The organism is Psychromonas sp. (genome assembly GCF_047632955.1).
GTDB lineage: Bacteria > Pseudomonadota > Gammaproteobacteria > Enterobacterales > Psychromonadaceae > Psychromonas.
This window is the reverse complement of sequence record NZ_JBLIED010000003.1, coordinates 115,343-173,013: the sequence shown is the minus strand read 5'-3', so window position 1 is coordinate 173,013 and position 57,671 is coordinate 115,343. Positions and strand designations below refer to the sequence as shown.

Annotated in this window: 52 protein-coding genes (2 of these 52 running past the window's edge); 21 read left to right on the top strand and 31 right to left on the bottom strand. The window is 41.9% G+C overall.

Annotated features, from left to right (window positions below; all coding sequences use genetic code 11):
• Together ACJAZP_RS04040 and ACJAZP_RS04035 are read right to left on the bottom strand one after the other, a co-directional pair.
• A protein-coding gene (locus ACJAZP_RS04040; protein WP_415229448.1) for an SPFH domain-containing protein crosses the window boundary here: on the bottom strand, nucleotides 1-347 show its beginning. 589 nt of this gene lie to the left of the window's left edge; 347 of the gene's 936 nt are visible here — the first part of the coding sequence; the start codon lies at nucleotides 345-347; its stop codon lies off the left edge, out of view.
• Between the two features lie 81 nt (nucleotides 348-428).
• Entirely contained in the window at nucleotides 429-911 is a 483-nt protein-coding gene (locus ACJAZP_RS04035; protein WP_415229447.1) for a VF530 family DNA-binding protein, read from the bottom strand.
• Nucleotides 912-1,372: 461 nt separating this feature from the next.
• Between ACJAZP_RS04035 and ACJAZP_RS04030 the strand changes: the two genes are divergently transcribed.
• Nucleotides 1,373-2,791, top strand: coding sequence for an alanine/glycine:cation symporter family protein (locus ACJAZP_RS04030; protein ID WP_415229446.1), 1,419 nt, complete (start codon nucleotides 1,373-1,375; stop codon nucleotides 2,789-2,791).
• Nucleotides 2,792-2,975: 184 nt separating this feature from the next.
• Here the strand turns inward: ACJAZP_RS04030 and ACJAZP_RS04025 are convergent, their stop codons facing one another.
• The 3 genes from ACJAZP_RS04025 to ACJAZP_RS04015 form a co-directional block, all read right to left on the bottom strand.
• On the bottom strand, nucleotides 2,976-4,304 hold the full coding sequence (locus ACJAZP_RS04025) for an anaerobic C4-dicarboxylate transporter (protein WP_415229445.1): 1,329 nt from the start codon (nucleotides 4,302-4,304) through the stop codon (nucleotides 2,976-2,978).
• Nucleotides 4,305-4,752: 448 nt separating this feature from the next.
• Nucleotides 4,753-5,424, bottom strand: coding sequence for a DUF3047 domain-containing protein (locus ACJAZP_RS04020; protein WP_415229444.1), 672 nt, complete (start codon nucleotides 5,422-5,424; stop codon nucleotides 4,753-4,755).
• 210 nt (nucleotides 5,425-5,634) lie between these two features.
• Entirely contained in the window at nucleotides 5,635-6,363 is a 729-nt protein-coding gene (locus ACJAZP_RS04015; protein ID WP_415229443.1) for a DNA replication terminus site-binding protein, read from the bottom strand.
• A gap of 139 nt (nucleotides 6,364-6,502) precedes the next feature.
• On the opposite strand from ACJAZP_RS04015, the gene ACJAZP_RS04010 reads away from it, so the two are divergent.
• Nucleotides 6,503-9,442 (top strand): DUF748 domain-containing protein, encoded by a 2,940-nt coding sequence (locus tag ACJAZP_RS04010; RefSeq protein WP_415229442.1) that lies wholly within the window; start codon nucleotides 6,503-6,505, stop codon nucleotides 9,440-9,442.
• 118 nt (nucleotides 9,443-9,560) lie between these two features.
• On the top strand, nucleotides 9,561-10,367 hold the full coding sequence (locus ACJAZP_RS04005; protein WP_415229441.1) for a Cof-type HAD-IIB family hydrolase: 807 nt from the start codon (nucleotides 9,561-9,563) through the stop codon (nucleotides 10,365-10,367).
• 149 nt (nucleotides 10,368-10,516) lie between these two features.
• Here the strand turns inward: ACJAZP_RS04005 and ACJAZP_RS04000 are convergent, their stop codons facing one another.
• Nucleotides 10,517-10,681: a hypothetical protein gene (locus ACJAZP_RS04000; RefSeq protein ID WP_415229440.1), complete on the bottom strand. Its 165-nt coding sequence runs from the start codon at nucleotides 10,679-10,681 to the stop codon at nucleotides 10,517-10,519.
• 365 nt (nucleotides 10,682-11,046) lie between these two features.
• Here ACJAZP_RS04000 and ACJAZP_RS03995 point away from each other — a divergent pair, with 365 nt between their 5' ends.
• From ACJAZP_RS03995 to ACJAZP_RS03955, 9 genes are all read left to right on the top strand, one after another.
• Nucleotides 11,047-12,024: a tripartite tricarboxylate transporter substrate binding protein gene (locus ACJAZP_RS03995; RefSeq protein ID WP_415229439.1), complete on the top strand. Its 978-nt coding sequence runs from the start codon at nucleotides 11,047-11,049 to the stop codon at nucleotides 12,022-12,024.
• A 121-nt stretch (nucleotides 12,025-12,145) separates the two neighbouring features.
• Nucleotides 12,146-12,625, top strand: a complete 480-nt coding sequence (locus tag ACJAZP_RS03990) for a tripartite tricarboxylate transporter TctB family protein (protein ID WP_415229438.1) — start codon at nucleotides 12,146-12,148, stop codon at nucleotides 12,623-12,625.
• Nucleotides 12,626-12,635: 10 nt separating this feature from the next.
• Nucleotides 12,636-14,165, top strand: a complete 1,530-nt coding sequence (locus tag ACJAZP_RS03985) for a tripartite tricarboxylate transporter permease (RefSeq protein ID WP_415229437.1) — start codon at nucleotides 12,636-12,638, stop codon at nucleotides 14,163-14,165.
• A 234-nt stretch (nucleotides 14,166-14,399) separates the two neighbouring features.
• Nucleotides 14,400-15,080, top strand: a complete 681-nt coding sequence (locus ACJAZP_RS03980) for a GntR family transcriptional regulator (RefSeq protein ID WP_415229436.1) — start codon at nucleotides 14,400-14,402, stop codon at nucleotides 15,078-15,080.
• A gap of 133 nt (nucleotides 15,081-15,213) precedes the next feature.
• Nucleotides 15,214-16,092 (top strand): methylisocitrate lyase, encoded by an 879-nt coding sequence (gene prpB / locus ACJAZP_RS03975; RefSeq protein ID WP_415229435.1) that lies wholly within the window; start codon nucleotides 15,214-15,216, stop codon nucleotides 16,090-16,092.
• A 52-nt stretch (nucleotides 16,093-16,144) separates the two neighbouring features.
• Nucleotides 16,145-17,287, top strand: coding sequence for a 2-methylcitrate synthase (gene prpC / locus ACJAZP_RS03970; protein WP_415229434.1), 1,143 nt, complete (start codon nucleotides 16,145-16,147; stop codon nucleotides 17,285-17,287).
• Between the two features lie 9 nt (nucleotides 17,288-17,296).
• The gene (acnD, locus tag ACJAZP_RS03965; protein ID WP_415229433.1) at nucleotides 17,297-19,909 is read left to right on the top strand and encodes a Fe/S-dependent 2-methylisocitrate dehydratase AcnD; all 2,613 of its coding nucleotides are present in this window, start codon (nucleotides 17,297-17,299) and stop codon (nucleotides 19,907-19,909) included.
• Nucleotides 19,906-21,099: a 2-methylaconitate cis-trans isomerase PrpF gene (gene prpF, locus ACJAZP_RS03960; RefSeq protein WP_415229432.1), complete on the top strand. Its 1,194-nt coding sequence runs from the start codon at nucleotides 19,906-19,908 to the stop codon at nucleotides 21,097-21,099. Before acnD ends, prpF begins: the two co-directional genes overlap by 4 nt.
• Nucleotides 21,100-21,132: 33 nt before the next feature.
• Nucleotides 21,133-23,019, top strand: a complete 1,887-nt coding sequence (locus ACJAZP_RS03955; protein ID WP_415229431.1) for a propionyl-CoA synthetase — start codon at nucleotides 21,133-21,135, stop codon at nucleotides 23,017-23,019.
• 41 nt (nucleotides 23,020-23,060) lie between these two features.
• On the opposite strand, the gene ACJAZP_RS03950 is transcribed toward ACJAZP_RS03955, so the two are convergent.
• Entirely contained in the window at nucleotides 23,061-23,777 is a 717-nt protein-coding gene (locus ACJAZP_RS03950) for a DUF977 family protein (protein WP_415229430.1), read from the bottom strand.
• Nucleotides 23,778-25,409: an ATP-binding protein gene (locus tag ACJAZP_RS03945; RefSeq protein WP_415229429.1), complete on the bottom strand. Its 1,632-nt coding sequence runs from the start codon at nucleotides 25,407-25,409 to the stop codon at nucleotides 23,778-23,780.
• Nucleotides 25,410-25,663: 254 nt separating this feature from the next.
• Here ACJAZP_RS03945 and ACJAZP_RS03940 point away from each other — a divergent pair, with 254 nt between their 5' ends.
• Both ACJAZP_RS03940 and ACJAZP_RS03935 read left to right on the top strand, forming a co-directional pair.
• On the top strand, nucleotides 25,664-26,767 hold the full coding sequence (locus ACJAZP_RS03940) for a phosphoribosylaminoimidazolesuccinocarboxamide synthase (RefSeq protein ID WP_415229428.1): 1,104 nt from the start codon (nucleotides 25,664-25,666) through the stop codon (nucleotides 26,765-26,767).
• 186 nt (nucleotides 26,768-26,953) lie between these two features.
• The gene (locus tag ACJAZP_RS03935) at nucleotides 26,954-27,127 is read left to right on the top strand and encodes a hypothetical protein (RefSeq protein WP_415229427.1); all 174 of its coding nucleotides are present in this window, start codon (nucleotides 26,954-26,956) and stop codon (nucleotides 27,125-27,127) included.
• A gap of 40 nt (nucleotides 27,128-27,167) precedes the next feature.
• On the opposite strand, the gene bamC is transcribed toward ACJAZP_RS03935, so the two are convergent.
• Nucleotides 27,168-28,292, bottom strand: coding sequence for an outer membrane protein assembly factor BamC (gene bamC / locus ACJAZP_RS03930; RefSeq protein ID WP_415229426.1), 1,125 nt, complete (start codon nucleotides 28,290-28,292; stop codon nucleotides 27,168-27,170).
• Entirely contained in the window at nucleotides 28,289-29,170 is an 882-nt protein-coding gene (dapA, locus tag ACJAZP_RS03925; RefSeq protein WP_415229425.1) for a 4-hydroxy-tetrahydrodipicolinate synthase, read from the bottom strand. Before dapA ends, bamC begins: the two co-directional genes overlap by 4 nt.
• 175 nt (nucleotides 29,171-29,345) lie before the next feature.
• Between dapA and ACJAZP_RS03920 the strand changes: the two genes are divergently transcribed.
• Nucleotides 29,346-30,197, top strand: a complete 852-nt coding sequence (locus tag ACJAZP_RS03920) for a tetratricopeptide repeat protein (protein ID WP_415229424.1) — start codon at nucleotides 29,346-29,348, stop codon at nucleotides 30,195-30,197.
• A gap of 71 nt (nucleotides 30,198-30,268) precedes the next feature.
• Here ACJAZP_RS03920 and ACJAZP_RS03915 read toward each other — a convergent pair whose 3' ends face one another.
• The 15 genes from ACJAZP_RS03915 to ACJAZP_RS03845 all read right to left on the bottom strand — a co-directional run bounded on the left by ACJAZP_RS03915 (nucleotide 30,269) and on the right by ACJAZP_RS03845 (nucleotide 47,023).
• Complete coding sequence (locus ACJAZP_RS03915) at nucleotides 30,269-30,460, bottom strand: CPXCG motif-containing cysteine-rich protein (RefSeq protein WP_415229423.1); 192 nt, start codon at nucleotides 30,458-30,460, stop codon at nucleotides 30,269-30,271.
• 187 nt (nucleotides 30,461-30,647) lie between these two features.
• Nucleotides 30,648-31,109 carry a tetratricopeptide repeat protein gene (locus ACJAZP_RS03910; RefSeq protein WP_415229422.1) on the bottom strand — a complete coding sequence of 154 codons (462 nt, stop codon included), beginning with the start codon at nucleotides 31,107-31,109 and terminating at the stop codon, nucleotides 30,648-30,650.
• A gap of 225 nt (nucleotides 31,110-31,334) precedes the next feature.
• Nucleotides 31,335-33,806 carry a DNA polymerase II gene (locus ACJAZP_RS03905; protein WP_415229421.1) on the bottom strand — a complete coding sequence of 824 codons (2,472 nt, stop codon included), beginning with the start codon at nucleotides 33,804-33,806 and terminating at the stop codon, nucleotides 31,335-31,337.
• Between the two features lie 199 nt (nucleotides 33,807-34,005).
• The gene (locus tag ACJAZP_RS03900; protein WP_415229420.1) at nucleotides 34,006-34,485 is read right to left on the bottom strand and encodes an FKBP-type peptidyl-prolyl cis-trans isomerase; all 480 of its coding nucleotides are present in this window, start codon (nucleotides 34,483-34,485) and stop codon (nucleotides 34,006-34,008) included.
• 53 nt (nucleotides 34,486-34,538) lie between these two features.
• Nucleotides 34,539-35,075 carry a hypothetical protein gene (locus tag ACJAZP_RS03895; protein ID WP_415229419.1) on the bottom strand — a complete coding sequence of 179 codons (537 nt, stop codon included), beginning with the start codon at nucleotides 35,073-35,075 and terminating at the stop codon, nucleotides 34,539-34,541.
• 13 nt (nucleotides 35,076-35,088) lie between these two features.
• Nucleotides 35,089-35,955 carry a hypothetical protein gene (locus ACJAZP_RS03890; protein WP_415229418.1) on the bottom strand — a complete coding sequence of 289 codons (867 nt, stop codon included), beginning with the start codon at nucleotides 35,953-35,955 and terminating at the stop codon, nucleotides 35,089-35,091.
• A 69-nt stretch (nucleotides 35,956-36,024) separates the two neighbouring features.
• Nucleotides 36,025-37,059: an L-threonine 3-dehydrogenase gene (gene tdh, locus ACJAZP_RS03885; protein ID WP_415229417.1), complete on the bottom strand. Its 1,035-nt coding sequence runs from the start codon at nucleotides 37,057-37,059 to the stop codon at nucleotides 36,025-36,027.
• Between the two features lie 12 nt (nucleotides 37,060-37,071).
• Entirely contained in the window at nucleotides 37,072-38,265 is a 1,194-nt protein-coding gene (locus ACJAZP_RS03880) for a glycine C-acetyltransferase (protein WP_415229416.1), read from the bottom strand.
• Between the two features lie 185 nt (nucleotides 38,266-38,450).
• Nucleotides 38,451-38,957, bottom strand: a complete 507-nt coding sequence (locus ACJAZP_RS03875) for a DUF3087 domain-containing protein (protein WP_415229415.1) — start codon at nucleotides 38,955-38,957, stop codon at nucleotides 38,451-38,453.
• A 161-nt stretch (nucleotides 38,958-39,118) separates the two neighbouring features.
• Nucleotides 39,119-39,970 (bottom strand): hypothetical protein, encoded by an 852-nt coding sequence (locus tag ACJAZP_RS03870; RefSeq protein ID WP_415229414.1) that lies wholly within the window; start codon nucleotides 39,968-39,970, stop codon nucleotides 39,119-39,121.
• A 34-nt stretch (nucleotides 39,971-40,004) separates the two neighbouring features.
• Nucleotides 40,005-40,505: a L,D-transpeptidase family protein gene (locus tag ACJAZP_RS03865; protein WP_415229413.1), complete on the bottom strand. Its 501-nt coding sequence runs from the start codon at nucleotides 40,503-40,505 to the stop codon at nucleotides 40,005-40,007.
• Between the two features lie 94 nt (nucleotides 40,506-40,599).
• The gene (locus ACJAZP_RS03860) at nucleotides 40,600-41,841 is read right to left on the bottom strand and encodes a hypothetical protein (protein WP_415229412.1); all 1,242 of its coding nucleotides are present in this window, start codon (nucleotides 41,839-41,841) and stop codon (nucleotides 40,600-40,602) included.
• On the bottom strand, nucleotides 41,841-42,464 hold the full coding sequence (locus tag ACJAZP_RS03855) for a hypothetical protein (protein WP_415229411.1): 624 nt from the start codon (nucleotides 42,462-42,464) through the stop codon (nucleotides 41,841-41,843). Before ACJAZP_RS03855 ends, ACJAZP_RS03860 begins: the two co-directional genes overlap by 1 nt.
• Nucleotides 42,464-46,207 carry an ATP-binding protein gene (locus tag ACJAZP_RS03850; RefSeq protein WP_415229410.1) on the bottom strand — a complete coding sequence of 1,248 codons (3,744 nt, stop codon included), beginning with the start codon at nucleotides 46,205-46,207 and terminating at the stop codon, nucleotides 42,464-42,466. Before ACJAZP_RS03850 ends, ACJAZP_RS03855 begins: the two co-directional genes overlap by 1 nt.
• Nucleotides 46,208-46,471: 264 nt before the next feature.
• Nucleotides 46,472-47,023, bottom strand: coding sequence for a DUF1415 domain-containing protein (locus ACJAZP_RS03845; RefSeq protein WP_415229409.1), 552 nt, complete (start codon nucleotides 47,021-47,023; stop codon nucleotides 46,472-46,474).
• Nucleotides 47,024-47,377: 354 nt separating this feature from the next.
• On the opposite strand from ACJAZP_RS03845, the gene ACJAZP_RS03840 reads away from it, so the two are divergent.
• The 5 genes from ACJAZP_RS03840 (at nucleotide 47,378) to ACJAZP_RS03820 (ending at nucleotide 51,235) form a co-directional block, all read left to right on the top strand.
• Complete coding sequence (locus ACJAZP_RS03840) at nucleotides 47,378-48,253, top strand: patatin-like phospholipase family protein (RefSeq protein WP_415229408.1); 876 nt, start codon at nucleotides 47,378-47,380, stop codon at nucleotides 48,251-48,253.
• A 318-nt stretch (nucleotides 48,254-48,571) separates the two neighbouring features.
• Complete coding sequence (locus tag ACJAZP_RS03835; protein WP_415229407.1) at nucleotides 48,572-48,922, top strand: metalloregulator ArsR/SmtB family transcription factor; 351 nt, start codon at nucleotides 48,572-48,574, stop codon at nucleotides 48,920-48,922.
• A 39-nt stretch (nucleotides 48,923-48,961) separates the two neighbouring features.
• Complete coding sequence (gene arsB / locus ACJAZP_RS03830; protein ID WP_415229406.1) at nucleotides 48,962-49,984, top strand: ACR3 family arsenite efflux transporter; 1,023 nt, start codon at nucleotides 48,962-48,964, stop codon at nucleotides 49,982-49,984.
• The gene (locus ACJAZP_RS03825) at nucleotides 49,984-50,988 is read left to right on the top strand and encodes a permease (protein ID WP_415229405.1); all 1,005 of its coding nucleotides are present in this window, start codon (nucleotides 49,984-49,986) and stop codon (nucleotides 50,986-50,988) included. The genes arsB and ACJAZP_RS03825 overlap by 1 nt, the downstream gene beginning before the upstream one ends.
• A 10-nt stretch (nucleotides 50,989-50,998) precedes the next feature.
• Complete coding sequence (locus ACJAZP_RS03820; RefSeq protein ID WP_415229404.1) at nucleotides 50,999-51,235, top strand: thioredoxin family protein; 237 nt, start codon at nucleotides 50,999-51,001, stop codon at nucleotides 51,233-51,235.
• 85 nt (nucleotides 51,236-51,320) lie between these two features.
• On the opposite strand, the gene ACJAZP_RS03815 is transcribed toward ACJAZP_RS03820, so the two are convergent.
• The 5 genes from ACJAZP_RS03815 to ACJAZP_RS03795 all read right to left on the bottom strand — a co-directional run bounded on the left by ACJAZP_RS03815 (nucleotide 51,321) and on the right by ACJAZP_RS03795 (nucleotide 55,663).
• The gene (locus ACJAZP_RS03815; RefSeq protein WP_415229403.1) at nucleotides 51,321-52,352 is read right to left on the bottom strand and encodes a DUF2157 domain-containing protein; all 1,032 of its coding nucleotides are present in this window, start codon (nucleotides 52,350-52,352) and stop codon (nucleotides 51,321-51,323) included.
• 75 nt (nucleotides 52,353-52,427) lie between these two features.
• Nucleotides 52,428-53,063, bottom strand: coding sequence for a DUF1294 domain-containing protein (locus tag ACJAZP_RS03810; protein ID WP_415229402.1), 636 nt, complete (start codon nucleotides 53,061-53,063; stop codon nucleotides 52,428-52,430).
• A 134-nt stretch (nucleotides 53,064-53,197) separates the two neighbouring features.
• Complete coding sequence (locus tag ACJAZP_RS03805) at nucleotides 53,198-53,512, bottom strand: heavy metal-binding domain-containing protein (RefSeq protein ID WP_415229401.1); 315 nt, start codon at nucleotides 53,510-53,512, stop codon at nucleotides 53,198-53,200.
• 38 nt (nucleotides 53,513-53,550) lie between these two features.
• Nucleotides 53,551-54,327: a substrate-binding periplasmic protein gene (locus ACJAZP_RS03800; RefSeq protein ID WP_415229497.1), complete on the bottom strand. Its 777-nt coding sequence runs from the start codon at nucleotides 54,325-54,327 to the stop codon at nucleotides 53,551-53,553.
• Between the two features lie 55 nt (nucleotides 54,328-54,382).
• On the bottom strand, nucleotides 54,383-55,663 hold the full coding sequence (locus ACJAZP_RS03795; RefSeq protein WP_415229400.1) for a GGDEF domain-containing protein: 1,281 nt from the start codon (nucleotides 55,661-55,663) through the stop codon (nucleotides 54,383-54,385).
• 764 nt (nucleotides 55,664-56,427) lie between these two features.
• Between ACJAZP_RS03795 and ACJAZP_RS03790 the strand changes: the two genes are divergently transcribed.
• The gene (locus tag ACJAZP_RS03790; RefSeq protein WP_415229399.1) at nucleotides 56,428-57,348 is read left to right on the top strand and encodes a manganese-dependent inorganic pyrophosphatase; all 921 of its coding nucleotides are present in this window, start codon (nucleotides 56,428-56,430) and stop codon (nucleotides 57,346-57,348) included.
• Between the two features lie 118 nt (nucleotides 57,349-57,466).
• Here the strand turns inward: ACJAZP_RS03790 and ACJAZP_RS03785 are convergent, their stop codons facing one another.
• Nucleotides 57,467-57,671, bottom strand: the 3' portion of a protein-coding gene (locus ACJAZP_RS03785) for a carboxymuconolactone decarboxylase family protein (protein WP_415229398.1). Its footprint extends 182 nt past the window's final position; 205 of the gene's 387 nt are visible here — the last part of the coding sequence; the start codon falls outside the window, past its right edge; it ends in the stop codon at nucleotides 57,467-57,469.

Sequence of the window (57,671 nt, the reverse complement as noted above, 5' to 3'; positions counted from 1 at the left end):
GTTACCGCAAAAACATAATCATCAACGCCGTAACTGGCCTTGTAGGGGTCCAATACTCTAAAATAAAGAATGCCATCCACGCTTAAGGAAATATTGTCTTTGGTGATCGCACTTTGACTTGGTACGTCGACCGCCTGCTCCTTAAGCGAACGGTCTGATGCAATACGATCAATAAAAGGAACAATAAAATTTAAACCGGCTTCTCGCGTCGATTGGTATTTACCAAAACGCTCGATCAGGTAAGCCCTGTTTTGTGGTACAAAAATGATTGATGATTTTAAGATAACGATGACTAAGATTAAGATTAAAACTTCAATTCTAAATAAATATTGAAATAAAATGTCCATATAATGTCCTTTAATAAAAAATGAGCTTGGCTTAAGAATAACCTGTTGTTCTATAACTGCAAAATTCTTTATTGGATAGTGCTATTTTATAACCTTATTGTTCGACTTTGCGCAAGAATTCCAAGGATTACTCGGATCATAGGGCGGCTCTGAAGTGCGGTTTTTTGATTCTTTGTTGCTTTTTGCTGCGCCACCAACGGTTTTGTAGATTCGTAATTTTGATGCTTTATCTATCTGTATTATCGATTCTTCTGTTATATCGACCGGTTCACCGGTTTTTTGATCCACAGGAATCTGGCGGTCACGGGGAGGAACCGCTAATTGTTTGTTATCCGGGTAAGGCAAATTTTTATACTGATAGAGATAAAAGTTTTCCACCTTTTCTCTCGCCCACTGATTATTGCGCAAAAATTTTGCGGTCGATTTCATGCCGGTATGATATTGAAAACGATCAATATTTAATCCCTCACTTAATAACTCCCAACCATAGTGCTGAGAAATTTCAGTGAGTAACACTTCCAATTTCAGACCGTATAAGGGATTGTTTGGTTTTTTATCGGTCATTTAGATTCCTTGATATGACGAAAACGGGTTATCTGGCTGATAACTTATTTGATGCGTTTGCTATTAATTACCTATTATGTCGTTAATCTAACTAATAACCTAATTGAAACGTTCAACTAGGTTGCTTGTTACGCGGACTCGAGTGAAAAATAGCCGTATTGCCTTTTATAACAGCGTTTTAAAAACCTATTTTGGCAATAAATCCAATATTTAAAGCACTTAAAATAGATGATCAGGCTGACCTTTTTAATGCGGAGATGGCTTTAAGTGTGTAATTATAATTAATTGATTAATATCAATATAGCTGCACCTTGATAGTCAATATTGGCTATCAAGTCGAACACCCTGTATACTCCGGCGCTTGATTGATTCATGGCCATTTCGGTGCTTCAATGTGACATTTTTTGTTGCTGTACTGATAATGTTTGATGAAACAGAAAATAAAAATATAAGGAGATAAAGTGCAATTAATAGAATCGATTTTTGGGGTCATTGGCGATCTCACGTGGGGATGGTCACTCATCCCATTTTTAGTTATTTTAGGTCTATTTTTTACCGTAGTAACAGGATTTGTTCAATTTACCTTTTTCGGACGCATGTTCCGTATCCTGCTAAACAAAGACGAAATGTCAGATAAAAACGCAATTTCCGGCCGTGAAGCGTTGTTATTATCAATCGGCGGACGTGTCGGTGGTGGTAATATCGCCGGTGTTGCTGTCGCAATTACCCTGGGTGGACCAGGGGCTGTTTTTTGGATGTGGGCTATCGCCTTAGTCGGAATGGCAACCAGTCTTGTTGAATGTTCTCTTGCGCAACTTTATAAACGTAAAGAAGATGGTGGTTTTCGTGGCGGTCCTGCACGTACCATTATTTACGGTTTAGGTGAAAACTACCGCTGGTTGGCTTATCTTTATGCGGTTTGTTTGATTGCTTCATTTGCTATCGGCTTTAACGCCTTTCAGGGAAACACAGTTGCTGGTGCAGCGCAGGACAGTTTCGGTATCGACCGTCTTTGGACAGGTCTCGGACTGGCTGTGATGACCGGCTTTATTGTTTACGGCGGTATTAAACGTATTGCTAAAACGGCTGATATTATTGTTCCGGTTATGGCCATCAGTTACGTGGCGATGGCACTGCTTGTTATCCTTCTTAACATCACCGAGATCCCTGCTATTCTTCACTCTATCGTATCCAACGCATTCGGATTAGAAGAAGCTGTCGGCGGCGGAATGGGTGCTGCAATGGCTCAAGGCCTGCGTCGTGGTCTTTTCTCTAACGAAGCCGGTTTGGGATCTGCTCCTAACGTTGCGGCAACCGCTGATGTTAAGCACCCTATTAGTCAGGGTATCACTCAGTCACTATCGGTGTTTATCGATACTATGCTGATCTGCAGCTGTACTGCTTTTATTATCCTGCTTGGCGATGTATATGCTCCGGGTGCTACAAATATAGACGGTGTCGTACTGACCCAACAGTCACTGGTATCTCACCTGGGCGATTGGGCACAATATTACCTGACTGTTGCGATCCTGCTGTTCTCAATCAGCTCTATTATCTATAACTATTATTTAGGTGAAAACGCATTAAGCTTTATGTCCAAGAATAAAATTTCAGTCCATATCCTGCGTATTGCGGTTATTTTAGTGGTCTTCCTCGGCGCTGTTGCCCCGGGCGCAACGGCGGTATTTTTCTTCTCGGATCCGATGATGGGTATTTTGGCCGTGGTTAACTTATTGGCCTTAATGATGTTGTTCCCTACACTGATGCGTATTTTGAAAGACTACAAAGATCAACTGAAAAATGGCGTTGAACATCCGGTATTTGATGCATTAAAATTCCCGGATCTAAGTATCGACTTTAAAGCGTGGCCCAAAAAATAGTTATTATTTTACCATCCTTTATTAAACACAGTGCGTATCCTGCGCACTGTGTTTTTTTTTACTTCAAAAACCAACCGCCCTATTTTTCTTTTTACTAATAACCTTCTATTTTAATAACGACTTATAAAAAAGGGAGCAGATTTAGTTTAAATCTACTCCCTATAATAGAAACTATTCCGCATCTTTAGGCAATAAATATCTGTCCAAGCACATAACCCATAGCGCATGAACTTACCACAGAAATCAAACCAACGGCCATAAATGAATGATTAAAATACCATTTACCTATTTTAGTTGTTTCTGAGGTATCGAAGTTGACGGTTGCAATGTCCGAAGGGTAATTGGGAATAAAAAAGTATCCATAAAGCGCCGGCAGAAGACCAATCAGTAATGCGGGTGACAGACCGAGGCTTAATCCAACCGGCAGCATCATGCGCGCGGTGGCAGCTTGGGAATTAACCACTACTGAGACAACAAATAAGGCAAGTGCAAAGGTCCATGGATACATAGTCACCATGCCGATAATACCGGATTTAAATTGCGGCATGGCAAACTGAAAATAGGTATCAGACATCCAGGCGATACCAAAAATAGCAATAGCGGCAACCATTCCGGATTTAAAGACCACTCCATTAGGGACATTCCCTGCGGGTGTTTTCGTGACTAATAAAATCACTCCACCAAAGGCCAACATCATCATTTGAATAATAACGGCCATACCAATAGGTTTACTGCCTGGCTCAATGGTTCGTATCTCCGGCACCATGGCAATAATAACAATTAAAATAATAGCGGTTAAGAAAACCAGAACCGCATTACGTGCGGCAACGGGTAATTTTTCATTCAATGTGGTTGCAGTGGTATTTAATATCTTTTCTTTAAAAACAGGATCTTTTAAGCGTGCCTGATATACTTTATCGTCCTTTAATTCTTTGCCGCGTTTGAGGCTGTACAATGACATTAACAGTGTGCCGAAAAGAGTTGAGGGAATAGTCACCATTAAAATAGAGAGCAGTGTAATATCTGTTTGAACACCAGATAACTCTACCAAGTAATAGACGACGGCTGCCGAAATGGGTGAAGCTGTAATCGCCACCTGCGATGCAACCGACGCTGCGGCCATTGGTCTTTCTGGTCTAATACCGTTTTTTAACGCAACATCGCCAATAATTGGCATTATTGAATAAACAGCATGTCCTGTGCCTAATAATAAAGTCATTGTATAAGTGACAAAGGGAGCGATTAAGGTCACTCGTTTAGGATTTTTGCGTAAAATTCGTTCCGCAAACTGCAGCATATATTTTAAACCGCCTGCCGCTTCAAGAATAGAAGCACAGGTCACCACCGCCAGAATAATTAACATCACAGTAATAGGCGGAGATGTTGGTGGCATTTTGAAAATAAATACTTCAATGGTCAGGCCGATCCCCGAGATAACCCCTAATCCGATCCCGCCAAAACGTGAACCGGTATAGAGCATTAATAACAGAAATATAAACTGCAGATATAACATAGGTTGTCCTTAACTTAAATATTCGAATGTTCCTTATTATGTCTATTTTAAAAAAGGCAATAACTGCGTTCAGTAATGTTTATATTAGATAAAATAAGTAATATCTGTTTATTGGAACAAGGTCGCATTATTCCTTCAATATGTTGATTTTATAGAGGTGTTTTGTAAGAAAAGGAAAGGGTTATGTTGCTTTTCTGGGAATGTTTTGTTAAAAAAAGGAACTGTTGCAGTGGCTTAATAAAAAAATCAAAATGGAATTTACATCTTAGATTCAAATAATAAGCCACTGCAACGGAGATAAAAATTTGTCACCGCGTTCTGCTCAGATCAAATTATAAAAGATAAAACTGAAATGTCTTCTGCATTACTCTTAAAAAGAAGAGTGTCTATGCCGCAATTTTAGGCTTCATGATTAATAAAAAAAAGTCTTACGTATATTTATAAAATGTTACGGAATTTTTGAAAAATAAATATCACCGTAATAAGTCGTTGCCTGCTGACCTGCATTATCACTGTCGGTCATCAGCGCAACACCATCTATATAACGCACCTCTTTACCAAGGAATTTTTTTAAATCTTCACGAACATTACGGCTGTAGTGTATCCATTTTCCTAAATTTTTTTCTCCGGATTCAACCGCAAGCATGGTTGCATTGGCCGTAAAAGGATTCGGCCATGCCTGGCCTTGGCTAAAAGAAGATGACCAAACATAGTTTAGCGCACGGGTTTTCCAAAAGAATAATCCGCCATCAAGAAGCAAATAGATACGGGCAACAAAATCATCGCCGGATTTTTTACTTTCATCGAGGTTAGAATATAATTTATCGGTTCGCCAGGACCAGTGCAGATAGGGTGTTTTTTGCAGATCAATGCGTTTTTCTAGAAATAAACCTGAGGCGGCGTTATTACTGTTTGCCTCAAGTACCCTGTTTTGGTCAGATCCGCTGTCACTAACAATTTTGTACTCGGTTTTACTCGAAAATTCTTTAACGTCCCAGTTATTAAGTTTACCTTCCGAAAAACGGCCGATGGGTAAATCTTGGTTTTCAGCGGCCACCAGAGAGCTGCTGATGGTTAAAAAGATCAGCGCCAGGGTTGTTGCTACGATTTTTTTGTACATGGTTTACCCTTTTAATCATTTTAGAATTGAGTTAACTATTTAAACGATAATTACTTATTCGTTTGACGTAGACATTTTCATCTAGACGTTGCCGACAACATAAATTTTAAATCTTGTAGGTTGGGTCTGTTTGTTGTTTTAACGGAATAATTAATAACCATCGGTTTTATTTACTTCTTCGTTGTTTTAAAAGCAATCAATTATTTTTGTTTATTCTTTATAACTGTATCTTATCGCCTCTTTCTTGCCATTTTTGTTTAAGGCTAATAACTGGCTGTTCTCGGCTAAAAAAAGAGGTAATGAATTATGCTTTTTACGTACGATAGCTTTATCCTGATCATTTTTATTACGCAGAGTTGCTTTTGCCTTTGGAAAAAAAACCGAACTGTGCTTATTATGCTTCTCCAGTCCAAAATAGATAGAGTCCACAGGCTCTGTGATTTGCACTAAATGCCGGTACAATTCATTGGTCACAAAATGCGTGAAACCGCAGACGGTATGTACAAAATAAAAACGTTTATCAGCCTGCTTTCTGGCATCATTGTCTTTAATAGAAGTAATTATTTTTTTGCATCTGTCCTTGGCGCTGTTGATACGAGTGATATGCAACGCCAGAACATCAACAGGCAAAGCCGTTTGAATAAACCCGGCTAATTTTTTAGTATCCTGCTCAGAGCCCTTCTGCAGTTCAAAACTTTTAATAAATTGTAACGTTTCTTGAATTGCGTTCGCAGCAAAAAAACTATCTACGATAAATTCTATCTGATCATCTGCACGGTCAATAAGCGAAAAAACCACGGACTGTCGCTGTTTACAGCTCTCCTGTAAGAGAATAACCGCGGAGAAGTCAGCTAACGCCTGTCGAACTTCAGCCACAGTGTTGAGCAAATCTTCTTTTAGTTGCTCACTATTGTTAGTGAGATAATATTCATTAGTCATAACCTGCCCTTATATATATACGATAATACTTAACTATTGTAGGTTGGGTCTGTTTGCTTGTCTACGAAACTCTGGATATATGCCTAATTCTAATGGATAATATTAGATCTTCGTTTAGCAAAAACTTTATAGGCCTAATGTGAAATACTTGCAAAAAATGTTCAGCCGTCATTTTTATCGTTCCTCCCTTTTCTGGTGCGTGTTACTGATCACCGGTTATACTCTGGGCGGTTTTATACTATTGCCTAAAGTCATTAACAGCCAGCTGGTTAAACAGGTTAAGCTTAATTTAGGCTGGCAAACCGAGATAGGAAAAGTCGCCTTTAACCCTTACACATTTACGTTGGTGATTGATAATGTAGCCATAAAAAATGAACAGGGTGAGAATGTTATCTCCTTTCAGCAGTACATAACCGATTTCGAACTGCGCTCGGTGATGGAAGGTGCATTTACATTTGCAAACGTGGCACTGCAGGCCCCTTCTATCAATTTAGTTATTGATAAAAATGGTTTATCAAACTTCCAGCAGGCATTACAAACTCAAGCGGCGAAGCTTCCTGATACCAATTCCATTGAGAAGACTGACAGCACCTTAGTGAAACTGTTGTTTGATAACATTACCGTTGATGCAGGCATAATCAATATTGTTGACCATAGTCAGCTTGATACTATTAAATATACAGTTGATCCGCTTAAATTTAACCTGAAAAATTTCTCTACTTATGCTAATGCTAAAGAGAGTGGTGATTATCAACTGAACATCGATTTAGGTAACGGTCAAACAATTGCATGGACAGGTACGCTCGGCATAGCACCGTTTCGCTCTACGGGTGTTATCAGTATTGTTGGTCTTGAAACGAATAAACTATGGCAATATGCGGCACAGGAAGCACCCTATAATTTACTTCATGGCACGGTCAAAGTAGATGCCAACTATCATTTTGGAATGAACAACGACACCCCTGAATTTGATCTCTTTGACAGCAGCATCGAGTTGCAGGGTTTACAAATCGCCCTCAAACAGAAGCCGGAAAGTTTTATTGATATAAAGACTGCTTCCATAGGTCCCGTGGCATTTAATTTAACCAAGCAGACATTACAAATCGATAAGTTAGAAATCGACGCTGTAGATTTCCAGATAGAGCGTAATAAACAGGGAGAACTTACTTTTCTGGCGCCCTTTGCGCAACATGCTGATCCCGTCGAAATAGAATCAGGCAGCAGCGAAAGTGTTGCGGATAATCAATTTACATGGTCAATTGGGCTTATAAAAGTCAACAACAGTGAGGTTAATATTATTGATAAAGTGCCCAGTGTCGCAGCACAAATTGCACTTCATAAGATTAACCTGCAACTATCTGACTTGAATCAAGATATGACCCATGCCTTGCCTTTCCTTGTTTCCTATCATGTTGACGACTCCGGTGAAAACAATATTCAAGGCCAGGTAACGCCAACTCCCCTTAATTTAAATGCCACGCTTGATTTAAAAGACCTCGCTTTAAATGCGCTTCAGCCTTACATCAGTGATCTTGCCAGAGTCAAACTTGAGCAGGGAAAACTGTCCGTTGCCGGGGCTGTCTCATTAGCACTTGATGCGCAGGGAGAACTGCACGGTGATTTTGAGGGAGATATCCATGTTGTGGATTTTAATACTGAGGATAAAATACTTAAACAACGGTTGGTTGGCTGGGAAGCGTTAAGTATCGATCCCATCAAAGTCAACTTTAACCCCTTGTCTATTGCTATAGATAAAATAGAGTTGCTAAAGCCCTATAGCCGCATGGTGATAACCAAAGAACGCAGTGTTAACTTTGCTCAGCTGCTAGTCGAGCCTAAAGATCCGCAGCAAGCAGTTTCCGAACAAGATAAATCAGGTGACAATCAGGATGAAAAACCATTAACGTTAACCATTGCTGAAATAACCTTAACCGATGGTGATGCCAATTTTGCAGATCTCTCCCTGATACCCGCGTTTGCCACCAGCATTCAAAATATTAATGGTAAAATCAGTGGATTATCGGCAAATAATCTTGCGCGAGCGGATGTTAATATTACCGGTACTGTCGATGAATATGGCAAAATGTTAGTAAAAGGGAAAATTAACCCTTTAGGTGGTGACCTTTATACTGATATCAATGTCAAATTTGACAAGATTGAACTGGCTACCCTGACCCCTTATTCTGGCCGCTATGCAGGCTATGTCATTGATAAGGGCAAAATGAGTCTGGATCTTAATTATAAGATTGCGCAACGACAGTTGATTGGGTCAAATCGCCTCATTTTGGATCAGTTTGAACTGGGCACAAGCGTAGACAGTCCGGAAGCTTTAAACCTTCCCATAAAACTGGCAATTGCCCTGTTTAAAGACCGTAATGGCATAATAGATATCAGTCTTCCGACACAGGGTGATTTGGACTCTCCCGATTTTGATATTGGTGGTTTAGTACTCAAGGCTTTCTTAAATGTGATGACTAAAGCGGTCACTTCTCCTTTTTCCATGATAGCTAACTTAGCAGGAACGACTGATCAACATCTTAATTCCGTTGCCTTTGACTTTGGCAGTAACAGTTTAACCACCACACAACAAGATGCGCTCACAGCACTTGCCGACATATTGATAAATCGTCCGCGGCTTATTTTAGAAATACATGCCGCGGTAGACAAAGAAAAGGATGGTTTTGCCCTACAAGAGCAACAGTTAGCGGAACAATTAACATTAACGGACCAAAACCAGAAAGACCGAATCGAATCAATGGAGGAGTTACTGAGCAGCCTGGGCGAAGATGATACAGTAGATAAAATAAAAGCACAGTGGCTTGAGCAGCAGGTTAACTCAACGCCAGAAATAGCCTTAAACGGATATGAAAAAAATCTTTATAAGGCACTGGTGGAAAGCCAGCCACTTTCAAGCTTAGATTTAACCAAACTAGCCAAACAACGTATCAGCATTATTCAGGAGCAGTTAATCAAAAACAATAATGTACCGGAAAATCAAGTTTTTGTGGTTCGTCCGTCCTTTGGTGAGCATGCTCAGGAAGATAAGGTATTAACGGTCTTTTCCTTAAACACCCACTAATAAAAAACCCTATGATGCGCGTCAGGGTCAAAGCTGATGCGCAGATTTATTGTATAATCGTTTTTTGCAGGCATCTCTGCAACCGTTATTTTTTCTTAGATAGTTTGGAACCTTGTAAATGTATAAACTTGTTGTATTAGATATGGATGGCACCCTGTTAAACAGCCAAAAAGAGATAACCGAAAGAGTACGGACAGCCATTAATGCAGCTAAAGCTATCGGCGTTAAAGTGGTACTTGCATCAGGCCGCCCTATTGATGGAATGTTACCTACATTAGAAACCCTTGGTTTAACCACCCTTGATGATTATGTACTGACATACAACGCATCATTAACATTGAATGTTGCCTCTAAAGAAGTTATTCGCAGTGAATTTTTAACCGGACAGGATGCGCGGGACATATACCATTTAGCGGTTGAATTAGGCGTCAATATGCACGCTTACTCCACTAAATTGGGTTTAATTACCCCTAAAATCAGTCAATATACTGAGCACGAAGCAAGCATCAATCAAATTGACATTAATATCTGCGATTTCACCACACTTGATCCCGCAGAGGAAATGCTTAAAATCATGATGATTGATAACGCGGAATTACTGACGGCGGCAATCAATCGCTTACCGGATTCTTTTCAAGAAAAATACAGCATGGCACAAAGCGCGCCTTTCTTTTATGAATTTATGAGTAAAAAAAGCGGCAAAGCAAATGGTGTTGCAGCCCTTGCGACTTACCTTGGGCTTAGCCATGAAGAGGTTATTTGTGTGGGTGATGCGGGTAATGATCTGGAGATGATTGCATACGCCGGTTTAGGGGTTGCAATGGAAAATGCCACCGAAGATGTAAAAGCCGTTGCCGATTACATCACCTTGAGTAACGATCAAGACGGCGTTGCCCATGTATTTGAAAAGTTTGTATTAGCCTAGACTGCCATTAGATGTCCCAAGTTTAAAATGATTTTTGATTCAAACTTGGGATTTTTCAGCTAAAATCCACGCGAATTCCTTTTTGCACCCCCAATTATAAAAACAGCACAGATTCTCTTTTTACTTATCTCAAGCAGCTACTCTTAAAATTACGAATTTGCAGCGGGCAGATTCGCTTTAGTTAAGAAATTATCAGCTGAAAGTAAACCCGCATGAGGGCCGCCATGAAATCCGCCAAGAGGACCTGCACAACCTGAAATAGCCAGCGTTGTAACCACAACCATGCTTGCCATTAACAATTTTAAATATTTCATAATTAACTCCAATAAAAAACACTGATTATCCTAATCTTTAACTATGCAAATAATGTGCAGAAAATAAGGAAATAATATGCTTAGATGAATGACACATATTCCCCTTAAACAGCGTGAACATTATGAACAAAATAGATTTAAAATATTCAATTCCCATTATTTGCTATTACTAGTCACTGCCCTTCGCTGATACTATTCTCTGTGCAACCTCAATCCTTTAAGCACTTAAATTTGATTAGGTTATTTATTTTTATATTCAGGCCTGGCTGATGCTCGATTTCAGCGCTTAACATTTAGCGCTGAACATAGCCCGGATATAAACCCTTCAGTCATTACGACCTAAGAAAAAATAAGGAATGTTTATTATGCTCAAGAATATTAAAAAACGTCTTTCCTGTTCAATCATAGCGGCAAGTATTGCCACGCTATCAAGTGCGGCACTGGCCGCTGACCTAGCTGAAATACACTTTATCATCCCAGGTGGAGCAGGCGGTGGTTGGGATATGACCGCACGTGGGATCGGTGATGTTTTAATGAAAGAAGACTTAGTTGACCAGGTTTCCTTCCAGAACCTTTCCGGCGGCGGTGGTGGCAAGGCGATTGCACATATGATCGAAACGGCAGATCGTCAGGAAGATACTCTGATGGTCAACTCAACGCCTATCGTTATCCGTTCTCTTTCGGGCATTTTTCCAAATTCTTTCCGTGATTTAACGCCTGTCGCCTCAACGATAGCCGATTATGGCGCGATTGTTGTTGCTGCGGATTCAAAATATACGGACTGGAAACAAGTTGTTGCCGATTTTAAAAAAGATCCTAAAGCCGTTAAAATTGCCGGAGGATCTGCACGCGGCAGTATGGATCATTTAGTGGCCGCCGCCGTCTTTAAAGGGGAAGGTTTTGATCCCCGTGAAGTACGTTATATTGCCTATGATGCCGGTGGTAAAGCAATGGCAGGACTACTTTCCGGAGAAACACCGCTTTTATCAACGGGTCTAGGTGAAGTATTAGAAATGTCTAAAAGTGGTCTGGTTCGTATTCTTGCCATCACCGCACCGGAACGTCTGGCGGCTGCACCAAATATTCCCACTTTAACCGAAATGGGTAACGATACTGTCTTTGCTAACTGGCGTGGTTTCTTTGCAGCACCGGGTGCAAGCAAAGAAAAAATAGCGCAATGGGATAAAGCCTTCACCGCCATGTATAAAACCGATCAGTGGATTACGGTTCGCGACCGAAATGGCTGGATTGATAATTATAAAGCCGGTGATGACTTCTATCGTTTTTTAGAAGCACAGGAAAAACAGATGGGCGATCTAATGCGCGAGCTAGGTTTCCTATAATAGTCTGAGCAACTGTTATCCAGCAAGGTATTCAATTATAAATACCTTGCTGGATAATCTAATTAAACACATTCCCTTTAGGCGATGTTCTCTTCTTATCCTGCGGACGCTGGAGTATCTCATGCAGTTAAATTCGACCTCTTTATTATGTCGTGATCGTGTTGGTGGATTAATATTTTTAATTTTTTGCTTAACCTACGGTTACCAGACAACCCTAATTCCGCTTTATCCCGGTGATGAATATGCCCCCTTTACAGCCCGCACATTGCCATGGATGTTAACTGGTGCCGGTATTTTATCCTCACTGTTATTAATTGTGATGGCTCAACCCGATGAAAAAAGTGGTGCGGTGTTGGGTTTCGATTGGAAGTTATTGATAACGTTTATCCTGCTAATGACGGCATACGGTTTTGGTTTAACCTGGGTAGGTTTTGTGCTGGCAACCAGCTTATTTTTAATAGCCGGTTTTTGGGTTTTAGGGGAACGCAGAAAATCAGTTTTATTTGGTGCTTCATTTCCGTTCGTTACTGCTTTTTGGCTGTTGTTAACCAAAGGTCTCGATATATACCTTGAACCGGGTTACCTGTTCTTAAGTCTTTAGGAGATATTTTATGTTAGATGGAATTTTAGCTGGCTTATATACAGTGATGTTGCCAACCAACCTGATGATGGTGGTCATCGGCTGTTTTGTCGGTACCTTTATCGGTATGTTACCCGGACTGGGTCCTATTTCAGCGATTGCCCTGATGATCCCCATTACCTATGGTTTAGAGCCTTCATCGGGCATGATCTTAATGGCAGGTGTCTATTATGGCGCGGTCTTTGGTGGTTCAACCTCTTCAATATTAATTAACGCCCCGGGATGCTCCTCCACCGTGGTAACCGCCTTTGATGGTTACCCTATGGCCCAAAAAGGTCAAGCCGGCAAGGCATTAGCGCTTGCGGCATACGCTTCATTTACCGGCGGAACTTTATCAGCCATTATGCTGTTAATCGCAGCCCCCGCGTTAGCTCAGGTTTCACTGAGTTTTCAGTCGACGGATTATTTTGCCTTAATGCTGGTCGGATTATCAGCGGTCGCGGCTTTTGCCGGTAAGGGACAGGTCCTTAAAGCCTGGATGATGACTATTTTAGGGTTAATATTAGCCACAGTCGGCATTGATAAAGGGATAGGCGTGCCGCGTTTTACCTTTGGTTTAACTGACTTAATGGATGGCTTTAGCTTTTTATTACTGGCGATGGCAACCTTTGCCCTGGGTGAAACCCTGATGGGTATTTTAAAACCCGATGATAATTCAGCTGATGAGCAAAACTCAATTACAGACCTTGGCAGCATGAAAATAACTAAAGAAGAATTCAAAGAATTAGCCCCGGTTTCTATCCGCTCTTCTATTCTTGGCTTTTTTGTTGGCGTACTTCCCGGTGCTGGCGCAACCATAGCTGCATTTTTAAGTTACGGTTTGGAAAGAAATATTGCGCCCAAGGATAAACGTGAAGAGTTCGGTAAAGGCAGCATGCGCGGTTTAGTCGCACCGGAATCTGCAAATAATGCGGCATCAAGCGGATCCTTTGTGCCGCTGTTAACGCTCGGTATTCCAGGATCTGGCACCACCGCTATTATGTTAGGCGCACTGATTTCCTACGGCGTACAACCCGGTCCAAGACTTTACATCGACAATCCTGAAATTTTTTGGTCCGTAATCATCTCCATGTATGTCGGTAATATTGTCTTGATGGTGTTAAATTTACCTTTGATTCCATATATATCGAGATTGCTTGCCGTACCAAGAACAGTATTGTTACCGATGATCATCTTCTTTTCGATAACAGGCGTATACCTGGTTTCTTTTAATACCATGGACGTCTTTATTATGATTGCAGTTGCAATAGTCGCCATATTTTTGCGTCTGGCCAATTTTCCTCTAGCACCTTTATTATTAGGGTTTATTTTAGGTGGATTAATGGAAGAAAATCTGCGTCGCTCCCTGATGCTCAGTGATGGTTCATTAAGTTTTTTATGGGAACGCCCTATTACCTTTAGTTTCTCGCTGATTGCAGTATTAGTGATAATCACGCCAATCCTGTTAACAGCCTTTAACAAATACCGTAATCGCCCGTTAAAAATGCAGGAGAGTAACTAGGGCAGAGTTTATTAAATTTTTCTTAAGCGCGTTAATTTAGTTAACGCATCTGCATAAGATATCGGCCATAAAAAAACAGCGCGCTCGCGCTGTTTTTTTATCTGTAAAATTTGTGATCGCGGTGGGAAATTTAAGATCAAATCAATAAAAAATACAATATTGTCTACAATCAAATTGATAAAGCGCAGCTTATAGACAACAATAGATCAATAAACCCACTAATTGTAGACAAAAATGAATCAGAGCACCGAAATTAAAGAACCAACCAAATCAGAAAACTTAACTGAGCAGCTCATTGAAGCTATCGTACGTGGCGAATATACCCCCGGATGCAAAATTTCAGAAACGGAAATAGCCCGTTTTTTTAATGTCAGCCGCGGTCCGCTTCGTGAAGCATTAATGCGCATTGAAGCGCTTAATTTAATTGAACGAGTTCCCCACGTGGGTGCCAGGGTTGTGACCTTGAGTCCTGAAAAATTAATTGAAATTTATGCAGTAAGAGAAGCGCTGGAAGGAATGGCTGCAAACCTTGCCTGCAAACATATTACCGATCAGGAAATTGCAGCTTTAGAAAAGTTATTAGCGCAGCATAAAGAGCACATAGAGCAAGTGGACGGGGCTTATTATTTCCACCAGCAGGGGGATTTTGATTTTCATTATCAAATTATTATCGCCAGCCGCAACAGCAAACTGATTAGCTTATTATGCGACGAGTTATATCACCTGCTGCGCATGTACCGCTACCAGTCACCCACTACTCAGTCACGACCGACACGCGCCCTCAACGAACATTTTCAGATACTCAACGCAATCAAAGAGCGCGATGCCGAGCTCGCAGAAATGCTGATGCGCCGGCATATCAAACGCAGCCGGGAATTAATCGAAAACCAACTATCAGAAGAAAAGGAAAAATAAGATGACACCAGGTAAAAAATTCAGACAAGCAATTCTCGATAATCATCCGCTGCTGAAATGTTAATGCGCTGGCATAGCAAACGCAGCCGGGAATTAATCGAAAACCAACTATCAGAAGAAAAGGAAAAATAAGATGACACCAGGTAAAAAATTCAGACAAGCAATTGTCAATAACCATCCATTGCAGATAGTTGGCACCATCAACCCTTACTGCGCCATGATGGCAGAGCAACTTGGTCATCAGGCTATTTATCTGTCCGGTGGCGGTGTTGCTAATGCTTCCTATGGTTTGCCTGATTTGGGCATGACCTCATTAAATGATGTCATTGCCGATGTTCAGCGTATTACAGCCGCATCGGCTTTGCCTTTATTAGTAGATATTGATACCGGATGGGGAGGCGCTTTTAATATTGCTAAAACCATTCGTGATATGGAAAAAGCCGGCGCTGCGGCGGTACACATTGAAGATCAGGTGTCGCAAAAACGTTGTGGTCACCGTCCTAATAAAGAGATTGTTTCCATACAGGAAATGGCAGATCGCATCAAGGCTGCGGTAGATGCACGAACAGACAGCGACTTTTTTATCATGGCGCGCACCGATGCCTTCGCTCAGGAAGGTCTGGACTCGGCCATTAGACGTGCAAAAGCTTACGTTGCAGCCGGCGCCGATGGCATTTTTGCTGAAGCTATCAAAACTGAAGCGCACTATCGGGCATTCTCGAAAGCTTTAGACGTTCCTCTTCTTGCCAATATTACTGAATTTGGTGAAACCGAATTATGGAATAAGAAACAACTCGGAGAATGGGGCTGCGCCATGGTGCTCTACCCGCTTTCCGCTTTTAGAGCCATGAATAAAGCGGCTGAATCCGTTTATAAAACCATACTGGTCGATGGTGACCAAAAAGCAGTGCTGGATACAATGCAGACACGTATGGCGTTATACGACTACCTCGGCTACCACGATTACGAGCAAAAACTTGACGAATTATTTGCCGATCAAAAATCAAAATAAACGAAATAAAGTGAACGACACTGTTAACTTAAATAATTATAAGGAAAGTATGATGAGTGATAAAAAAACTGGTGGTGCTGGTCTTCGTGGACAAAGTGCCGGTGAAACAAAATTATGTACCGTTGGACAAACAGGCAGTGGTTTAACCTATTGTGGTTATGATGTCGCAGATCTTGCAGAAAACGTTACTTTTGAAGAAGTTGCCTATCTGTTATTTAATGGCGACTTGCCGACTCAGCAGCAGCTCGACAGTTATAAAAAAGAATTGGTTACAATGCGTGATTTACCACAATCCTTAAAGGAAGTGTTAAAGCTTATTCCCGCCACTTCGCACCCCATGGATGTGATGAGAACGGGTTGCTCCTTTTTAGGCAACCTTGAGTCTGAAAGCGATTTTTCACAGCAAATGCGTGTTTCAAATCGATTGCTGGCAGCCTTTCCTGCGATCATGTGTTACTGGTACAGATATTCTCACCACGGTATTGAAATCGATTGCCAGACCGATCAGCCATCACTCGGCGGACATCTCCTTAAATTATTAAATGGTAAAACAGCCTCACCGCAACATCAGCGGGTCATGGATGTGTCGTTAATTTTATATGCAGAGCATGAGTTTAATGCATCAACCTTTGCTGCGCGTGTTTGTGCCTCAACGTTATCGGATATGTTTTCCTGCATCACAGGTGCGATTGGTACGCTGCGTGGTCCATTGCATGGCGGTGCAAATGAAGCGGCCATGGAGATGATTGAAAAATTTACCTCTCCGGAAGATGCTAAAGCAAAAATGTTATTAATGTTGGAACGCAAAGAAAAAATCATGGGCTTTGGTCATGCCATCTACAAAACCGAGGATCCGCGTAACGTTATTATTAAAGGCTGGTCAGAAAAACTGGCAAAAGAAAATGGTGACACGGCTTTATATGATATCTCCGTTGCCTGTGAAGAATTGATGAGTATCCAAAAACAATTATTTTGTAATGCCGATTTCTTCCACGCGTCTACGTATAATTACATGGGTATTCCGACCAAACTGTTCACCCCTATTTTCGTCTGTTCGCGCTTAACCGGCTGGGCAGCACATGTGATGGAACAGCGTGCCAACAACCGTATTATTCGCCCTAGCGCTGATTATACCGGCAGCGGGCCGCGTAAAGTAATCTCTATCAGTGAACGCGATGAATCGTTAGCAATGTAGGAATAAATTATGAATGATAATTACCGTAAACCCCTACCGGGGACAAGCTTAGATTATTTTGATACGCGCGAAGCGGTGAACAGCATTAAAAAAGATGCCTATCAAAAATTACCCTATACAGCGCGGGTGTTCGCTGAAAATTTAGTGCGCCGCTGTCCGCCGGATAAATTATTCGACGCACTTAATCAGATTATTGAAGGCAAACAAGATTTAGATTTTCCCTGGTATCCCGCCCGGGTTGTTTGTCATGATATTTTAGGGCAAACCGCACTGGTTGATTTAGCCGGATTACGCGATGCGATCGCATTAAAAGGTGGCGATCCCGCTAAAGTTAATCCCGTTGTCCCCACCCAGCTGATCGTTGATCACTCACTGGCCGTTGAACATGCGGGTTTTGAAAAAGACGCCTTTGCTTTAAATCGGGAGATTGAAGACAGGCGTAACGATGATCGCTTTCATTTTATTAATTGGACTAAAACTGCCTTTGAAAATGTGGAAGTGATTCCGCCCGGCAACGGCATTATGCATCAAATCAATCTGGAAAAAATGTCGCCGGTTATTCAGAGTCGCGATGGTGTCGCTTTCCCCGATACTTTAGTCGGAACAGACAGCCACACTCCCCATGTCGATGCATTAGGCGTATTAGCCCTGGGTGTCGGTGGCTTAGAAGCTGAAAGTGTGATGTTAGGACGCGCCTCCTATATGCGCATGCCGGAAATCGTTGGCGTGCATCTGTTTGGCAAACGCCAGGAAGGTATTACCGCTACCGATATTGTTTTGGCTATTACCGAATTTTTACGAGATAAAAAAGTGGTCTCCTGTTACCTGGAGTTCTTTGGTGAAGGCGCGGCCAATTTAACCCTCGGTGACCGTGCGACTATCTCCAATATGACTCCGGAATTTGGTGCCTCGGCAGGTATGTTTTATATTGATAAAAATACCATAGAGTACTTAAGATTAACCGGGCGTGATGAAAAACAAGTTGAATTAGTTGAAACCTACGCAAAACAAACCGGTTTGTGGGCCGATGATTTAGTAACTGCAGAATATCAGCGGGTGTTAAATTTTGATCTCTCCTCCGTTGGACGAAATATTGCCGGACCGTCAAACCCGCACCGCCGAGTTGCAACAGCCGACCTTGCCAGCAAAGGCATCTCAGGCGTAGTTGAAAATGAAAGCGGGAAAATGCCCGATGGCGCCTGTATTATTGCTGCCATTACCAGCTGCACTAATACCTCTAACCCGCGTAATGTTATTGCAGCGGCTTTGGTTGCAAGAAATGCCAATAAACTTGGTTTAACCCGTAAACCCTGGGTTAAAACCTCCCTGGCACCCGGCTCAAAAACCGTGCAGCTTTACCTTGAAGAAGCTAATTTATTAACTGAACTGGAACAGCTGGGTTTTGGCATTGTCGGCTTTGCCTGTACTACCTGTAACGGCATGAGCGGTGCTTTAGATCCTAAAATTCAGCAGGAAATCATTGATCGTGACCTTTATACCACTGCGGTCTTATCGGGTAACCGTAACTTTGACGGTCGTATTCACCCCTACGCGAAACAAGCTTTTATCGCATCGCCTCCTTTAGTGGTGGCTTATGCCATTGCCGGTACTATCCGCTTTGATATTGAAAATGATGTGCTGGGGATAGATCCCGATGGCAACAAGGTCACTCTTAAGGATATTTGGCCAAGCGATGCTGAAATTGATGCGATCGTTAACAGCTGTGTAAAACCGGATCAGTTCAAAGCCGTTTATGCGCCGATGTTTGACATTAAAGTCGATTACGACGAAGCGCTTGAGAAAACCAGTCCGGTTTATGACTGGCGCCCGCAAAGCACCTATATTCGCCGCCCTCCCTATTGGGAAGGTGCATTAGCCGGCGAACGTACTTTGAAAAATATGCGTCCTTTAGCGGTACTTGGCGACAATATTACAACGGATCATTTATCGCCATCCAATGCAATTATGTTAGACAGTGCAGCGGGAGCTTATCTCGATAAAATGGGCCTGCCGGAAGTGGATTTTAACTCCTATGCAACCCATAGGGGAGATCACTTAACCGCGCAACGGGCGACCTTTGCTAACCCGAAACTGTTTAATGAGATGGTTGTCCGCGATGGCAAGATTGAGCAGGGATCACTGGCCCGCGTTGAGCCCGAAGGTAATGTCATGCGCATGTGGGAAGCGATTGAAATTTACATGGCCCGTAAACAGCCGTTGATTATTATTGCCGGAGCCGATTATGGTCAGGGATCATCGCGTGACTGGGCAGCAAAAGGCGTACGACTAGCCGGAGTTGAAGTTATTGTCGCCGAAGGTTTTGAACGTATTCACCGGACGAATCTGGTGGGGATGGGAGTGCTTCCCGTTGAATTTATTAATTCAGAAAATCGCCATACTTATGCCATTGATGGCACAGAAACCTTTGACGTCGTCGGCAAGCCAGCACCGGGTGCCAGACTTACCTTAGTTATCAATCGCCTTAGTGGTGAAACTATTAATGTGGCGGTCAAATGTCGATTAGATACCGCGGAAGAAGTTTCAATTTATGACGCGGGCGGCATACTGCAGCGCTTTGCCCAAGATTTTATCGAGTCATCAAAAGAGAGGATGCCGGCATGACGGATAAAACAGGTCATTATCAGCCACAATTGAGAATCCCTGCCACTTATATGCGCGGCGGAACCAGTAAGGGCCTTTTTTTTAGTCTTCAGGACCTCCCAAATGCGGCGCAGGTTGCAGGAGCGGCACGCGATGCTTTACTGCTGCGTATCATGGGCAGTCCTGATCCCTACGGAAAACAAACCGATGGTATGGGCGGCGCCACCTCCAGTACCAGTAAAGCCGTGATTATCTCAAAAAGTGTAAAAGATGATCATCACGTGGATTATCTATTTGGTCAGGTTGCCATTGATAAAGCCTTTGTAGACTGGAGCGGTAATTGCGGAAATTTATCGGCCGCCGTGGGCGCATTTGCGATTAACGCGGGATTGGTCGATAGCAGCCAAATTCCCGCTAACGGCGTGGCTGTTATACGTATCTGGCAGGAAAATATCAGTAAAACCATCGTTGCCCACATTCCTATTCGCAATGGCGAAGTACAGGAAACGGGCGACTTTGAGCTTGACGGTGTGACTTTCCCTGCGGCTGAAATTAAAGTCGAATTTATGAACCCTTCCGACACTGAAAATACCATGTTCCCCACGGGTAATATTGTTGATCAGTTAGACGTTCCGGGTATTGGCCATTTTAACGCCACCATGATCAATGCCGGTATTGCCACCGTATTTTTGAATGCACAGGAACTCGGTTATCAGGGCACCGAACTCCAGGAAGCGATTAATTCGAATCCTAAGGCACTGGAGATGTTTGAAACCATACGCGCTTTTGCTGCCGTTAAAATGGGACTCATTGAGCATATTGAACAAGCCGCCACACGTCTGCATACGCCTAAAATTGCTTTTGTCAGCGAGGCGCAGGATTATCTTGCATCGAGCGGTAAAGCGATAAATAAAGAACAGATAGATTTAAATGTGCGCGCGCTATCTATGGGTAAACTTCACCATGCAATGATGGGCACCGCAGCCGTTGCTATCGGCAGTGCCGCGGCGATCCCGGGCACCTTGGTGAATTTGGCCGCCGGCGGTGGCGAACGCCAGTCGGTTACCTTCGGCCACCCTTCGGGCATATTAAAGGTCGGCGCTCAAGCCAGTCAGAAAGAGGGTCAATGGTCAGTTGATAAAGCGGTGATGAGCCGCAGCGCACGTATTCTAATGGAAGGTTGGGTACGTGTTCCGGCAACCACGCTGTAGCTAATTTCATAGGGTTTAACAAAAGGAAATATCATGATTTCTGCATATCAAAATGAATTTAATCAAGCTAAGAATGATCCTCAGACTTTTTGGAAAAAACAGGCCAACGCCATTGAGTGGTTTAAATTTCCGGAAAAAATATTAAGCACAGACGAAAATGGCATTGACCGTTGGTTTGCTGACGGGCAGATGAATACCGCCTATCTGGCCCTCGATTACCATGTATTAAACGGCCGAGGAGAGCAAACGGCACTGATTTACGACTCTCCCGTCAGCGGGAAAAAACAGCAGTACACCTACAATCAATTAACCGATCATGTTGCCCGCACGGCAGGCATGCTGGCAGATCTCGGCGTCACTAAGGGCGACCGCGTGATTATCTATATGCCGATGATTGCAGAATCGGTGATGGCAATGCTCGCCTGTGCCCGTTTAGGGGCAATACACTCTGTGGTATTTGGCGGGTTTGCAGCAAATGAACTGGCCATCAGAATCGACGATGCCGAGCCGAAAGTGATCATGACCGCGTCTTGTGGTATCGAAATCAAAAAAATAATTCCGTATATGCCTCTGGTCAATAAAGCCATTATGGACAGCCACTTTAAACCACAGAATGTGGTGCTGCTGCAGCGCAGCGAATGCCCGGCTGAACTGACAGAGGGTCGGGATATTGACTGGGCAGAGCAGGTCGCCATCTCCACTGCCCATGATTGTGTTCCGGTCAACGGCAGTGATCCGCTCTATATACTTTATACCTCGGGTACAACGGGAAAACCCAAAGGCGTTGTCCGTGAAAACGGCGGCCATGCGGTGGCCATGAAATACAGCATGTCGACCATTTACAATGCTCAGCCGGGTGATGTTTATTGGGCAGCATCTGATGTCGGCTGGGTCGTGGGCCATTCATACATAGTTTATGCGCCGTTAATTCATGGCTGCACTACTATACTCTATGAAGGAAAACCGGTAAGAACACCTGATCCAGGCGCTTTTTGGCGGGTCTGCGAAGAATATAAGGTCAACATTCTGTTTTCTGCTCCCACGGCATTTCGCGCAATTAAAAAAGAAGATCCGGAAGGTCAGTTAATCAAGCAGTATAAGATGCCCGCGTTACGCACTATTTTTATGGCCGGAGAGCGTTTAGATCCTCCGACGCTGGAATGGGTACAATCGAAGACTCAACTTCCGGTGGTGGATCACTGGTGGCAAACTGAAACCGGCTGGGCAATTTCAGGCAATCCTCTTGGTTTAGAGAATTTCCCGTTGAAAGCAGGCTCATCGACCAAACCGACACCGGGTTACCAGATAGAAATTTTCGATGAGACCGGCATGCCTGTAGCGCCTAACACTCAGGGTTACATTGTTATAAAATGCCCGCTACCGCCAGGTTGTTTAGCGACGGTTTGGCGCAATCATCCGCGTTTTCAATCCGGTTATTTAAGCCAGTTCCCCGGCTATTATGTCTCGGGAGATGGCGGTTATATGGATGAAGACGGGTATCTGTTTGTCATGGGGCGGATTGATGATGTGATTAATGTCGCCGGGCATAGGTTATCTACGGGCGAGATGGAAGAGGTCTTGGGTGGACATCCCGATGTGGCCGAGTGTGCCGTGATCGGTGCCCACGATGATTTAAAAGGTCAAATGCCGATCGGCTTTGTGGTATTAAAAGATGGCCATTATTCCGTCGACGGTAATGTTGAAAGAGAACTGTTACAAAAAATACGTGACGATATTGGCGCGGTGGCCAGTCTTAAACGGGTTCTGGTGGTGAACCGGCTGCCTAAAACACGATCCGGTAAAGTGCTGCGCAGAACCATTAAACAAGTTGCCGACGGTGAGCAATATACTATGCCCTCTACTATCGATGATCCGAGCAGCATCACGGACATAGAGTTAGCCTTTCAACCGCAGGAATAAGCGCTGCCGGTAAGCGTGAAAATATTAACGCTTACCGGCATTCACCCGCGTGTTTTTGTAAATGTAGTTTTAAATGTAGTTTTATATGTTCTTTCCGGTCTTCCTACCGTGCCGTAGCGTAAATCCGCCTGTAATTCACCTGCAGCAATAAGGTGCTCGAGATACCTTCTGGCAGTAGTTCGGCTTGCCCCGATAAGCTCCCCCGCTTTATCTGCGGTTATCTGCGCCTGATCTTCAAGCAACGCCCGCACTTTATCCAGGGTCACTTTATCTATCCCCTTGGGCAGTCGTCCTCCCGATGCTGTGCTGCTGGAAGCATTAAAAATCATAGAATCAACCACGCTCTGATCTAAATCATCTAGACTGCCAAACTTATTTTTTTGTTTTAAATATTTCTGCAGCGCTTCCTGCAGACGCGAAAAGACCACGGGTTTGAGCAGATAATCAACCACCCCGCCGCGCATAGCCTGCTGCAAGGTTTCGACCTCTCTGTCCGCGGTAATTAAAATCACATCGCAGGCATGCGCATGTTGGCGCAGATACCTTAAAATATCAAGTCCATTGCCATCGGGCAGATACAGATCTAATAGGATCAGATCCGGCGATAAAACATCTAATAAGGTTTCCGCCTCCATTTTGCTTGCGGCAATGCCGATCGCATCAAACCCTTCTATTTGCATCAAATTACGCCGATGAATTTCGGCGATCCCCAAATCATCTTCAATGATTAACACTTTAATGTTGTTATATTCTGACATTTATCGGACCTTTTGTAGGATTTTAGGTATATAAGCGGTTACCCGTGCTCCCTTGCTGTCTTTACCTTCCATAATCAATTGACCTTTATATTGCGTGATAATTTGATCTACCAAATATAGGCCCACCCCGCGGTGCTTACCCGGTTTACTGGAGACATTTTTTTGAATCAGTCTTTGCTGCTTGAACTGTTGCGGTAAACCACAACCATTATCTTCAACCTCAATAATAATTTCCTCTCCGTAATCGGTGATGCTGACGCTCACTTTTTTATCTTGTTTATTTAAAACTAGGGCAGAAAGACAGGCTTCAAAGGCATTATCTATAAAATTCCCTAAAATGGTCACCAGATCTTCAGGACGGATATGTTCTGACAGCGCCAACAATCGCGAGCCGTCGTCAATATCCAGCACTAAGCCTAATTCTCTTGCTCTTTCACTTTTACCCAATAACACACCGGCAATAATCGGCTCGAGAATGGCTTCCCGCAAAAATTGAATAAGGTACTGGTAACGTTCAGTTTCCTGCCCGATTAAGCGTAACACTTCAGCCTTTTTTCCAAGTTGAATCAAACCGCTGATGGTATTCAGTTTATTTCGATGCTCATGGGTTTGTGAGCGTAATAGATCCGCATATTCGCGAATTTGTGAGAGCTGTTTAGTCAGTTCAGTAATTTCATTTTTAAGCCGAAAACTGGAAACAGCACCGACGACTTCCCCTTCAACAATAATCAACTGCCTATTGGCAATAATGGCTTGGCCATTAAGAATAATATCAATATCATTTTCAGGATTGTTAGTTAACAAAATATCGGTTAAATCACTCTCTGGTAACACTGATTTGAGGCTTTGATGTAATACTTGTTCACTTTTAAGATTTAATATCTGGCAGGCACTATGATTAATAGAAGTGACATAGCTATTTTTATCAATACTGATAATGCCCTCTTTGATGGTACTTAAAGTAACCTGAAGCTCCATATAAAGCCGTCCAAATTCTTCCGGTTCAAATCCCAAAATAGCATTCTGAAAGCGCCGTGCGGTAAAATTGGAAATAAGCGCATTAGCAAGCACGACCAGCAAAGCCATGGCTATCAAAAAAAACAGAAAATGGTAAACCTTATCATCAATGGTGGTGACCAAATAACCGACCGAGACCACCCCGATAATATTGCCGGCGGGATCATAAACAGGGGTTTTACCGCGAACCGAGTTACCTAATGAGCCTTTTGCATAGGAAACATAGGAGAGCCCGTCTATTAATGCATTATCATTATCTCCGCCCTGCATCTTCAGGCCAACACGTTCGGCAATAGGATGAGAATAACGAATACCGTTAATATCGCCAACCACAATAAATGCCGCATTGATTGAGCTGCGCAGTACTTCAATTTCATTTTGAATTAACTGCGGATTTTGCTGCTGCAGGGCATTATTGACCATCGGCGTCGCCGCTAAAAATTTTGCAACGCCCAGGGCTTTGTTACCACTGTCCTGTGACTGCCAATCTTTTAGATATATAAAACCGGCAGCAGATAAAATTAAAAGTTGAATTAAACCGGAAAAAGTCATAATCACTAACAGGCGGCGCCTGAAACTAAATTCACTCCATTTATAAAGTTTATTATTTGGCATAATTATTTATCATTATTCTTCGAATTGTTCTGCGCATGACTCTGCACATTGTTATTAGGGACTAAACTTGCCGAACTTTAACAGTAAACGATTATCGTTACCCGATCAGCGCTTGCAATAATCAAATTAATTTGTGCTCGTAACTGTTATTTTTGAAATGCACCGCTAACGCTATTCTGCTATTATTAGCCACCAAATCTATTCCGAGACAAGGCACCCTTGTTTCATCTAATTTTGCATATAGGAAGTTGTTTATGAGTCTTGCCGATAAAGTATTAGCTGTTAATAATGATCTCCCCATTCGCTCCGATCAACCTGTGCACAGTGGTAAAGTACGTTCTGTTTATTGGTTAACAGAATCCGATAGCCGTCGTTTAATCGCAGACAAGGGTTATGATGTTGCAGCAGATGCACCGCTTGCTATCATGGTCATCAGTGACCGTATCTCAGCTTTTGACTGTATTTGGCACGCAGAAGGTGGCATGAATGGTGTGCCGGGCAAAGGTGCCGCCCTTAATGCTATCTCTAACCATTGGTTTAAACTGTTCAAAGAGCAGGGACTAGCCGACAGTCATATTCTAGATATCCCCCATCCGTTAGTTTGGATAGTGCAGAAAGCACGCCCGGTAATGATTGAAGCCATTTGCCGTCAATATATCACCGGTTCAATGTGGCGCGCTTACGAAAAAGGCGAACGTGACTTTTGCGGTATTGAAATAGCGAATGAATTGAAAAAAGACCAAAAATTACCAGAATTGCTGATCACCCCTTCTACCAAAGGTATTCTTGAGGGAATTCCCGGCGTAGCTGCCGTTGATGATGTCAATATTACCCGTCAGAATATTGAACAAAACTTTGCTGCATTTAACTTCACTAAAGTACAAGACATTGCCCTTTATGAAAAATTGTTAAAAGAAGGCTTTAATGTCATCAGTGATGAATTAGCTAAAATTGGTCAGATTTTCGTGGACACTAAATTTGAGTTTGGCTATGTCAATGATAAAGCCGGTAATGAGAAACTCATCTACATGGATGAAGTGGGTACGCCTGATTCATCACGAATTTGGGATGCGGCTGAATTCCAAAAAGGTAACATTGTAGAGAACTCTAAAGAAGATTTTAGGCAGTTATTATTAAACCACTTTCCTGATCCGGATATTCTTTTAAACAAAGACCGGATGGTTGAGAGAACGGCTCTGGCGACAAACAATGCCCTTCCTGCGGAAGTTTTGATGAAAATATCCGCAACCTATACCGGTATTGCTGAAAAAATCATCGGCCATAAAATAATACTCTCCGAGAACCCGAAAGCTGAGATCATTGAAATTCTTGACCAGCAATACGGTTTAATCGATTAGATATAACCTAAAATAATATTCATAGCAGGCAGTTGTCCTGCTATTTTTTTGACTTATAATATTATGTTGTGTTTTATTAAAAAGACTTCAATGCAGCTTAGCTTTAAAATAAAATAGTTGATCAATTTATTGTTCGGACTTTTAGCTTATATTCACAGACACTGATTTTATATTAAGGAGATTATTATGAATGCTTGGGTAATAACATTAATTCTCGTCTTTCTTTTAGGAATATTAATATCTAACTCAATGCTCCTGAGAAAACTAAAAGTACCTGAAGCGCTATTGCGCGAAATACAGGAAAAGAAAGACAAAGCATTACTGGAAAAGCAGGAAAAAGAAAAACCACAAGATAAATAGTCTAATGGTCTTTCCTGTTTATTTTATTACCGAAAGGCAACTATAAGGATTTACTTTGATCTTTATTTAACAGTAAAACATCGCGAATTTTCGAGGTGATACTGAAATAAATCTCGGTCACTTTTTTGTCTGCTAATGGTTTTTTATCCGCATCTAACCAAATCATCGAAGTACTGCCATTATCCAATTCACCTAATTGAATAAAGTATTCTGCATTGTCAAGCTCGAAAGGATTGAGATCATGTTCCGGCCAGTACTCTGCATTGGGCGCTTTAAATTTAACCAGGTAATAACCCAGATTTTTATCTGAATCAACCTGTTCAAATCTTAATAACGTCAGCAAATCGGGCAGTTTAGTCCAGCTAACAAGAAAGTTAGCATCCACAATCCAGGCCAGTTGATTATTATCGTCATAGCCTAATTTTATGGGCAGTGGTTGCGTTCCGGCTACTTGTAAATCACTGGCAGCTTTTAATTGATAAGCATAATTTAACAGATCATTCACCATACGCAGTTCAATGCTTTTTTTACTTCTTGCCGATAAATTTACCTTAATAGTTGTATCGTCACTTTTTTCGGAATAACTTAACGCTTCCACATTCAAAGCCACATTTCGTTGTCCTTGTGACTCTGTCAGAGTAAACCGGTAACTCGACTCCCTTAATATCTCATTGTTGGAGAAAAAACTGTCAATCACGTGTTGCTGGCGAAATATCCCCGTTTCTATCTGTCCAAGAGTGGAATCTTTTTCAACAACCGCAATCTTGTTGGCGTTGATATATGACTCAAGAATTTTCCAAACCTGCTCTTTCATATTTTCAGTGTTATTGAACGCATTAAATAATACCGTGGTTTTATCGCTATTATTTGCCGCAAGTACCACCCCGTCAATCACCGGGATTAACTGAGCGGGAGGGCGAATGTCAACATCGGAAGATAAAAATCCAAGGCGTTTTTGCTGCTCAGTTAAAGCTGGAATATCATAAAGATTTCTTGCTTCATCTTGAGTAAAAGTGCCCGTTTGGTATTTTTCACCCATAGGAGTTTGGTCATAATCAAAATCACCATTGGCTTGCATTCTGGCATCAAAACGAGCACAAGCACTTAGGGATAAAGCAACAATGACGGCTGCCGTTACCCGGCCTGATTTAAAGAGTTTTTTCATGAAAGTAGTTTAGCTTCAATTAAAGCCTGACGGACAATCGGCTGATATTTTTCATCCAAAATCGTTAAAGGTAAACGACAATCGGCAGAGGGTAATAATCCCATCTCTGCGCAGGCCCATTTCACCGGAATTGGATTAGATTCGATAAATAAGTATTTATGCACGGGTGCTAACTGACCATCTGCTTCTTTAGCTAAATCAGTCTGACCGCTTAATGCATATTCACACATTTTAGCCATTTCAGTCGGCGCGATATTAGTGGTTACGGAAATAACCCCGTGTCCGCCCTGAAGAATAAAGTCACAACCAGTCGCATCATCACCACTATATAAAGCAAAATCATCATCAACTAATGCTTTAATTTGCGCAAGACGATTTAAATCACCGGTGGCTTCTTTGATACCGATAATGTTTTTTATTTTAGCAAGACGCGCAACCGTTTCCGGCAACAGATCAACGGCGGTTCGACCGGGCACATTGTATAATATTTGCGGTAAATCACAGGACTCTGCAATCGCTTTAAAGTGCTGGTAGAGACCCTCTTGGGTCGGTTTATTGTAATAGGGAGTGACGTTAAGACCGGCTACAATACCGCTGTTGGCGAAAAGTTTGCTTAACAAAACAGCTTCGGAGGTTGAATTTGCTCCATTGCCCGCAATAATAGGGATGCGGCCAGCCGCAAATTCCAGCGCTTTCATAACAACTTTTGCATGGGTATCAACATTTAATGTTGCAGATTCCCCAGAAGTACCTACAGCGACGATAGCAGCGGTGCCAGATTTTATATGAAATTCGACAAGTTCTTTTAAGGTAAGGAAATCTATTTCACCGGTTTTATCCATGGGTGTCACGAGTGCGACAATACTGCCTGTTAACATCTTAAAGCTCCTCTTTAGTGATTCATCAATGTTACTTTTGCATGCACTTAAAAACAAGCAATAAAGCGGATAGATTCAACTTCTTAAAGCAAAAATAAGAGATTGGTGCTTGCGTTCCTCTTTTTAAACGATAATCTAGCCTGAAAATGAATGGCAGCTAACTGTTGAGGATAAAATGTATACTAATAATCATGATATTACCGTCTCTACCTTCCCATCAATAATTCTCGAAGGTTCAAAAATAAAACCCGTTTTAGTGGTTTTCTGGTCCCCGCAAAGTGAAACATGTCTCAGCTTGTTGCCTTTACTGGATAAATTACATGCTGAAGATGAACAGGCATTTACGCTGGCGCGTATTAATTGCGATCAGGAGCAACAGATAGTCAGCCACTTTGGCGTGAAAAGTGTACCGAGTGTCTTTATGTTCATCGACGGGCAAGGCGTAGACGGCTTTGCCGGAGAGCAAAGTGAAGAGTTTATACGCACTTTTATAAGTAAACATACTCCCGACCAAAGTCAGGTTTTACTGCAGGAAGGACAAACATTATTCGCCCAGGGGCAGTTAGCCGAGGCCAAAACGAAGATTGTTGAAGCTGCAAAAATGGCGCCTGATAATAATGAGATTAAATTAGCTTTAGCGCAGGTTTTCCTGGCAATGGGTCAACATGAAGATGCAAAACCTATTTTGAATATTATCCCGATGGCCGATCAAAACATGATTTACCATAGTTTAATATCACAATTAGAATTAGCCGAGCAATCATCACAAACGCCTGAGATAACCGCGTTAGAAGCGCAACTTGAAACGGCGCAGGATAAACTGGCGATTAAATATCAACTGGCCATTCAATATAATCAGGCCAACCGTAACCGCGAAGCCTTAGCGTTGTTATACGAATTATTAGTTAACAATTTAGACTACGATAATGGCGCGCCTAAAAAGACCATGATAGACATTCTATCAACCGTAGACGATCCTGCTTTAGTCAGCGAATACCGTCGTAAATTGTATAGCTTGTTACATTAAATCTGAGCATATTTAGGTTGAACAACAAAAAAGATGATGAAAATAATTTCATCATCTTTTTTAATAACTTTTTATTGGTTTTCATTCCTGACATTAACTAACCGTTGCCCTTGGTTATCTATGCTGACATCAACAACGATCGGGCAACAGCAGACTTCGCAGTCTTCTAAATAATTTTGTTGTTCCACGGAGCAGTCGATCAGCAGTTCAATTATTTCACCGCAATAGGGACAGTGCACTTTATGGGAAGCAAGTTCATTCATCATATTTCCCTTAGTAGCTTCTAATACCAAAAGAACTAAAAAGATGATCACCCTTACTGGTTAAAATCAACCCTAACTGCGTTGTAAGTTTTGAAGTGAGAACAACTATCTCCTGCAACTCACGCCTTATTAGTGCTGATTTTTCCTTTGCAATCATTGATCACTTCATTAATTATTTTGGTATAAATCATGCGCGCATTGACAAAATATTTTTCATTTTTCGCGCATTATGATAACCATTAGACTCCGATAAATGAGTCCACATAAGCGCTAATTTAATATTTTGCACAACACCTTCACCCGTTAAATAGACCAAGCCCAGTTTAAACTGGGCTTTTGCATCACCTTGCTGTGCCGCTTTTAAATACCATTTTGCGGCGGTTTTATAATGTTGAGTCAGTCCCGTTCCGCTGTAATACATTTCAGCGAGTTTAAATTGTGCTTTGGAATTACCCTGCGCTGCCGCTTTCTGATACCATTTTGCCGCTGTCTTATAATCTTGAGCGACACCTTCTCCGCTGTAGTACATTTCGCCCAGTTGATATTGTGAATCAACCTCACCCTGCTGGGCTTTTTGCAAGGCAGACGCGTTGGCAAAGACAGACAATGACATAAACAGACAGATAGATACATTCAGTAATTTTTTCATGATTGGGTTTCCTTTAATTTTTTAAGATATATGGTTTGTTAGGATACAAACCAGTTTGAATGCAAAAAATTTAATGGTTGAGCTGACTATGTACGAATAATACACAAGATAATGACTAAAACAAGAGACTAGTTTGATTATTCTTCACCTGTTAATAAATACGTCAAAGCCCATGGAATACACCATCAATAGGTTAACAGTGCGCTGCATTACATTTTTATGGGATCAAAACAAACGCATTTGATCCGAAATCATTTCGTCAAAATTTTTGCCAAGCAGCGGCAGTATCGCTTCGGCTATCGGTTTCAACTGCTTGTCTATGTAATGCTGGTAATCGATCTCCGATTGAAGATAATCTGCAGGCTCTGGCCCGTTTACAGTAATAAGATAAGCAATACGTCCGCGCTGCTGGTACTGCAGCGGGCGGCCTAAATTCGCATTAATCTTGTCGGCCAAACGCGCAGCCCGCACCTGCGGAGGCACATTTTTAAGGTACGCATTTAAAGGACGACGCAGGCGTTTATGATAGATCAACTGCTGATCCAGCTGACCGTTATTTAACGACTCGACCGTATCTATGATCAATCTATCGATCGGCTGCTTGGCAAATACTTTAGCATAGAGCTTTTTCTGAAAATGTTGAGCAAGCTCGGTCCAGTCGGAGCGCACCGTTTCCAGCCCTTTAAATATCATCGATTCACCGTCGGGCGTTATTTTTAATCCGGCATAACGTTTTTTAGAGCCGGTATCGGATCCCCGTAACGTCGGCATAAAAAATTTCCTGAAACAGGTTTCAAACTCAATTTCCAGAAAACACTCCAATTGAAATTCACACTTAAGTTTGTTCTGCCAATAGTGGTTAATACATTTTTCAAGTACTTTTCCGCGCGCCTGTGCATCAATGGCATTACTGCAGTCCTTTAACCACACAAAGGTTGAATCGGTATCGCCGTAAACCACCTGATCGCCCTGCTGTTCAATAAAATCACGGGTTTCCAGCATAATTTGATGACCGCGCAGGGTAATTGAACTGGCCAGACGGGTATCGTGAAAACGGCAACCCGCCGATCCCAGCACCCCGTACATACTGTTCATAATGATTTTAATCGCATGCTGAAAAGGTTGATTATTTTCTTTTTTAGCGGACTCTCTGGCGGCCGTTAGCTTGTCGAGAATATCCGGCAAATGATGTTTATCACGGCTGAATCTTGCACCTCTAAATCCGGGAATGGAATGCTTGTGCTGTTCTTTAAGTCCTTCAATCATACCCATGGGATCAATCTTAAAAGTACGGATAATAGAAGGATACAACGATTTAAAATCCAGTACTAATACCCAATCATAAAGCCCCGGCGTGGAGTCCATGACAAAACCGCCGGGTGAGTGCTGCGCTTCAATGTCGCCGATATTAGGCGCAATGTAACCGCTGCGATGTAATAACGGCAGGTACAGATTAGTAAAAGCTGCAACCGATGCGCCGCGACGATCCAGTGCTAACCCGGTTAAGCGCGCGCGTTGTATCGCATATTCAGTTAACTGCGCTTTGGCAAAGATGCGCTCAACTAGCAGACAATCCTGAAGATTATAACGGGCCAGTGAGAGAGGTTCCTGCTCGAATTGGCGTTTTATCTCCAATCCCTTGTTATGGGTATAATTGTGGATATTGGTGATCAGTTTGCCTGTCGATAACATCGCTTGACTGACAAATTCGAGACTAAAGCTTTCAAACATCCAGCCCGCATTTTTGAGTTGATCGATACCATCTAATACCACTCTGCCGTTTAAAATCACCGTGCCCTGCTCCGGCTCGCTGCTGTGTGCTAACCAACGTAAAGGCGAACCATCTCGCCCGAGTCTTAAGGACATATTGTGGACTTCAGCGCGTTTGGCTAACAGGCGCAGATCAAAATTTGCAACCGCCCAGCCAATCACCGCATCGGGATCATGACATTGAAACCAGGCCTCTAATGCTCGCAATAAGGCGGGTTCATTTTCCTGCCATTGAATATTAATATCATCAGCGGGCACATCATCAGCGGGCTGAGACTGCCCTATCATCAGTACCGTTGCGTAGCGATCAGCGTTTAACTGCCCTGATTGGTTATCAATTGAGCTGTTATCAATGTCTGTTTTATTTGAACTGTTACCGTAGCTGAGCCCAATAGAATAAAGCTCCCCCGAAGGACTGCATTCAATATCCAGTGACACCTGTTTCAGCTTGGGGGTGAATGTGGTTGGTGAAAGTGTCACTGCCTGACAATGCCAGTAGCTTCCCCGCCAGCTAAAATCCCCCTGTACCGAGACGGTGCCGTAGATAAAACGTTCCATCAGGTAACGGTCACATACTCTGATATCGGCTTCAAATATAGCAATGGACGCGGTGCTTAAAACAGCCTGAAGTTGCCTGAAAATTTTGTTATTCAGGCAATACACCGCGCTAACCGATTCACCGTTAAAAGAGCGCAACGAAAGAGGGCGAATCTCATCGGGGGCCAAATGCTTTGCTGCCCATAACGTCTGCGCCCGTTCAAGCTGTTGCTGATGAATAAGAAACACATAACGTTGCGCAGGTAAAATAACCCGGCAGGGCCCCTGCTTCGAAGCCAGCCATAACTCTATTTCTACGCCTTGTTTTGTTTCATATTGCCGGCGTGTGAGGATTAAACCCGCAATTTTCTGACGCTGCGTTCCTGACATAAAATTAACTTACCTTAAAATAACAGATCAAAGGATTCCAAATAACTAGCTGCAACTGGCAGCTTCCCTGAATTGAGAAAGAACATCAAGAGAGAACATCAAACGGTTTATCATATTATAAAGGCGGGATAAAAACTATTTAGGGCAAAAATAAAGACGCAACGGCGCCTTTATTTTTGTAAGCAGATTTAAAGTGAGATTAATGCCCGCATCCGCCTTTATTGTGTACGTGGCCGTGGGTTATCTCTTCGGCTGTGGCCTCACGCAGAGCAATAATTTCAATGGAAAAGGTTAAGGTTTTTCCCGCAAGAGGATGATTTAAATCACAATCGGCATTAAAGCGCCCCACTTTCACTATGGTCACCTGCTGGCGTCCCTGATTTGATTCAACCACTGCGGACATACCCGGCTTCCAGATTTTTGCCCCCTGCAGATGTTTAATAGGGATGCGCTGTAAAGCGCCTTCGCGGCGCTGACCATAACTTTGTTCAGGCGTTAATGTCACTTCTAATTTGTCGCCGACCGTTTTACCAACCAGGGCATTTTCAAGTGTTTCAAATAACCCTTTAAAACCATGTAAATAAACTAATGGTGCACCGCCAAAACTGTTTTCAAGTTGTTTATCTGAATCTCTTAAGGTGTAATGGAATTCAACTACTGAGTTTTTGTTAATTAACATACTAGGTTCTCATTTGTAAAAATAATTTAGGGTGAAGCAATCTGCTAATAGCATTAATGATTATGGCAATGTTGATCATGTTGGTGATCTTCATCCTCTTCTTCTATTACTGAAAAAGCGTCTAAAATCTCTCCACTTGGAGAGTAATCATCCTCATCGCCTGCAATATAGCGTACGTGTTCCCAGGTCAGCATATAAGCAAAGTACAAGCGCAGTTTTCTTTTTTGTTTAATATCCGTTGTGGTAAAGATTTGACTGCCTTTATAGCCCTGCAGTGTTTCAATAATATTGATAAATCTAAGCCAGTCGTGACTGTCTTGTGAGGTGCATTTAGATTCAATGGCGTTCTCAATTAAACGATTAAACGCCAATAAAGCATTCCAGAATTTATTATCTGTTTCAGCATCTTTTAGTTTTTTTGCCGATAAGATTAAAAACCGTAATGAATGGCTATGCTGACCTTCTATGTTCAAATAGCGGGTCAATTCCTGCTCTAAAAAAACAGCACTTTTTGCAAAAAAAACCGGTTCGTTGAGGTTTACATTGGCACTGCAAAGTTCTTTGACAAAACTGTCAAATGCTTGGTTCATTTTATTTTCCTTTTTATAACTTATAAAGCCCGAGCGCAATTTGATGGGCGAGCATATGTTCTTGTTTTAGTGTTTTACGATTGTGCAGCATTGACTCAAAAGCCATTTGGCACTTATCGGGTAGATTTTTATAGTGCTGCAAATATTGAATTGCAGCATTCTGTTTATAAAATTCTTGTTCAGCATCCTTAGCCTGCGAGAATTTGACCACCGAACTGTCCTTTGGAGTTAACCAATATTCGGCAGAGCAGGTCAGTGCAATTTGAATACCCGCCGGATCTAAATCACTGAAGCAGATTAATTGCTGTTGATTATTATTAAAACGTTTAAAAAAAGCATAAGCCGTGCTCGTTTGTTGTTTTTCCTGAATATCACCACGGTAAAGCCATAACGGATTATCTAGTTGCGCGGGCAGGTTCAATGCCGGCAGGTTGGCCATCATCTCTAAATTTTCAACAAATATAATTTGCTTATGCTCGATTGATTTAATCTCATCCGCTTTGACGTACAGGCCTAAGGACGTAAAAGCATTCGCAGGATAAACTTGCCCGTTTAGCTGCAAACCATCAAGGCTGTTTATAAGCACAAAATCCCGACACACAGCATGACTGTTATCTTTTTCGTTACGCCTATGCAGTGCATTTTCCCGACGGGATTGAGGGACATACTCGTCGGTCAAAACATCCAGTTTTAATTGCTTTTGAATTTCTCGAATAAGAGAAATGCGTTGATCATAGCTAAAATGCAAAGACCCTCTGTCAATCTCACCAAATCCGTATTGATGGTGCAAGGTACGGGCAAGCGCGGTTAATTTAACCGAGCCCCCCTGGCGCTGTTTTAATAACTGGCGTTTACAATAATCAAAAAGTTGTTTATTCATCAATTTCCTAACTACAAAACAGCGCAAGCCGTAAAATTATTGTGCTTCGAATCCAGCTAATATAAATAACTAAATGGTCCAATCAAGAATGACTTTACCGGATTTTCCCGAAAGCATCATATCAAAACCTTCCTGAAATTTATCAATGGGATAAGTATGAGTTATGATGGGATTCAAATTCAAACCGGATTGTATTAAACTGGCCATTTTATACCAGGTTTCAAACATCTCCCGACCATAAATTCCTTTAATAACCAGTCCTTTAAAAATAACCATATTCCAATCAATGGACATATCAGAAGGTGGAATACCGAGCAGTGCAATTTTACCACCGTGGGTTATATTTTTAAGCATACTATTAAAGGCAATCGGCGCGCCGGACATCTCCAAGCCGACATCAAACCCTTCGGTCATGCCCAGTTGTGACATAACATCTTCGATCTTTTGCTGAGCGACATTCACCGCGCGGGTCACGCCCATTTTTCTTGCCAAATCTAAGCGGTATTCATTGATATCGGTTATCACCACATAACGTGCGCCGGCATGTTTAGCAACCGCTGCCGCCATAATACCAATCGGTCCGGCACCGGTGATAAGCACATCTTCACCAACCACATCAAATGATAACGCGGTGTGTACCGCATTGCCAAAGGGGTCAAAAATAGAGGCCAAATCGTCGGATATACCCAGAGGGATTTTAAAGGCATTAAAAGCAGGAATAACCAGATATTCAGCAAAGGCACCGCTGCGGTTAACCCCCACACCTATCGTATTACGACAAAGATGCGTGCGGCCTGCGCGGCAGTTACGGCAATGCCCGCAGGTAATATGGCCTTCGCCGGAGACCCGGTCACCGATATTAAAGCCGCGCACTTCCTGGCCCATTCCGACCACTTCGCCGACGTATTCATGGCCAACAACCATCGGTACGGGAATGGTATTTTGTGACCATTCATCCCAGTTATAAATATGAATATCAGTCCCGCAGATAGCCGTTTTATGGATTTTAATCAACAGATCGTTATGCCCGGGCTGAGGTTTCTCGACCGTGGTCATCCAGATACCAACTTCGGGTTTTAATTTTGCCAGCGCTTTTATTTGCATTTTATTCCCCAATTAAATTAAGCCCATCTGTTGACCGACTTCAATAAAAACATCAATCGCATAATCAAGCTGTTCGGTGCTATGTGCGGCAGACATTTGCGTGCGGATACGTGCCTGCTCCTTGGGTACAACGGGAAAAGAGAAAGCCACCACATAAACACCTTTACGCAGGGCTCTTTCCGCAAACTCGGCGGCTATTTTTGCATCGCTCAACATAATTGGAATAATCGCATGGCCACTGCCGCCCATGGTAAAACCGGCCTCGGTCATGCGACTGCGAAAGTGCGCTGAATTTTCCCACAGTGTGGTGCGCAAGTCGTCACTTTTAGCCAGTAAATCCAGTACTTCAATGGAAGCACAAACGATCGCAGGAGCAAGCGAGTTGGAAAAAAGATAAGGACGCGAACGCTGGCGTAACCAATCAATCACTTCTTTTTTAGCGGCGGTATAACCGCCGGATGCGCCGCCCATGGCTTTACCCAAGGTGCCGGTAATAATATCAATACGGCCCATGACATGATGATATTCATGGGTACCACGGCCGTGATCCCCCATAAAACCAACGGCATGGGAATCATCCACCATCACCAGAGCGTCATATTTATCAGCTAAATCGCAAATGGCCGGTAAATTGGCAACCACCCCATCCATAGAAAAAACACCGTCGGTGACAATCAGAGTATGCCGTGCGCCCGCTTTTTGTGCGGCAATCAATTGCTCTTCTAATTCAAGCATATTATTGTTGGCATAACGAAAGCGTTTTGCTTTGCATAAACGCACACCATCTATGATAGAAGCATGGTTTAGTGCGTCTGAAATAATGGCGTCATCGGCATTCAAAATAGTTTCAAATAAACCGGTATTGGCATCAAAGCAGGACGTATAAAGAATAGTATCTTCCATGCCTAAAAATGCAGAGAGTTTCGCTTCCAGCTCTTTATGCTTATCTTGAGTGCCGCAAATAAAACGCACCGAGGCCATGCCAAAACCTTGCTCATCAAGCCCTTTTTTAGCAGCCTCAATCAACTCAGGATGGTTTGCTAACCCAAGATAGTTATTGGCACAAAAATTAAGTACCTGCTCACCACTTGCTATTGACACTAAGGCCTGCTGAGCGGAGGTAATGACTCGTTCTGATTTATACAGGCCGTCATTTTTGACTTGTTCGATTTGTTGATTAATTTGTTGATAGAATTTATTAGACATGACACACCACAAAATTGATTTAGCAGAAAATTATTTGACTATTTTATATTAAAACTGAAGGTATGGGAGATAAATCATTGTAAATACAAATATGATTAATATATTTACAATGATAATTTGCTGTCATTGTCTGACGCACTCGGCTTGTGATCATGAAAAGCGTAAATTACCTACCAAACCACTCATTAGAAGGTTTTTAACTGGTCACTGTGATAGCTGTTTGCATCGAGCAGAAAATCATACTTAACGGCCAATTCATCCAGCTCTTTTTGACTATCATCTAAACTTTTTATGGTCAGGAGATTATCGTCCAATAACCATAATTGACGCGAACCGTCATAACTAAACTGCAGTGCATTCATGGCATTTTGGTTACCCTGATTTGCAGCAAGCTTTAATTTCCTCATCGCTCGGGTTATTTTATTTAAAGACTGTTTTAAGTCCCAAACATAAGCCACTTCGGTCATAAAATCATGACTTTTAAATTTCAATAATAGACTGATTAAGAATAAACAGGTCGTTACCACTCCCAGCAAGTTCCAATAAAAATGAGAACCTGACGGATCCGGTAATAACAAGATCAACAATTGTGCAACGCTCAAACTACCTATCACCAAGGTGCTGATACAGGCACCTATTACAATATTTAAATGGCGACGATATCGTTGTTTATCGATTAACACTAGCTGCATAAAAACCTCATTATTGTCAAGATTGCTGCAGTGTAGAAGCTAAGTTACATATTACCAAGCGATTAATGACGGATAAAACAGATTTAAGGAGAATAGAAAATGAATTAGGCTGTGACTGAAAGTGAAGAGAGACCAAGTTGGCGGGTAAAGTAATAAGAAGCTTAATCATAGGACGACACATTGCTATCAAATTTAATGATGAATAAACCATCTTCAATCTGTTCATCTAAAACCGTAAATAATTGTCCAGGTAAATCTTTATTTCCTCCAGAATCGACTTTCTTTGCGGCAGTAAAGTCAGCTATTTTTTTGAGCATCCAATACCTTGTTTGAATCCCCTGCCCGTCCACGGAGAGTTTACCTTTTCCGGTTTTTTGATCAAAAGAGAACGTTTCATTAATAGGCACATAGCCGCTAAGAAGCTGCTCCGCATTTTTTGTTGTGCCAAATTCTGTAATAATATTTTCTAACAGATTAATTTTTTGAGAAAAGCTTTTTGGAAATCGAGCCACTTTATTAAGACCAAGGTATAAATCTTCAATTGTCCAGGAGCCGTCACCATTGCTCACAGCCAGATATCTAAAACCATGACTTTTTGAATAATTGAGATAAGAATCAACTTGATTAACGTACACATTATCAAACATATTTGATTTTTCAAGCGCATATTTTACCGCTTTAAAATCTTGTTTATACAGGCTTAAAAAATAGCGCTGTAATTCCGGATTCGGGGAGCCGGTTACAAAGGGAGGCTGACTGAGAAGAAGGTCCGTTGGCATATTAATGAAGATTGATCCGCCAAAGTATTGGCCGGGTTTTACCTCCTCGATTTGATCCTTATACATCCTCTGCTGATAATCAAGTGCGCCATTCATAGTAGAAAAGGTTTGTCCGTCCAAGTTATAACTTGTGCAGCCAAAAAGCAGCGAAGCGGATAGAATGACCAGCGTATAATATTTTATGTTGAAACTCCTGTGCTGAGTAATAGGTATTTTCTCTTCTGCTCTAGACATTTTTTATTATAGTAAACATTCTAAAGTGTCACATTCAGGGGCGAATTTCGATCGGCGTACCGTCTTTTACCAGGGTCCAAAACTGTGTTATCTCCTGGTTGGTAAGAGCAATACAACCATCAGTCCAATCGCGTCCTTTAAATTGAGACGGATGATATTTGTTATTATTTGGCTGTCCGTGTATGTATATTTCTCCGCCGGGGCTGACACCGTTATCTGCAGCTGACCGCAGATCCATTTCACTGGGATAATTGATATGCAAAGACAAATGAAAGCGGCTTTCAGGATTCCTGTAATCAATCACATACCTTCCCTCCGGCGTTCTTTTATCACCCTCCTTGCCCTTATGACCTATCGGACGATAACCTAAAGATATTCGGTATTCATGATAGACGACACCCTGTTTAATCAAATACATTTTGCGCTTAGACTTTTCGACCACAACCTGATCGGCGAACGGAAGAATAGCATTAGCTGAAACGATTAAAGGCTGTATAAACAATATTAGAATAAATAATTTTTTCATTATTTCCATATAAATACTCCCTTGGCTTCTAGCCCTTTAACGTCCATCTTCTAGCCCTTTAGCCTTCTAGCTTATAACTTTTTAGCCCTTCAGCTTTTACTTTTTAACGCAGAACAATTTCCAGATCATTATAGGTATAATTATCCGCGACCCCGGGATCGGGTGAGCCTTTCATTTTTATATCTAGCGCAGCCTGTTGCTCATTAGTTAATTTGCAATAACAACTAAAGACAAGCTCAATCCAAGCCTTAGGATGAATCTGCTGCGCTTGAGTGACCCAATTTGTTTGTGACTGTTGCCAAAAATCCAGTGCAGAGACCGGCAAATCACTCTCTATTGCCTGTTCAAATAAATAATCGGTTTGCTCTTCAAAAAAATCACTTTCATAAACGAGTTTTTCAATACTGCTGATCACCACTTTCGAGCTATCCCGTTCTTTCTGCACGGGTTGGTTATTTTGTTTGCGTAATGCCTGCACCAGATTCATTAACGGGGTTTCTACCGCGGTATTATGCGGGTCAACGTAACTGCACAACTGCATTACCGGTGCAAACTTCAATAACTCAGGGAAACCGGGTTCCTCATAGAGCTGCTCGTTAAGTTCAAATTCCGGATGCTGACGTAAATAACGGGCCATATTGCGTAACTGGCTTGCCTGCTTTTCATCTCGACGCAAACGAAACAGACTTAAGCGCATATTATCGATGATAAAACGTAAACGCGGTAAGGTCTGGTTAAACCAGTAAATAAAGCCGGTTATTTTACGCGCGAAATCATTAGGACAGGGCCAGTTAATCCATTCATAACAGGATTCGGGATCAATCTGCTGCAGTTCAGTCAATAAATTTTGGGCATGGTTTAAATAACGTTCATTTTGTTTTATTTTATTAGCCAGCGTACTGACAAAACCAAACTGACTGACAATCGCATAGTGCATATTCTCAAGGTTGGTATTTAAACCATCTTTGGTTTCATAGAGTAGATCATCCAACTGATCGAGATAAAACTCCGCATCATCACTCTGTTTTGCCTGCATCGCCTGTTGAAAGTCAGAAACTGTTTCGTCCAAAGCTTCAATGACTTTACCCATATCGGTCAGTTGACGGTAACTGCTTTGTTTACGCATCAAACGATTGAGCATACGTTTAAAATCCGTGGTGATACGAAATTCACCGGGCTCGTCATCGGGTCTTAACAGGCCCGCTTTATGTAACAGATTGATAGTACGTTGTTCAGCTAGATCTGTTACCACCGAACCATAGACATAAGCATTCGCCAGCAGCTCGTCGTGTGCGCCAATTTTACGTAATAACTCCGCAACCTGTCCTGCATCATAACCGGCCATTAAAAGAGTAACTCCTCTTGCTGGCTGTGCGTCTCTTCCGGTAATTCAACTTTTTCAGAATCATTTAGAAATTCAATTAACAGATAAATAAGGTCAAATTTTGCACTTGCATAATAACGGCTGCTGCCGGCGTTTTTGCGCACCAGATAATGCATCTCTTCGAGTTTTTGGAAAACCGTCACCAACTGTTCACGTGTTTCCACTTTGTTAGTTTTAAAAGGTTTGATAGAGGTTAAACGGCGTAACTGATCACGCAGGGTCTGATCGTGCTCAAAGGGATCAAAAAGGGTATTAATATTGACCACGGATTTTGCGCGTACCGGCAGATCCGCATGAGAAGCGGTTAATAACAAGTCTAAAAATTCAACCAGGGGTCTGAAAGTGGCGCGCATCTCGGAAAAAAGCGCCGTCAGTTCGACACTGTTGGACTGATCAACCTGAACGAAGGTACAATAATACGCTTCAGCGCTTTCTAAATAGCTGAGGTTTCTGTCTAAATTTGCTAAAAAATCATCCACCCGTTGATTATTACTGCCCGCTTTTAAATATTCATACTCTTCCGGATAAGCCGTTTCACAAATAACGGCTCCGGTTAATAATTTTTGCACCGTTTGTTTAAACATTAACTTAACTCCTGTGCGCTTTGTTCTATACCAATACTCTCATCGGTGTCTTGTATAACGCTGCTGTCGTGATTTTTTTGCGCATTGGCGCGTTGCGCTAACAGTTCATCTAAACGCGAAGCGGGAATGCCGGCATGGAAAATTTTATTGTCTTTTAATTTATAGTGGCGCTGGTAGAGTGAAAGGATATGCCTGTCTGTTGAAGGCGATGCCGATAAAATACTGATATTATTGTCGTTAAACATCTGCAGTAACAAATCAACATTTTCAGCCGCTAACTCCCCAAGCTCATCAACGGGTAATATTATTTGCGAGCTGTTTTCACCCGTACCGCGTAACATTCCTAAAAGACCTGCAAATAATGACAGCATGGCCAGATAAGAAAGCCCGGTGGAGCTCACTTTTTTAAGTTGTTTGGCGTTACGGGCATGCTTCACCTGGCCTTTTTCAGTGATCGTAAATTCAATATCAAAGAGGTTATTATGGGCTAAAGCAAAACCTTCACTGGGTAAGTATGCCGATAGTCTTTGCATTGCATGCACCAGTTCATCGGGTATTTCCCCCGACCCGTCTCTTAATTGATCCCGGTATAATTCAAATGCTTTAGCAAAAACCTGCAACGGTCCCCAATAATCTAACTCTTCCTGTTTCATCACGGTGGTGACATTAATATCCGCCAGCGCTTCAAAATGGGTCAGTGCGGTGACATTAGTGGATAGTTTTTTACCAATCTGTTTAATACGGTGACCAAAGTTTTCTATATGCTGATAGAACTCATTGATCATATTGGCATTAACCGTCACTAATTGATAAGTGCTTTTTTGTTTTTGCTCGGCACTGCTTAACAGGTCAGCAATCGGACTGCGATATTTAAATAATAATTCCGCGCCCTGGTATTGATCATTCTCGGCAACTAACTTTTGCCAATTTTCATATAACTCACTGGCTGAATGATCTTTTTTGAAACGTTCATTAAACTTATTAAGTTGTTCATTAAGACGTTTATGGATGCTTTTAAATTGGGTCAGGCAATCGTTGCAAAAACTGATACTCAGGTCAGCCTGGTTGGTTGGTTGATGCTCTGCAAAGGTGGCATTAATACCATTTTGTTCACAATCACGATGACTGTCATTGAGTAACAGCAATAGCTCTTCGCTGGCATGAATTTGCATATTGAGCTTTTTGATAATGACCCTGGTATCACTGATCTGCGTGCCAAGGTTAATCTGACACTCTTCGATGGACTGTTCAATATTACGTTTGTTTATATTTCTATTTTGATTATGTTCAACCAGACTATCTCGGTGACTGTAACGCTCATTCATAAACTGCAAATAGCTGCGCGCTTTTTGCTCAAAGACAGCACATTTTTCCAGTGCTTTAATAAGCACTTTTCTTTCCTGGCTGCGTTTATCCACTTCACCATCGGGATCAAGTTTATTCAAATCCGTATTTTTCTGTTTTTGCAGCTCTTTGATCCGTGTTTTATGGCTAGACTCTAAGGACAGCAACGATTCACTCAACAACTCCAACTGTACATCTCTGTCGCTTTCAACCACCATGCGCTTTTCTAACATCTGATTGTTTAATTCGCTTTTTTGATCCTGCTGCAACTCTGTAAATGCCAGTTGTTTTTTATCATGCGCTTTTTTCTGATTTTCCAATGAATGAATCTGTTCATTGACGCTGTCAATATGCGCTTTAACTGCGAGCTGTTTTTTAACCGCAAGATGTTGATGCTGCGCTTTGAGTTGCTGCAGCGTTAATTCGTTTTGTTTTAAGCCCTGCGCCGCCTGGGTTATTCTAAGCTGCTGGTTTTCAATCTGCTTACTGAGCTGGGCAATATGCTCATCCAGTTGTTTAATCTTCTCAACTTGCGTCAGGTAGGTTGTTTCAAGCGCATCCCGTTTTTCACGCAGTTGTGTTTCATCAAGGAGCAGCGAGTCGTTGTTTTGAATCTGCTGTAAATCTAACTGCAAACCATAAAAGCTTAATTCCCCACCTACCCAGGAAGGGTCAAGGTCACAACGGCCAAGTTGCGCGCTGCTTAATAAACGGCCGATGCTTTGCTTCCAGTCTCCTGCCAGTGGCTCGTTATTTAAAAAATCATGCAATGAGCCTTTTTTCGGAATACGTTGCAGATCAATTTCCAGGCGTTCACTGCGTAACTGTTCTAAATAACGGTTTTCCTGTTTATATTTATCACTTTGTTTTTCTCGTGATTTATCAAACTGGGTCAGTTCAGTATGTAAAGCAGACTGCTCTTTAAAGCGCTGCGTTTGTTTTTCCTGCGCCGCATTTAATAGAACCTGATTATTTTCAATATCGGCCAATAATTCCGGTTCAATAATGGCTTGATTTAATTGAAATTGCGCATTTTGCAGCGCATTTTCAATCTGTTGCTGTCCAATTTTTAAGTTTAAGTTTTGCTGATTTAACTGCTCATTCAACTCATTACACTGCTGCTGGTAAACTTCCGATATAACGGTTAATTGCAGCGATGCAGTCTCTTTAATGTTAGCCGTTTTATCTTTATTTCCGGCAATCTCGGTGACATGCTCTAATTTTCTATCTTGAATAAAGCGATCAAATTTTTGCTGAATTTTATTAATATTACCCTCAAAGGCTTCAATAATAGCATTCACTTCATTTAACTGATTTTGGATATGCGGAGCTTGTGCGGCGTGCAGGTGATAGCTGGGCGCGTCATCCTGGTCAAAAATCAATTTGTCTTCATCGAGCAGATTGATACGACTTTGATCCGCTTCGATTTTTGCCTTGAGGGTGAATAATTCAGCGTTTAAACGATCCACTGAATCCTGAAGCTGTTTCTCTAATGAGATTAATAATTGGCGTTTCGCGGTTTTTGTTTCACCGCGCTCTTGCTGCACCGCTAAAAGACGCTTTTGATGCTCAATAATTTCAAAGTGCAGGTGTTGCAGTTTAAGCAGCAGGCTTTCCAGACTGCTAAAATCATTTTGCCAAAGGGTTATTTTGTCCGCGACTTTTTGGATTGCCCGGCCGGCCTGAATATCCGCAAGCCAATGGCTTATTTCCTCTTTTTTAAGGCTGATCTGCTCTTTTTCATCAACAGTGTTACGCGCCAGATGATCGCTGGCAATAGCCACCAGCATGCGTTTAACAGCATCGAAATCAAGGTTCTTTTCAATGGTACCGTTAATCACTTTATCAATATGCGGACAGGGCTGGTCACTAAAAGAATAACGCTTTTGTAATAAATACACGTCTTTTACTTTACGTCCACTGCGTAGGTTTTGAATAACTTGACGGTATTTATCAACGCCTAAAAAAACAGAACAATCGCAGCCGGCATTACGATAGAATTTTTCAACATCACGGACCCGATAAGGTTTGTTATTATCGGCAATAAAATAGTCACTGTTATAAGCGCCGTCAATAAATTTAAAATGCACACCACGTCCTTCACTGCTCGCTATTACCATACAGGTTTGACCGAAGGGACGTTGGTATTCATAAACCAGCATACTGGAATCACGTGGTAGGTAATAATCCGCGAAATTACGAGCTTGATCAACTTTACTGACGATATCACTTGGGCGCATTCCGTAAAAAAGCGGCAACAAACGCATCAGTGACGTTTTACCCGCGCCATTGGTTCCTTCGAGTTGTGTGTGGCCAGTTAAATTAAGCTCATTAACCTGCCCTTTCCAGAAACTGTCAATGATAATAATGCGCAGTAGTTGATAGGCTTGCTGAGCCATAAAAAATCCTTGTGTGAATGCTTTTATATAAAATACTAGAGAGAAATATAAACAACTAATTTAAAAATGCGGGATTCAGCTTGTGCAAATAAATTAAGCTTCTAAATTGACGCTAATTTATAAGGATAAAGACAGTTTGTCGATGCTTTTCCCGGAAGATTGTGCGTTAAATAAGCTTTCAATCGCTAAAATAACAATCTTTAGCAGCAATAAAGCTGAACTGACTTTTTTACCGCCAGGTTGATGCTTTTATACCCGCAGCAATTATTCATGTTTCAAGCAACCGGCCAATAAATCCGCAAAAAATGCATTGCCTTTTTTATTTGTAAACTCAATATTACGCTGCGGAATGCTATCAACATCGGGATGATTAGCTATGGCAAATTCCATACTGCTTTCGCGAATAATATGCAGGGTTGGATAGGGGGAACGATTGGTATAATTTGAGGGTGCATTTTGCACTTCGTCTGCAAAACAATAATCAGGGTGAAAATTAGCTAATTGATAGACACCTTCATAACCTTCCAATTCCAGCAGATCATTGGCCATGTCCAACAAATCTAAAAAATCATAAAACCCCTCGTAACCGCTGGGCAAAATAAATAAAGTTGTTTCGATTTCTTGATCAGCGTCTAACCTGTGACACTCATCTAATAAGGTCTGTAACACAAACTCGCGCTGAGGCTCTTCTGCCTGACAATAACGGATCGAGCCGCGTTCAACTTCGCGTCTGGCAAAGGGGCAGATATTGTATTTCACAACCAGTTGTTTTACCCATTTCTGAGTAGCCGAAATAATTTCATTTTTATCAGTCATATTTATCTATTCTATTGATTTTTTAGGGTACAATTTTAAAGTGTTAGTCTACACCCCTTAGGGGGCCAACATCTATCTTCGTTATCGAGCACGGCAACATGGATTAATGTCGGTAACAGGCAGTTCAGCAGCTATTGCAGCAGTCTAACAGAATGATTGATGTCAGTAACAGAGAGTTCATCAGTCTAACAAAATGATTGATGTCGGTAACAGGCAGTTCAGCAGCTATTGCAGCAGTCTAACAGAATGATTGATGTCGGTAACAGAGAGTTCAGTAGTCTAACAAAATATAACGCTGAACAATATCTGCTTCGGACCACATAAAATTAACACTTAATGTTCTAAGGGCTCAGCATGACAAAAACAAACAAAAAAACCGTTTCTCTCGTACTTGGCAGTGGCGGCGCAAGAGGAATGGCACACATTGGCGTGATACGCTGGTTGTTAGCCCACGATTATGAAATAAAATCAATATCGGGCAGTTCTGTTGGTGCTTTGGTCGGCGGAATGTATGCGATGGGCAAACTTGATGAATTTGAAGCATGGGCCGCCAGTATTACGACCCTCTATAAATTGAAACTATTTTATGTCAATTGGAATAATGATGCGCGTGGCGATAAAATAATCAATGTGTTGATTGAGTTGTTTGGTGATTATCAGATAGAAGATTTGCCTATTACTTATACTGCCGTTGCCTCAGACATTAGAAATGAAAAAGAGGTGTGGATAAACAAAGGATCCTTATTCCAAGCACTGCGTGCATCGATGGCAATGCCGCTGTTTTTTACCCCGGTTGTGCGTGAAGGGGTTGATCTCATTGACGGCGGGGTTTTGAACCCGGTTCCTATTGCTCCCACTTTTAGCGACCGTACCGATGTAACTATTGCCGTAAACCTCGGCGGTGCCATTCATCATCAACAACATAAAACAGCAGTAAAAAACCACAACGGCTCAATGATCCCGGTAAACTTAGACGTCATTACTAAACATTTTACGCCGCATAAAAATATTCAGCAGGAAAAAGGCATTGACTGGAAAATCTACAATATTGCAGAATTGGCTATTGATGCAATGCAAAGTACCATCGCACGTCAAAAGTTAGCCGCTTATCCAGCTGATCATGTTATAGAAATATCCAGAGATACTTGCGGGACGCTGGAATTTGAACGTTCTGCAGAGATGATAAAATTAGGTTACCTGATGGCCGAGCGTTGCCTGCATGATGTCTGATTAAATTTTGATTGTTATTTCTGGATTCTGGATTCTGGATCCACAAAATGACTCATTTAAGATTCAGTGAGTCATTATTGGCGGTCAAGCCGTTTTTTACAAAGCGCTGCCAGCAGGAAAACTAATACCAACTGAACTCATGGTTATCCGCTAATCATCTCGACCTTCTCCCCTTTTTAATTGACCACCCGCCTATGTCTGACTTTTTGCCGTTTTTTGATAAATAAAATTGACAGTCTTTATGATAGGCATATACTTTATTTCATATATACGATTATTCATATGTATTTATTAATATAAAATATTTAAAGGTGAACCATGGATCCTGTGCAGTTTTACAAATGTTTAGCTGATGATACTCGACTGCGTTGTCTGTTAATGATCACACATGAACATGAGCTTTGTGTCTGTGAATTAATGGAAGCGCTACAAGAGATCCAACCGAAAATTTCCCGTCACCTGGCGCAACTGAGAAAATGCGGGCTGCTGATCGATATCAGACAAGGTCAGTGGGTGTTTTATCAAATCAATCCGGCGCTCAGCAATTGGGCAAAACGTGTTCTGGCAGAAACCGCGAATAATAATGCACACTATTTAAGCGTAAACAGGCTCAGGCTGTCGCGCATGGGAACGCGCCCCGAGCGAGTTCAAAGCTGTTGCAATAAGTGATTTTTGGCACATAGTTAGAGTACATAGAAGGCATTTTAAATGGGTATTTTTGAACGTTATTTATCTCTCTGGGTTGGCATCTGTATTGTTGTTGGTGTGTTTCTCGGCAGTTTAGTGCCGGCGGCATTTTTACAGATTGCCAGACTCGAATGGGCGCATGTCAATTTAGTCGTCGCGCTTTTAATCTGGGTAATGATCTATCCGATAATGGTGCAGATTGATTTCAGCTCGATAAAAGATGTGGGCAAAAAGCCCAAAGGTTTAATGCTTACTCTGGTCATTAACTGGCTTATCAAACCCTTTACTATGGCCGCATTGGGTTGGTTATTTTTCAAAGTCTTCTTTGCCGGCTGGGTTGATCCGCAGGATGCGAACCAATACATAGCAGGAATGATTTTGCTCGGTGTCGCGCCCTGCACCGCCATGGTCTTTGTCTGGAGCCAGCTTACCAAAGGAGATGCAAATTACACGCTGGTGCAGGTTTCGGTTAATGATATTATTATGGTCTTCGCCTTTGCGCCGATCAGTGCTTTTCTGTTAGGAGTCACCGATATTACGGTCCCGTGGGAAACCTTGGTACTGTCAGTGGTACTCTATGTGGTTTTACCTTTACTCGCCGGCGTCAGCACTCGCTATTACCTTCAACATAAGCACAACAGTAACAGTATCACGACCTTTCTCGCAAAAACTAAACCCTGGTCAATCATCGGTTTATTAGGCACCGTCATTCTGCTTTTCGGCTTTCAGGCGGAGACGATACTGGCGCAACCGCAGACTATTTTACTGATAGCCATTCCCTTACTGATTCAAAGCTACGGTATTTTTGCCATTGCCTATGCAGCGGCTCGCGCTATCAAGCTACCCTATAATATTGCCGCCCCGGCAGCTTTGATCGGCACCTCAAACTTTTTTGAACTGGCGGTCGCCGTGGCAATCTCTCTGTTTGGTTTACATTCGGGCGCGGCATTAGCAACGGTGGTCGGCGTACTGGTCGAAGTCCCGGTAATGTTGTCTTTAGTTTATTTTGCCAATAGCACCCGGCACTGGTTTGGAGAAGTCTAATGTTTGAAATTTTCACTGAATTGGCCGACTGGTTAACTTACGACCTATTGCAGATCACAAGCGATACTAAGCTTGCCGATGCGGTCCACTTTTTTATCGAAGACACCAGCAAAATTTTTGTCCTTCTGATCGTGATGATCTACGTGATAGCCTTGCTGCGCGCCTCTCTCAATGTGGAAAAAGTACGGGATTATCTGGCCGGCAAACATCGCGGCATTGGTTATCTGATGGGTTCAAGTTTTGGTGCCATCACCCCGTTTTGTTCCTGCTCAAGTATTCCGGTATTTCTCGGGTTTACCTCCGCGGGTATTCCCGTGGGCATTACGATGTCTTTTTTAATCACTTCACCGCTGATCAATGAAGTTGCAATACTGCTTTTGATGAGCTTATTAGGCTGGAAATTTACGGTTTTGTATGTGCTTGTGGGAATGACAGTGGGCATGTTAGGCGGGTTGTTTCTTGATTTTATCAAAGCCGAACGCTGGTTACAGTCCTTTGCCGCAGAGGCGCTAAAACGTGGACAACTGCAAACAGCATCAACAGAAGGCGTAGCAGCAGAGCAAACAAAAGATAAACTCTCCTTGCGTAATCGCCATCAATTTGCCAAAACTGAAGCTTTAGAGATCTTCGGCCGCGTCTGGAAATGGGTTATTATCGGGGTTGGGCTCGGTGCGGCGCTGCACGGATTTGTCCCCGACGGCTGGATTGCAACGCATCTCGGTGATCAGCAATGGTGGTCAGTACCGGCGGCAGTTTTGTTAGGTATTCCCCTTTACTCCAATGCCACCGGGATCATTCCGGTGATGGAAAGTCTGCTCAGCAACGGCTTGCCGATAGGCACCACCTTAGCCTTTTGTATGAGCACAGTGGCGGCGAGTTTTCCGGAATTTATTTTACTTAAACAGGTCATGCAGTGGCGGCTATTGGCAATCTTATTTGCCATGTTATTAGTGGCTTTCACATTGGTTGGCTGGATTTTTAACACTTTCACCCCTTTATTATGAGGAACGACAAATGAAAAACATTAAAGTACTAGGCTCAGGCTGCACAAAATGTAAAACCACAGTCACACTGATCACTCAGGTTGCAGAGCAGCTTGGTGTAAAGATTAAGATCGAAAAGATAGAGGATATGACGCAAATTATGGCCTATGGCGTGATGAGCACTCCTGCGGTGGTGATAGATGAGCAAGTTGTGCACAAGGGCAGTATACCCTCACGTGAACAGATAGAATCCTGGATAAAAGAGTAAGCAACACTGCGTTAAATTAATATTGCCGCTCGTTGTACGGGAAGTAATAGGTGGGACAGCTCCTCTTACCCAGTAAGAGGAACGCTTAATTCCCCCTAGAATCCAGAAAATCTTTTACCTGAGCGGGTAATATTTTTCTAACTTTTTCGCTGATCATCTTTTCATTTTTCTGCCAGAGCACACCAAAGTAAATTATCAGCAGGCCAATTGCAGTCAATGCAATGGGAAATAACCAGCTGTCTTTAAACAGGTCATAGGCAAGATGCCCTAAATAAAAACTGCAGCCTAGCGCGCCAAAAACCACAAAAACTCTTCGTGTGATTAGCACGCCAGCCCCGATCATAATAATATTGATACAAAAGTAGACAAACTTAGCAATCTCACTGTCTGAGTATTGCGCTGTCATTCCACACCAAAATCCCATCACTCCAAATAGGTATAGCCAAAATGCGAAATCTGCTTTTCCCTTAGCACGGAAATCAACCCAAAAAGCTAGCAGTATAATTAAAAGACCGAAATACATTGAGACCAGCGCGCGCAGTTCAAAATGCGCACTACTTCCAGCAATCATTAACGCGATGTCCATCGACATGTACCAAAGTGTTACGGCTATCGGCATTATTAAGAAGGGGTATTTATAACGCCAGGCGACGATGGTGCCGACAATTAATGTTCCGAACTCCATATAGATCCACTGCCATTTGATGTACCTATGATATTCCTGATAGCTACTTGCATCCGGCCACAAACCCAATGCTTGCTGCAGACCAAATATTGCAAGTGGTGTTAAGGTCACGGCAAATGTGGCGCAGATACCAGCCGGAACAGCGTAACCTCTGGACTCGAATAGTTGCGTTAGTTTTAATCCGGCTGCTGCATAAGCGAGGGAAATAAAGAAAATTCCCCAGCCCCCAAAAGATTCCCAACCTAAGTTCATGAACAGCGTCATCGCTCCGATTGCTAAAAGGCCGCCTAAGTAATAAAGCACGTTAGTGAAATTGAAGCTTGGTCCGACACTTGGCAAGCTTTGCAAATAAAGGTCTAAGTTTTCAGCCTGCTGTGCGGAAAGAATGTGCTTATTAACAGCATCATCCAAATCCTTCCTGGTGATTCTCATCGCATTTAACTCCACATTGATAAGTTGGCAGCTTATATTGGCAGATTTTTATTTATCCAAAACACCGACCAACTGCTACTGGCCATTCACTAATGGCAGAACGACATTATTAAGGAAGTTTGTGCCCTTATCGGTATAAAGCCAAAATAAGCCGGCTAGGTTGAATACAACCGTTACCCGGTAAACGCTTTTAAATGCTTGTTTACTTGATTTATGGCGCAATTTTGTTTGCGCAAAAAAAGCTCCAGGCCAACCACCGACTAAAGAAAACAGATGCAATGTACTTTCTCGAGTTCTCCAGCGACCATTTTGAGCCGCAGATTTATCCAATGCGTAGGCGATAAAAGCGATTAAACTCATTACAATATATAAACCGGCAATCATTAAGGGTAACTTTCCAATAAACACCGACAGCAAAAGTCCTATGCAAAAAACCAAAACAAAGACAGTACCTAAGGGACTGGCATTTTTAGTTTTATTGCCTTTATTTGAACTTTTAACATCACTAGCGAATGTAATGTTGTCCGCTTTATAGCGATTCTTATTTTCACGCACTAATTCATAAAGAATCACTTCGCCATTAACAGGTCTGCGAGCGTCAGGTCTAAAGGCTTTAATATGAACAAAAGCGCGCTCTCCACCACCATTTGGCTCGACAAAACCAAAGCCTTTATCATCATTCCAATTTAAAATTTTCCCTTGAAGCTGCATATGCTCCCTTAAATTTGATAGCTAATGCCCAATTAAGGCAAGTGCGTAGCGGGATAAGATCAATAAGTGCAGCGGAATAAAATTTTTAAGCGCAACTGAGTCTGCTATACACTTATCCCGCTGAATTGATTTTATTATTTTAATTTAACGGCAGTACCAAAGGCCATAATTTCAGACGAACCATCCATAATTGCGCTGGTAGTAAAACGTATACCAACAACGGCATCAGCCCCCTTTGCATTGGCGCTTGCCACTAAGCGCTGGATTGCCAGATCCCTCGCTTCGGTTAACATTTCGGTATAGCCGCGAATTTCACCACCGACGATGCTTTTTAAACTGGCCATAATATCTCGTCCAATATGTTTCGCTTGAACCACATTTCCCGTAACAACGCCTACTATCTCGATAATTTCTTTACCTGGAATAGTATCGGTGGTTGAATAAATCATAAACTCTCCATTTCTTGTATTACACGTCTTGTATTACACTAGTGCGCAAATGTTACGTTATATTTACTGAGAAGCATTTTTTCTTTTTCACCCTTCAGCGACAAACGCCCCTCGTTCCAAATTTTGATAAGTTCCTGTCTTTTTACAACGGGTATCTTTTTTGAAAAAATCGGCATTTCAAGCAGTTTATTTTCGAAGCCCGGGTGCACGACCTTAAGTTTATCAGTTAAGTTAAGCCGATTTAAAGTATGAAGAAGGACAAGTTCGTTATCTGCATATAAATCGACTCTATTTTCGCTAATCATCTGTAATATTCGCTCAACCACATCATCATCACCGGCGATCACTTCAACAAAATTAGAATTTTTGGGGTCATCAATGTAATTCTGATAACCGGCGCTTATTGAGCTGTAATCCCAGCCTGGCCCGGTTGCAATACGTTTACCTTTTATCGAGTGAATACCATTATAAAGCCACTCTTCATCGCGCCTGACGACAAAGGCCGAAGTGTATAAAAAGGTCGCTTCGCTGGCATAGATGAAACCCTTTTCTGCATTTTTTGAAAAAAGATATTCCGGTAACATATCACAAAGCCCCTCGGCCACCATATCCAGTCCTCTTGCCAGGGGAACTTCATAATATTTTAGTTGGTAGCCTTTTGCGCTATATATTTCGTCCAGCATATCAATCACCACACCACGGTCAGAAGACGCTTCCGATGGGAATATTGTCATCGGGGCCCATTGGTCGTAGCAAACGTTCAATGTTTCAGCGTGGCTTGTATTGGCAATGCCGGCTTCGACCCAAAAGAGCATAACAAACAATGATCTATGCACTTGTTTAATCTTTGACTTTATACATTTCAGCTTTTTATATTTCGACACGGTTACGGCCCTTATCTTTTGCATCATAAAGTTTCAAATCGGCGCGTTTAAATAATTCGTCAATTGACAAATCTTTGGGACCCGATGACTCAATACCAAGACTCACGGTGTAGCTGACTGTTTTACCCTCAATCTCCAACCTTGAATGGGCAATCGCCTTCCTTATTTCATCGGCAAGCCCGAAGGCGGCATCCATCCCCGTATCAGGGAGAAATATTACAAATTCTTCACCACCGATTCTCCCGATAAGATCAGACTTTCTTAATAAAGTTTGAATTGTTTCGGTGAAATGAATGAGTACCCGGTCACCAATAAAATGGCCATAGGTATCGTTGATATTTTTAAAGTGATCTAAATCCATCAAAACAAAGGACACCGGTGATTTTTGGCGTTGGCAAAGCATCAGCAAATGTTGCGCACAGTCAAAGAAGCTTCCCCGGTTTAATGCCCCGGTTAAAGAATCAATGGTTGCCAGTCTTTGAAGTTTTTCATTCAATATTTGTAATGCTTCAGTGCGTTTTTCAACGGCATTTTCTAACCAAATTCGCTTGTTTTGCTCATCCACTAATAATCGAGTGCGATCTCTTTCCATAGCAGACAACATATTATTCATATGCTGTTGAAGTTGACTGAGTTCGTTGTTTTCAGTGTTCGAAAGGTTAATCCGTTTACTGACATTTTTGCTAAGCTGAATCTCATTAACTTGAGACATTAATTCTTTTAAAGGGATGGCCAAATAACGATTAAAGGCCCAGATAAACAACCCGAATAAAACAGATAATTTTATGATTGCGGTAACCGCAATCAGGGTAAAACCAAACCAGACGCGATCTAACACTACTTCCGATGATGAATAAAGAACCAGCGTTCCAAGAAATATTTTTTCGCCATTAAGCAACCAATGTAAATCGGATTGTGTATTAAAAATAGATAAGGGTTCTGAGGCAGGAGTGAAGGATCTTTTAGAAATCATATTGTTAGCATGCTTATTGAAAACATCAACACCTTCGATAATGGGCATTTTTACAAGTCCGGCGACGAGTGCATTCAGCTGAGTCTGGTTGTATTGCCATAAACTCGTCGCAACAGGCCCTAGCACGGAGGCTTCCAATTGCTTCAATTCATTGGAGATTGAATCCTGGGTTTTTAAATATTCAGTCAAGAATTGAATACTGGTGATAAGGCATGCGACCATCAGATAGATGGAAAAAATAACACGCAGCATTTTTTGGGATAGATTGTTTGCACTGAGATAACTTAAAAACATTAAAAATGCCCTTTCCGATATACTTTAAACTTGAGTTAAGATTAGATTACTCCCGCGCTCAATAGAACAAACTAAGAGAAACATCAAATAATCCTGCAAACGTCCTTCTCATTACAAGTGATAACGCTTTGCGGGACTGAAACAGCCTAAAATGACAGAAAATTTTTATGAGTTCATCTTGAATGCTGTTGTCAGGTTGATAACGCTACAGCAGTTTTATTGCCATTGTATTAAGATTGGCATGTTTGAATAACAAAAACACTTAAATAACAGCAAATGAAATTGCGAAAATAGTTACGGTTGTTGTTTTGGTTTGTTCAAATCTACAGTTAAGTAAATGCTTAAACAACACTAAACGTGATGATTTTACAAAAATAGTTAATTACTTCACGAAAAACTCAGCGTACTTACAAACAAAGCTTGGAAATCTTATCTTTTAATCAAAACCACAGGCCAATAAACATATAAAACAATCAGATAGCATACACACCTGATTGTAGCTGACCTTTACGTTGAAGCACCAGCATTAATGCGCAATACAAGACATTCATAATTGAAAGAAATATAATACGATTTTACTTTGTATCACTGCAGCAAGCAGCTATAGCCGATAGTTGTTAACTTTTTTATCTGACGACTCAGGTACTCACAAAGGTTAGAAAGTTCACAATTTCTGGTGTTTTATTCAAGGCTAGACTCTTTGTAATATATCCAAACAAAATATAGTTTGTTAAGATAACGGCAAATTAAAGGAGAGTACTTTTATGCCAAATTACGTTGTCGGTCACAAGATCCCTGATTCAGACTCTATCTGTTCAGCCATCGCATTATCATATTTAAAAACCACTTTAGGTGAGGAAACCGTTCCTGCACGTTTAGGTCAATTAACCCCGGAAACACTATTCATTTTGAATAAGTTTGGTTTTGAACAGCCAATACTTAAAACCAGTTATGCCGGTGATAATGTTTATATTGTCGATCATAGCGACATTGAGCTTGCCCCCGATGATATTGATGAAGCTACTATTTTAGGTATTATTGATCACCATAAATTAGGTGACTTAACCACCACAACACCACTTGAAATTTGGGTTCGTCCTGTAGGCTGTACCAATACCATCATTAAGATGATGTATGATTTTTATAATGTTGAAATCCCTAAAAATATAGCTGGCGCGATGATGTGCGCTATTTTAAGTGATACGGTTATTTTTAAATCGCCTACCTGTACCACTGCGGATATTAAATGTGTTGAAGCGTTAGCTGCAATTGCCGGTATTGAAGATTTTAAAGAACTTGGCATGGACATGTTCAAAGTAAAATCGGCTGTTCAAGGTACGCCAGTACGAGAACTAGTTAAACGTGATTTTAAAGACTTTAATATGAATGGTAACAAGATTGGTATCGGCCAATTAGAAGTTATCGACTTAAGTGTTTTTGATGATATTAAAGCCGAGCTTGCTGCCGATATAATAGCATTAAAAAAAGAAGGCGAGCGTCATAGTGTTTTATTATTGCTGACCGATATCATGAAAGAAGGCTCAGAGCTTTTAGTGGTAAGTGATAATGAAAATTTAGCCGAACAAGCCTTTGGTCACGCAACTGTCGACGGTAAAGTATGGTTAGACGGTGTACTAAGTCGTAAAAAACAAATAGTGCCACCACTACAACAAGTATTTGCTTAACTTTACTTTTATATTCTAAAAACAAAAACCACGCTATTCATTTAGTCGTGGTTTTTTATTAGCTGTGTGAAACTGGCGATGACAAATTAAAAATTCCTCTGCCCTTACTGATTAATCATTACTCTTTGATTATTTGCCGTTCGATAAAGACTTCTTTAGCCACAAACATTGCATTTAAAGCGGCGGGAAAACCTGCATAGACAGCCATTTGTATAATGACTTCAACGATTTCTTTCGGCTTACAACCCACATTCAACGCGCCATGAATATGGACACTTAATTGCGGCAAGCAACTTCCTAAAGCGGTTAATGCGGCGACCGTT

Coding starts and splice junctions, on each gene's coding strand:
- ACJAZP_RS03895 (WP_415229419.1), bottom strand. CDS start 35,075: ATGAACCAAGCATTTGACAGTTTTGTCAAAGAACTTTGCAGTGCCAAT.
- ACJAZP_RS03835 (WP_415229407.1), top strand. CDS start 48,572: ATGGATCCTGTGCAGTTTTACAAATGTTTAGCTGATGATACTCGACTG.
- ACJAZP_RS03845 (WP_415229409.1), bottom strand. CDS start 47,023: ATGACTGATAAAAATGAAATTATTTCGGCTACTCAGAAATGGGTAAAA.
- acnD (WP_415229433.1), top strand. CDS start 17,297: ATGAATGATAATTACCGTAAACCCCTACCGGGGACAAGCTTAGATTAT.
- ACJAZP_RS03805 (WP_415229401.1), bottom strand. CDS start 53,512: ATGATTTATTCAACCACCGATACTATTCCAGGTAAAGAAATTATCGAG.
- ACJAZP_RS03985 (WP_415229437.1), top strand. CDS start 12,636: ATGTTAGATGGAATTTTAGCTGGCTTATATACAGTGATGTTGCCAACC.
- ACJAZP_RS04020 (WP_415229444.1), bottom strand. CDS start 5,424: ATGTACAAAAAAATCGTAGCAACAACCCTGGCGCTGATCTTTTTAACC.
- ACJAZP_RS03905 (WP_415229421.1), bottom strand. CDS start 33,806: ATGTCAGGAACGCAGCGTCAGAAAATTGCGGGTTTAATCCTCACACGC.
- ACJAZP_RS03810 (WP_415229402.1), bottom strand. CDS start 53,063: ATGCAGCTTCAAGGGAAAATTTTAAATTGGAATGATGATAAAGGCTTT.
- ACJAZP_RS04015 (WP_415229443.1), bottom strand. CDS start 6,363: ATGACTAATGAATATTATCTCACTAACAATAGTGAGCAACTAAAAGAA.
- ACJAZP_RS03935 (WP_415229427.1), top strand. CDS start 26,954: ATGAATGCTTGGGTAATAACATTAATTCTCGTCTTTCTTTTAGGAATA.
- tdh (WP_415229417.1), bottom strand. CDS start 37,059: ATGCAAATAAAAGCGCTGGCAAAATTAAAACCCGAAGTTGGTATCTGG.
- ACJAZP_RS03800 (WP_415229497.1), bottom strand. CDS start 54,327: ATGCTCTTTTGGGTCGAAGCCGGCATTGCCAATACAAGCCACGCTGAA.
- ACJAZP_RS03880 (WP_415229416.1), bottom strand. CDS start 38,265: ATGTCTAATAAATTCTATCAACAAATTAATCAACAAATCGAACAAGTC.
- ACJAZP_RS04025 (WP_415229445.1), bottom strand. CDS start 4,304: ATGTTATATCTGCAGTTTATATTTCTGTTATTAATGCTCTATACCGGT.
- ACJAZP_RS03815 (WP_415229403.1), bottom strand. CDS start 52,352: ATGAGAATCACCAGGAAGGATTTGGATGATGCTGTTAATAAGCACATT.
- ACJAZP_RS03915 (WP_415229423.1), bottom strand. CDS start 30,460: ATGAATGAACTTGCTTCCCATAAAGTGCACTGTCCCTATTGCGGTGAA.
- arsB (WP_415229406.1), top strand. CDS start 48,962: ATGGGTATTTTTGAACGTTATTTATCTCTCTGGGTTGGCATCTGTATT.
- ACJAZP_RS03980 (WP_415229436.1), top strand. CDS start 14,400: ATGAATCAGAGCACCGAAATTAAAGAACCAACCAAATCAGAAAACTTA.
- ACJAZP_RS04005 (WP_415229441.1), top strand. CDS start 9,561: ATGTATAAACTTGTTGTATTAGATATGGATGGCACCCTGTTAAACAGC.
- ACJAZP_RS03955 (WP_415229431.1), top strand. CDS start 21,133: ATGATTTCTGCATATCAAAATGAATTTAATCAAGCTAAGAATGATCCT.
- ACJAZP_RS03945 (WP_415229429.1), bottom strand. CDS start 25,409: ATGCCAAATAATAAACTTTATAAATGGAGTGAATTTAGTTTCAGGCGC.
- ACJAZP_RS04000 (WP_415229440.1), bottom strand. CDS start 10,681: ATGAAATATTTAAAATTGTTAATGGCAAGCATGGTTGTGGTTACAACG.
- ACJAZP_RS03855 (WP_415229411.1), bottom strand. CDS start 42,464: ATGTTTAAACAAACGGTGCAAAAATTATTAACCGGAGCCGTTATTTGT.
- prpC (WP_415229434.1), top strand. CDS start 16,145: ATGAGTGATAAAAAAACTGGTGGTGCTGGTCTTCGTGGACAAAGTGCC.
- ACJAZP_RS03825 (WP_415229405.1), top strand. CDS start 49,984: ATGTTTGAAATTTTCACTGAATTGGCCGACTGGTTAACTTACGACCTA.
- ACJAZP_RS03875 (WP_415229415.1), bottom strand. CDS start 38,957: ATGCAGCTAGTGTTAATCGATAAACAACGATATCGTCGCCATTTAAAT.
- ACJAZP_RS03890 (WP_415229418.1), bottom strand. CDS start 35,955: ATGAATAAACAACTTTTTGATTATTGTAAACGCCAGTTATTAAAACAG.
- ACJAZP_RS03995 (WP_415229439.1), top strand. CDS start 11,047: ATGCTCAAGAATATTAAAAAACGTCTTTCCTGTTCAATCATAGCGGCA.
- dapA (WP_415229425.1), bottom strand. CDS start 29,170: ATGTTAACAGGCAGTATTGTCGCACTCGTGACACCCATGGATAAAACC.
- ACJAZP_RS03860 (WP_415229412.1), bottom strand. CDS start 41,841: ATGGCCGGTTATGATGCAGGACAGGTTGCGGAGTTATTACGTAAAATT.
- ACJAZP_RS03840 (WP_415229408.1), top strand. CDS start 47,378: ATGACAAAAACAAACAAAAAAACCGTTTCTCTCGTACTTGGCAGTGGC.
- ACJAZP_RS03795 (WP_415229400.1), bottom strand. CDS start 55,663: ATGTTTTTAAGTTATCTCAGTGCAAACAATCTATCCCAAAAAATGCTG.
- ACJAZP_RS04035 (WP_415229447.1), bottom strand. CDS start 911: ATGACCGATAAAAAACCAAACAATCCCTTATACGGTCTGAAATTGGAA.
- ACJAZP_RS03790 (WP_415229399.1), top strand. CDS start 56,428: ATGCCAAATTACGTTGTCGGTCACAAGATCCCTGATTCAGACTCTATC.
- ACJAZP_RS03920 (WP_415229424.1), top strand. CDS start 29,346: ATGTATACTAATAATCATGATATTACCGTCTCTACCTTCCCATCAATA.
- prpB (WP_415229435.1), top strand. CDS start 15,214: ATGACACCAGGTAAAAAATTCAGACAAGCAATTGTCAATAACCATCCA.
- prpF (WP_415229432.1), top strand. CDS start 19,906: ATGACGGATAAAACAGGTCATTATCAGCCACAATTGAGAATCCCTGCC.
- ACJAZP_RS03820 (WP_415229404.1), top strand. CDS start 50,999: ATGAAAAACATTAAAGTACTAGGCTCAGGCTGCACAAAATGTAAAACC.
- ACJAZP_RS03910 (WP_415229422.1), bottom strand. CDS start 31,109: ATGAAAAAATTACTGAATGTATCTATCTGTCTGTTTATGTCATTGTCT.
- ACJAZP_RS03940 (WP_415229428.1), top strand. CDS start 25,664: ATGAGTCTTGCCGATAAAGTATTAGCTGTTAATAATGATCTCCCCATT.
- ACJAZP_RS03990 (WP_415229438.1), top strand. CDS start 12,146: ATGCAGTTAAATTCGACCTCTTTATTATGTCGTGATCGTGTTGGTGGA.
- ACJAZP_RS03850 (WP_415229410.1), bottom strand. CDS start 46,207: ATGGCTCAGCAAGCCTATCAACTACTGCGCATTATTATCATTGACAGT.
- ACJAZP_RS03950 (WP_415229430.1), bottom strand. CDS start 23,777: ATGTCAGAATATAACAACATTAAAGTGTTAATCATTGAAGATGATTTG.
- ACJAZP_RS03870 (WP_415229414.1), bottom strand. CDS start 39,970: ATGTCTAGAGCAGAAGAGAAAATACCTATTACTCAGCACAGGAGTTTC.
- ACJAZP_RS03865 (WP_415229413.1), bottom strand. CDS start 40,505: ATGGAAATAATGAAAAAATTATTTATTCTAATATTGTTTATACAGCCT.
- ACJAZP_RS03900 (WP_415229420.1), bottom strand. CDS start 34,485: ATGTTAATTAACAAAAACTCAGTAGTTGAATTCCATTACACCTTAAGA.
- bamC (WP_415229426.1), bottom strand. CDS start 28,292: ATGAAAAAACTCTTTAAATCAGGCCGGGTAACGGCAGCCGTCATTGTT.